Annotated in this window: 46 protein-coding genes and 1 tRNA gene (1 of these 47 running past the window's edge); 15 read left to right on the forward strand and 32 right to left on the reverse strand. The window is 71.8% G+C overall.

Annotated features, from left to right (window positions below; genetic code table 11):
• The first annotated feature begins 244 nt into the window (after positions 1-244).
• A complete protein-coding gene (locus AB0M18_RS31365; RefSeq protein ID WP_365764009.1) occupies positions 245-1,582 on the forward strand; it encodes a UDP-glucose/GDP-mannose dehydrogenase family protein in 1,338 nt (445 codons plus the stop codon).
• A 57-nt stretch (positions 1,583-1,639) separates the two neighbouring features.
• On the opposite strand, the gene AB0M18_RS31370 is transcribed toward AB0M18_RS31365, so the two are convergent.
• From AB0M18_RS31370 to AB0M18_RS31385, 4 genes are all read right to left on the reverse strand, one after another.
• Positions 1,640-2,569 carry a membrane dipeptidase gene (locus AB0M18_RS31370; RefSeq protein ID WP_365764011.1) on the reverse strand — a complete coding sequence of 310 codons (930 nt, stop codon included), beginning with the start codon at positions 2,567-2,569 and terminating at the stop codon, positions 1,640-1,642.
• A 182-nt stretch (positions 2,570-2,751) separates the two neighbouring features.
• On the reverse strand, positions 2,752-3,969 hold the full coding sequence (locus tag AB0M18_RS31375; protein ID WP_365764013.1) for a dipeptidase: 1,218 nt from the start codon (positions 3,967-3,969) through the stop codon (positions 2,752-2,754).
• Positions 3,966-4,463: a 5-(carboxyamino)imidazole ribonucleotide mutase gene (purE, locus tag AB0M18_RS31380; RefSeq protein WP_365764108.1), complete on the reverse strand. Its 498-nt coding sequence runs from the start codon at positions 4,461-4,463 to the stop codon at positions 3,966-3,968. Before purE ends, AB0M18_RS31375 begins: the two co-directional genes overlap by 4 nt.
• 49 nt (positions 4,464-4,512) lie before the next feature.
• The gene (locus AB0M18_RS31385; RefSeq protein WP_365764015.1) at positions 4,513-5,724 is read right to left on the reverse strand and encodes a 5-(carboxyamino)imidazole ribonucleotide synthase; all 1,212 of its coding nucleotides are present in this window, start codon (positions 5,722-5,724) and stop codon (positions 4,513-4,515) included.
• A gap of 146 nt (positions 5,725-5,870) precedes the next feature.
• Here AB0M18_RS31385 and AB0M18_RS31390 point away from each other — a divergent pair, with 146 nt between their 5' ends.
• Entirely contained in the window at positions 5,871-6,386 is a 516-nt protein-coding gene (locus AB0M18_RS31390; protein ID WP_365764017.1) for a GtrA family protein, read from the forward strand.
• 45 nt (positions 6,387-6,431) lie between these two features.
• Here the strand turns inward: AB0M18_RS31390 and AB0M18_RS31395 are convergent, their stop codons facing one another.
• Positions 6,432-7,703, reverse strand: a complete 1,272-nt coding sequence (locus tag AB0M18_RS31395) for an ATP-binding protein (RefSeq protein ID WP_365764019.1) — start codon at positions 7,701-7,703, stop codon at positions 6,432-6,434.
• A gap of 12 nt (positions 7,704-7,715) precedes the next feature.
• Positions 7,716-8,393: a response regulator transcription factor gene (locus AB0M18_RS31400; RefSeq protein WP_365764021.1), complete on the reverse strand. Its 678-nt coding sequence runs from the start codon at positions 8,391-8,393 to the stop codon at positions 7,716-7,718.
• A gap of 432 nt (positions 8,394-8,825) precedes the next feature.
• Here AB0M18_RS31400 and AB0M18_RS31405 point away from each other — a divergent pair, with 432 nt between their 5' ends.
• A complete protein-coding gene (locus tag AB0M18_RS31405) occupies positions 8,826-10,334 on the forward strand; it encodes a peptide MFS transporter (RefSeq protein ID WP_365764023.1) in 1,509 nt (502 codons plus the stop codon).
• A gap of 102 nt (positions 10,335-10,436) precedes the next feature.
• On the opposite strand, the gene AB0M18_RS31410 is transcribed toward AB0M18_RS31405, so the two are convergent.
• From AB0M18_RS31410 to AB0M18_RS31440, 7 genes are all read right to left on the reverse strand, one after another.
• Positions 10,437-10,787: a hypothetical protein gene (locus AB0M18_RS31410; protein WP_365764025.1), complete on the reverse strand. Its 351-nt coding sequence runs from the start codon at positions 10,785-10,787 to the stop codon at positions 10,437-10,439.
• A 196-nt stretch (positions 10,788-10,983) separates the two neighbouring features.
• Positions 10,984-12,345 (reverse strand): hypothetical protein, encoded by a 1,362-nt coding sequence (locus AB0M18_RS31415; protein ID WP_365764110.1) that lies wholly within the window; start codon positions 12,343-12,345, stop codon positions 10,984-10,986.
• Positions 12,346-12,395: 50 nt separating this feature from the next.
• Positions 12,396-13,418: a hypothetical protein gene (locus AB0M18_RS31420; RefSeq protein ID WP_365764026.1), complete on the reverse strand. Its 1,023-nt coding sequence runs from the start codon at positions 13,416-13,418 to the stop codon at positions 12,396-12,398.
• On the reverse strand, positions 13,415-14,224 hold the full coding sequence (locus AB0M18_RS31425; RefSeq protein ID WP_365764028.1) for a hypothetical protein: 810 nt from the start codon (positions 14,222-14,224) through the stop codon (positions 13,415-13,417). Before AB0M18_RS31425 ends, AB0M18_RS31420 begins: the two co-directional genes overlap by 4 nt.
• The gene (locus AB0M18_RS31430) at positions 14,224-14,922 is read right to left on the reverse strand and encodes a peptidase (protein ID WP_365764030.1); all 699 of its coding nucleotides are present in this window, start codon (positions 14,920-14,922) and stop codon (positions 14,224-14,226) included. The genes AB0M18_RS31425 and AB0M18_RS31430 overlap by 1 nt, the downstream gene beginning before the upstream one ends.
• A gap of 99 nt (positions 14,923-15,021) precedes the next feature.
• Positions 15,022-15,453, reverse strand: coding sequence for an ATP-binding protein (locus AB0M18_RS31435; RefSeq protein WP_365764032.1), 432 nt, complete (start codon positions 15,451-15,453; stop codon positions 15,022-15,024).
• A 108-nt stretch (positions 15,454-15,561) separates the two neighbouring features.
• Positions 15,562-15,933, reverse strand: coding sequence for an STAS domain-containing protein (locus tag AB0M18_RS31440; RefSeq protein ID WP_365764034.1), 372 nt, complete (start codon positions 15,931-15,933; stop codon positions 15,562-15,564).
• Between the two features lie 194 nt (positions 15,934-16,127).
• On the opposite strand from AB0M18_RS31440, the gene AB0M18_RS31445 reads away from it, so the two are divergent.
• Together AB0M18_RS31445 and AB0M18_RS31450 are read left to right on the forward strand one after the other, a co-directional pair.
• The gene (locus AB0M18_RS31445) at positions 16,128-16,985 is read left to right on the forward strand and encodes an RNA polymerase sigma factor SigF (protein WP_365764036.1); all 858 of its coding nucleotides are present in this window, start codon (positions 16,128-16,130) and stop codon (positions 16,983-16,985) included.
• A 41-nt stretch (positions 16,986-17,026) separates the two neighbouring features.
• Positions 17,027-17,653, forward strand: coding sequence for a phosphotransferase (locus tag AB0M18_RS31450; protein ID WP_365764038.1), 627 nt, complete (start codon positions 17,027-17,029; stop codon positions 17,651-17,653).
• Positions 17,654-17,671: 18 nt separating this feature from the next.
• Here AB0M18_RS31450 and AB0M18_RS31455 read toward each other — a convergent pair whose 3' ends face one another.
• Positions 17,672-18,214, reverse strand: a complete 543-nt coding sequence (locus AB0M18_RS31455; RefSeq protein WP_365764040.1) for a hypothetical protein — start codon at positions 18,212-18,214, stop codon at positions 17,672-17,674.
• Positions 18,215-18,355: 141 nt separating this feature from the next.
• Between AB0M18_RS31455 and AB0M18_RS31460 the strand changes: the two genes are divergently transcribed.
• Positions 18,356-18,670, forward strand: a complete 315-nt coding sequence (locus tag AB0M18_RS31460; protein WP_365764042.1) for a hypothetical protein — start codon at positions 18,356-18,358, stop codon at positions 18,668-18,670.
• Between the two features lie 35 nt (positions 18,671-18,705).
• Here the strand turns inward: AB0M18_RS31460 and hutI are convergent, their stop codons facing one another.
• The 4 genes from hutI to hutU all read right to left on the reverse strand — a co-directional run bounded on the left by hutI (position 18,706) and on the right by hutU (position 24,264).
• On the reverse strand, positions 18,706-19,953 hold the full coding sequence (gene hutI / locus AB0M18_RS31465; protein ID WP_365764044.1) for an imidazolonepropionase: 1,248 nt from the start codon (positions 19,951-19,953) through the stop codon (positions 18,706-18,708).
• 26 nt (positions 19,954-19,979) lie between these two features.
• Complete coding sequence (locus AB0M18_RS31470) at positions 19,980-21,320, reverse strand: formimidoylglutamate deiminase (protein ID WP_365764047.1); 1,341 nt, start codon at positions 21,318-21,320, stop codon at positions 19,980-19,982.
• Positions 21,311-22,513 (reverse strand): allantoate amidohydrolase, encoded by a 1,203-nt coding sequence (locus tag AB0M18_RS31475; protein ID WP_365764112.1) that lies wholly within the window; start codon positions 22,511-22,513, stop codon positions 21,311-21,313. Before AB0M18_RS31475 ends, AB0M18_RS31470 begins: the two co-directional genes overlap by 10 nt.
• Before the next feature lie 86 nt (positions 22,514-22,599).
• Positions 22,600-24,264 (reverse strand): urocanate hydratase, encoded by a 1,665-nt coding sequence (gene hutU, locus AB0M18_RS31480; protein WP_365764049.1) that lies wholly within the window; start codon positions 24,262-24,264, stop codon positions 22,600-22,602.
• 106 nt (positions 24,265-24,370) lie between these two features.
• Here hutU and AB0M18_RS31485 point away from each other — a divergent pair, with 106 nt between their 5' ends.
• A complete protein-coding gene (locus tag AB0M18_RS31485) occupies positions 24,371-25,729 on the forward strand; it encodes a diaminopimelate decarboxylase (RefSeq protein WP_365764051.1) in 1,359 nt (452 codons plus the stop codon).
• On the forward strand, positions 25,726-26,205 hold the full coding sequence (locus tag AB0M18_RS31490; RefSeq protein WP_365764053.1) for an SRPBCC family protein: 480 nt from the start codon (positions 25,726-25,728) through the stop codon (positions 26,203-26,205). The genes AB0M18_RS31485 and AB0M18_RS31490 overlap by 4 nt, the downstream gene beginning before the upstream one ends.
• A gap of 56 nt (positions 26,206-26,261) precedes the next feature.
• Here AB0M18_RS31490 and AB0M18_RS31495 read toward each other — a convergent pair whose 3' ends face one another.
• The 5 genes from AB0M18_RS31495 to AB0M18_RS31515 all read right to left on the reverse strand — a co-directional run bounded on the left by AB0M18_RS31495 (position 26,262) and on the right by AB0M18_RS31515 (position 40,579).
• Positions 26,262-27,095 carry a MurR/RpiR family transcriptional regulator gene (locus AB0M18_RS31495; RefSeq protein WP_365764055.1) on the reverse strand — a complete coding sequence of 278 codons (834 nt, stop codon included), beginning with the start codon at positions 27,093-27,095 and terminating at the stop codon, positions 26,262-26,264.
• A gap of 157 nt (positions 27,096-27,252) precedes the next feature.
• Positions 27,253-28,341: a hypothetical protein gene (locus tag AB0M18_RS31500; protein ID WP_365764057.1), complete on the reverse strand. Its 1,089-nt coding sequence runs from the start codon at positions 28,339-28,341 to the stop codon at positions 27,253-27,255.
• A 3-nt stretch (positions 28,342-28,344) separates the two neighbouring features.
• The gene (locus AB0M18_RS31505) at positions 28,345-34,896 is read right to left on the reverse strand and encodes an RHS repeat-associated core domain-containing protein (RefSeq protein WP_365764059.1); all 6,552 of its coding nucleotides are present in this window, start codon (positions 34,894-34,896) and stop codon (positions 28,345-28,347) included.
• 135 nt (positions 34,897-35,031) lie between these two features.
• On the reverse strand, positions 35,032-38,691 hold the full coding sequence (locus AB0M18_RS31510; RefSeq protein ID WP_365764061.1) for a LamG-like jellyroll fold domain-containing protein: 3,660 nt from the start codon (positions 38,689-38,691) through the stop codon (positions 35,032-35,034).
• Positions 38,692-39,187: 496 nt separating this feature from the next.
• Positions 39,188-40,579: a cystathionine beta-synthase gene (locus tag AB0M18_RS31515; protein ID WP_365764063.1), complete on the reverse strand. Its 1,392-nt coding sequence runs from the start codon at positions 40,577-40,579 to the stop codon at positions 39,188-39,190.
• A gap of 125 nt (positions 40,580-40,704) precedes the next feature.
• Between AB0M18_RS31515 and AB0M18_RS31520 the strand changes: the two genes are divergently transcribed.
• The 3 genes from AB0M18_RS31520 (at position 40,705) to AB0M18_RS31530 (ending at position 44,485) form a co-directional block, all read left to right on the forward strand.
• Positions 40,705-41,745, forward strand: coding sequence for an SGNH/GDSL hydrolase family protein (locus tag AB0M18_RS31520; protein WP_365764065.1), 1,041 nt, complete (start codon positions 40,705-40,707; stop codon positions 41,743-41,745).
• Positions 41,746-41,868: 123 nt separating this feature from the next.
• Entirely contained in the window at positions 41,869-43,089 is a 1,221-nt protein-coding gene (locus AB0M18_RS31525) for an acetyl-CoA C-acetyltransferase (RefSeq protein WP_265868341.1), read from the forward strand.
• Between the two features lie 460 nt (positions 43,090-43,549).
• On the forward strand, positions 43,550-44,485 hold the full coding sequence (locus AB0M18_RS31530; protein ID WP_365764068.1) for a hypothetical protein: 936 nt from the start codon (positions 43,550-43,552) through the stop codon (positions 44,483-44,485).
• Positions 44,486-44,536: 51 nt separating this feature from the next.
• Here the strand turns inward: AB0M18_RS31530 and AB0M18_RS31535 are convergent, their stop codons facing one another.
• On the reverse strand, positions 44,537-44,866 hold the full coding sequence (locus AB0M18_RS31535; RefSeq protein WP_365764070.1) for a hypothetical protein: 330 nt from the start codon (positions 44,864-44,866) through the stop codon (positions 44,537-44,539).
• A 99-nt stretch (positions 44,867-44,965) separates the two neighbouring features.
• Between AB0M18_RS31535 and AB0M18_RS31540 the strand changes: the two genes are divergently transcribed.
• Positions 44,966-45,196: a DUF4287 domain-containing protein gene (locus tag AB0M18_RS31540; RefSeq protein WP_365764072.1), complete on the forward strand. Its 231-nt coding sequence runs from the start codon at positions 44,966-44,968 to the stop codon at positions 45,194-45,196.
• Between the two features lie 25 nt (positions 45,197-45,221).
• On the opposite strand, the gene AB0M18_RS31545 is transcribed toward AB0M18_RS31540, so the two are convergent.
• Positions 45,222-46,097: an alpha/beta hydrolase gene (locus tag AB0M18_RS31545; protein WP_365764074.1), complete on the reverse strand. Its 876-nt coding sequence runs from the start codon at positions 46,095-46,097 to the stop codon at positions 45,222-45,224.
• 114 nt (positions 46,098-46,211) lie between these two features.
• On the opposite strand from AB0M18_RS31545, the gene AB0M18_RS31550 reads away from it, so the two are divergent.
• Complete coding sequence (locus tag AB0M18_RS31550) at positions 46,212-46,772, forward strand: TetR/AcrR family transcriptional regulator (RefSeq protein WP_365764076.1); 561 nt, start codon at positions 46,212-46,214, stop codon at positions 46,770-46,772.
• 60 nt (positions 46,773-46,832) lie between these two features.
• On the opposite strand, the gene AB0M18_RS31555 is transcribed toward AB0M18_RS31550, so the two are convergent.
• Both AB0M18_RS31555 and AB0M18_RS31560 read right to left on the reverse strand, forming a co-directional pair.
• Positions 46,833-47,723 (reverse strand): Bax inhibitor-1/YccA family protein, encoded by an 891-nt coding sequence (locus AB0M18_RS31555; RefSeq protein WP_365764078.1) that lies wholly within the window; start codon positions 47,721-47,723, stop codon positions 46,833-46,835.
• A 151-nt stretch (positions 47,724-47,874) separates the two neighbouring features.
• A tRNA-Leu gene (locus AB0M18_RS31560) sits at positions 47,875-47,958 on the reverse strand.
• Between the two features lie 412 nt (positions 47,959-48,370).
• Between AB0M18_RS31560 and AB0M18_RS31565 the strand changes: the two genes are divergently transcribed.
• Together AB0M18_RS31565 and AB0M18_RS31570 are read left to right on the forward strand one after the other, a co-directional pair.
• Complete coding sequence (locus tag AB0M18_RS31565) at positions 48,371-49,141, forward strand: ABC transporter ATP-binding protein (protein ID WP_365764080.1); 771 nt, start codon at positions 48,371-48,373, stop codon at positions 49,139-49,141.
• 67 nt (positions 49,142-49,208) lie between these two features.
• On the forward strand, positions 49,209-51,737 hold the full coding sequence (locus AB0M18_RS31570; RefSeq protein WP_365764082.1) for an FtsX-like permease family protein: 2,529 nt from the start codon (positions 49,209-49,211) through the stop codon (positions 51,735-51,737).
• An 87-nt stretch (positions 51,738-51,824) separates the two neighbouring features.
• On the opposite strand, the gene AB0M18_RS31575 is transcribed toward AB0M18_RS31570, so the two are convergent.
• The 5 genes from AB0M18_RS31575 to AB0M18_RS31595 form a co-directional block, all read right to left on the reverse strand.
• Entirely contained in the window at positions 51,825-53,117 is a 1,293-nt protein-coding gene (locus AB0M18_RS31575) for a cyclopropane-fatty-acyl-phospholipid synthase family protein (protein WP_365764084.1), read from the reverse strand.
• Positions 53,118-53,329: 212 nt separating this feature from the next.
• Positions 53,330-54,715 (reverse strand): NAD(P)/FAD-dependent oxidoreductase, encoded by a 1,386-nt coding sequence (locus tag AB0M18_RS31580; protein ID WP_365764086.1) that lies wholly within the window; start codon positions 54,713-54,715, stop codon positions 53,330-53,332.
• Positions 54,716-55,128: 413 nt separating this feature from the next.
• Positions 55,129-56,073 (reverse strand): Ppx/GppA phosphatase family protein, encoded by a 945-nt coding sequence (locus AB0M18_RS31585; RefSeq protein ID WP_365764088.1) that lies wholly within the window; start codon positions 56,071-56,073, stop codon positions 55,129-55,131.
• Positions 56,070-56,618, reverse strand: a complete 549-nt coding sequence (locus AB0M18_RS31590) for a DUF501 domain-containing protein (protein ID WP_365764090.1) — start codon at positions 56,616-56,618, stop codon at positions 56,070-56,072. The genes AB0M18_RS31585 and AB0M18_RS31590 overlap by 4 nt, the downstream gene beginning before the upstream one ends.
• Positions 56,619-56,634: 16 nt before the next feature.
• Positions 56,635-56,831, reverse strand: partial view of a septum formation initiator family protein gene (locus AB0M18_RS31595; RefSeq protein WP_365764092.1) — the final stretch only. Its footprint extends 277 nt past the window's final position; 197 of the gene's 474 nt are visible here — the last part of the coding sequence; the start codon falls outside the window, past its right edge — the gene reads right to left on this strand; it ends in the stop codon at positions 56,635-56,637.

Consider the following 56,831-nt stretch of genomic DNA (forward strand, 5'->3'; position numbering starts at 1 on the left):
ACCGCGGCCGCGAACGGCGTGATCTTCGCCTCCGCCAGCGCACGGACCGTCTCCCGGAGCATCTCGTGCTCCTCCGACGGACGATACAGATCGAAATCAGCCGAACCGGCCACCGTCACACACTCCCACGCTTGCTAACTACCGTTAAGTAACTCAAAGGGTAGGGCGAGACCGGGCCCCGGGCCAGGGCACGACTATGCTCGGGCAGGCATTCGCCCGACCTCGACTCCTCACTGGAGACCGCATGGCCCTCAAGATCACCGTGATCGGCACCGGCTACCTGGGCGCCACGCACGCCGCGGCCATGGCGGAGCTCGGCTTCGAGGTGCTCGGTCTGGACGTGGTCCCCGAGAAGATCGAGATACTGGCCGGCGGGCGGGTCCCGATGTACGAGCCGGGTCTCGAGGAGCTGCTCGCGCGACACGTCGCCGGGATCGAGGGATCCAGCGGGCGGCTGCGCTTCACCACCTCCTGGGAGGAGGTCGGCGCCTTCGGCGACGTCCACTTCGTCTGCGTGAACACCCCGCAGAGGCACGGCGAGTACGCGTGCGACATGTCGTACGTGGACGCCGCCTTCGCCTCGCTCGCCGGGGTCGTACGGGACGGAGCCCTGGTCGTCGGCAAGTCGACCGTGCCGGTCGGCTCGGCGCAGCGGCTCGCGGGCATGCTGCCCGAGGGCGTCGAGCTGGCCTGGAACCCGGAGTTCCTGCGCGAGGGCTTCGCCGTGCAGGACACCCTGCACCCGGACCGGATCGTGGTCGGCGTCGCCGAGGGCGTACGCGGCGAGCGGGCCGAGAAGCTGCTGCGCGAGGTGTACGCCGTGCCGGTGGCGGAGGGCTCGCCGTTCGTGCTGACCGACTACCCGACCTCCGAGCTGGTGAAGACCTCCGCCAACTCCTTCCTCGCCACCAAGATCTCCTTCATCAACGCGATGGCGGAGGTGTGCGAGGCGGCCGGTGGCGACGTGGCCAAGCTGGCGGAGGCGATCGGGCACGACGAGCGGATCGGCAACAAGTTCCTGCGGGCCGGCATCGGCTTCGGCGGCGGCTGCCTGCCGAAGGACATCCGGGCCTTCATGGCGCGGGCCGGCGAGCTGGGCGCGGACCAGGCGCTGACCTTCCTGCGCGAGATCGACTCCATCAACATGCGGCGCCGCGCGTCCATGGTCGAGATGGCCCGGGAGGCGCTGGGCGGCGGCTTCCTCGGCAAGCGGGTGGCGGTGCTCGGCGCGACCTTCAAGCCCGACTCGGACGACGTCCGCGACTCCCCCGCGCTGAACGTGGCCGGCCAGATCCACCTCCAGGGCGGCCAGGTCACCGTCTACGACCCCAAGGGCATGGACAACGCGCGGCGGCTCTTCCCGACGCTGGGGTACGCGCCGACCGCCCTCGACGCGGTGCGCGGCGCGGACGTGGTCCTGCACCTGACCGAGTGGCGCGAGTTCCGCGACTCGCTCGACCCGGCGGAGCTGGCGGCGGTCGTCTCGTCGGCCGTCATCCTCGACGGCCGCAACGCGCTGGACGCGGGGCGCTGGCGCGAGGCGGGCTGGACGTACCGGGCGATGGGCCGCCCGCGGGCCTGACCCGACGACGGAGGGGCCCGGTGCCGTCGTACGGCACCGGGCCCCTCCACGTATGCGTCAGGCCGCTCTCAGCCTCGTCGCCCGCGCGCGGAACTCCGTCTCCCGCAGCGCCCGCATCACGTTGCCGTGCGCCAGCGCCACCAGGTCCGGCGCCTGCCAGTCGCGGCGCAGGAGCTCCGCGAAGAGGGGGGCGTAGCCCGTGGGCGGGTGTTCCGTGCGGGAGAGGCCCAGGGCGCGGGGGCCCGTGAGGGCGCGGAGGCGGTCGAGGGTGTCGGCCGTCGCCGAGGCGTCCTGGGTGACCGGGACCATGCAGACGCCGTCCTTCTCGCCGAGCAGGCGCAAGACGTCGTCCGGCAGGGAGTCCGGCTCCGCGCGGGTGAGGAGGACCGGGGCCCGGCTCACCGCGAGGGTCTGGCGGACGGTGTCGGTGTCGGCGCCCGCCAGGTCGACGGCCAGGCCGAGCCGGTTCATCTCCCGGACCGCCTCGCGGGCGAAGCGGTCGTAGCGGGTGAGGCTCACCGCCCGTACGCCGAGCGCATGGTACGCCCGGAGGGTGGCGGGTGAGCCGCCGACGGCCGACCAGCTCACCGGTCCGAGGACGACGGCGACCCGCCCGCAGTTGCGGGCGTGCTCCATCTCCGAGGTGGTGTACGCGAGGCGCAGGTCCTCGGAGCAGGCCGCCACGAGCGCGCGGACCGCGTCGATCCGGCGCAGGGTGCCGAGGACGCCCTCGTCGGCGTCCACGCGCAGCGACCAGAGCTGTGCTCCCGCCTCCGCGGCCCGTACCGGCGGAAGGTCCTCCGGGTCCGGGTCGGTGACGCGCGGCGGTTCCGTGTGCCCCTCGACGACCGGCTGCGCGGCGAGCAGCGCGCGGGCCCGGGTCGACTCGTCGAGGGGCCGGGGATGTTCGGGGGGATCGGCGTCGCCCGCCGAGGCGGCGTGGGCGACGGTGAAGGTGGTGGTGGGATCGTCGAGCAGATCTGCCATGGGTGGCTCAACTCCGTACTGCTGCACTCACTGCCGCACTACCGGGCAGTAAGGCAACCGTCCCACCGGCCCCTGCGCCGGGCGCGCCGGACTGGGCCGTCCGGGGGACGCGGCGACGAGCAGCGGAAAGGCCCCCGCCGGAGCGGGGGCCTTTCTGGCGCCTCGTCAATTCAGCGGCGGCTTCAGCTGCCGTAGCCGCCGATCGTCGCGATCGACGCGCCACGCAGCGCCTGCTGCTCACGCGCCACCGACTCCGCGTCACGCAGCACCCGTACCGCGTTCGACCACGTCAGCTTCGCCAGGTCGGCCGGCGACCAGCCGCGCACGAGGAGCTCCGCGATCAGGTTCGGGTAGCCGGCGACGTCGTCCAGGCCGGCCGGGGTGAAGGCCGTGCCGTCGTAGTCGCCGCCGATGCCGATGTGGTCGATGCCGGCGACCTCGCGCATGTGGTCGAGGTGGTCGGCGACCGTCGCGGCCGTGGCGACCGGGCGCGGGTTGTCCGCCTCGAAGGCGCGGTGGACCGCCATCGCGTCCGGGGTGGTGGCCAGGTGGTGGAATCCGTGGGCGCGCATGTTCTCGTCGGCGCGGCCGGTCCACTCGACCGCGGCGGGCAGGATGAACTTCGGCACGAAGGTCGCCATCGCCACGCCGCCGTTGGCGGGCAGCCGCTCCAGGATCCCGTCCGGGATATTGCGCGGGTGGTCGCAGACCGCGCGGGACGAGGAGTGCGAGAAGATCACCGGCGCGACGCTGGTGTCCAGGGCGTCCCGCATGGTCGACGGCGCCACGTGCGAGAGGTCCACGAGCATGCCGCAGCGGTTCATCTCGCGGACGACCTCGCGGCCGAAGGCGGTGAGCCCGTCGTGCCGCGGCTCGTCGGTGGCCGAGTCCGCCCAGTCGTTGTTCTCGTTGTGGGTGAGCGTCATGTAGCGCACGCCCAGGGTGTGCAGGGCACGCAGGGTGGCCAGCGAGTTGTTGATCGAGTGGCCGCCCTCGGCACCCTTGAGGGACGCGATATGGCCCTCCTTGCGGGCCGTCTCCATGTCGTCGGCGGTCAGCGCGGGCGCGAGGTCCGCCGCGTACCGCTCGACCAGCCGGTCGACGGCGTCGATCTGCTCCAGGGTGGCGCTGACCGCGTGGTCGCCGGTGAGCCGGCCCGGCACGTACACCGACCAGAACTGCGCGCCGACGCCGCCGGCGCGCAGCCGGGCGAGGTCGGTGTGCAGGGAGCCGGACAGATCCCCGGCGATGTCGAGCCGGTCGAGGTCGTAGCCGCAGTGCTCGCGCAGCGCCCACGGCAGGTCGTTGTGCCCGTCCACGACCGGGGTCTGGGCGAGGAGTTCGCGCGCCTCGGCGAGGCGGTCCGGGGCCTGCGCCCCGGGCGCACCGGCCGCGCTCACTGGGCGAATCCGAACGCGCCCGAGCCCTCGACCTTCTGCCGCAGCCGCTTGCCCTTCTCCGTCGCCTGGTCGTTGAGCTCCTGCTGGAACTCCCGCATGCGGGCGCGCAGTTCGGGGTCGTGCGCGGCGAGGACACGGGCCGCGAGCAGGCCCGCGTTGCGCGCGCCGCCGACCGAGACGGTCGCGACCGGCACACCGGCCGGCATCTGCACGATGGAGAGGAGGGAGTCCATGCCGTCGAGGTACTTCAGCGGCACCGGCACGCCGATGACCGGCAGCGGGGTGACGGAGGCCAGCATGCCCGGCAGATGGGCCGCGCCGCCGGCGCCCGCGATGATCGCCTTGAGGCCGCGGTCGGCGGCCTCCTCGCCGTACGCGATCATCTCGCGCGGCATGCGGTGCGCGGAGACGACGTCCACCTCGTACGGGATCTCGAACTCGTCCAGGGCCTGCGCGGCGGCCTCCATGACGGGCCAGTCCGAGTCGGACCCCATCACGATGCCGACGAGCGGGCTCGACGCGCTGGCGTTCGAAGCGGCCGGATTACTCAACGATCGTCCCTCGCAGGTAGTCGGCGGCGTGGCGGGCGCGCTCCAGCACGTCGTCCAGGTCGTCGCCATAGGTGTTGACGTGGCCCACCTTGCGGCCCGGCTTCACGTCCTTGCCGTACATGTGGATCTTGAGCTGCGGGTCCCGCGCCATGCAGTGCAGGTACCCCTGATACATGTCCGGGTAGTCGCCACCCAGAACATTGCACATCACGGTCCACTTCGCGCGGGGGCGCGGGTCGCCCAGCGGAAGGTCGAGGACGGCCCGGACGTGGTTGGCGAACTGCGAGGTGGCCGCACCGTCCTGGGTCCAGTGGCCGGAGTTGTGCGGACGCATGGCGAGCTCGTTGACGAGGATCCGGCCGTCGCGGGTCTCGAACAGCTCGACGGCCAGGTGGCCGACCACGTCGAGCTCCTTGGCGATCCGCAGCGCCAGCTCCTGGGCCTGCCCGGCCAGCTCGTCGGAGAGCTCGGGGGCGGGCGCGATCACCGTGTCGCAGACGCCGTCGACCTGACGGGACTCGACCACCGGGTAGGCCACCGCCTGGCCGTGCGGGGAGCGGACGATGTTCGCGGCGAGCTCGCGCGCGAAGTCGACCTTCTCCTCGGCGAGCACCGCCACGCCCGCCCTGAAGGCGTCGTGGGCGTCCTCCTCGGAGCGCACGAACCACACGCCCTTGCCGTCGTAGCCGCCGCGCACGGTCTTGAGGATGATCGGGAAGCCGTCGCCTCCGCCCTCGCCGACGCCCTCGGCGGCGAAGGCCACCGCGTCGGCCGGGTCGGCCACGATGCGGTGCCGCGGGCTGGGCGCGCCGATCTCGTCGAGCCTCGCCCGCATCACCCCCTTGTCCTGGGCGTGCGCGAGGGCCGCGCGGCCCGGGCGGATGACGACGCCATCCGCCTCCAGGGTCGCGAGGTGCTCCGCGGGCACGTGCTCGTGGTCGAAGGTGATCACGTCACAGCCGCGCGCGAAGTCACGCAGCGTGTCCAGGTCGCGATAGTCGCCGAGGACGACCTCGCTCACCACCTGGGCCGCCGAATCCTGCGGGGTGTCACTGAGGAGCTTGAACTGGATGCCGAGCGGGATGCCTGCCTCGTGCGTCATACGAGCGAGCTGACCGCCGCCGACCATGCCGACTACCGGGAACGTCACCCTCTTAGGGTATCCGCACAAGTTCCGGAGCCTCGTCCGGCTGTGTCTTGTCACAGTCGGGGTGGGCTCGCGCACGGATCGCGTACATCCCGGGCGGGTGTACGGAGGGCTGGTTAGCATGGCTGGGTTGACGCCGTCCCGGGCGTCGGCCGGAGCACTTCCCGGAACCCTTCCGGAACGGACAGGACTGAGCGATCACGATGAGTGAACCCGGCGCGCTGCGCACGCGAGTGGACCGGCTCGTCCGCGAGGTCGCCAAATTCGGCGTGGTCGGCGGTCTCGGCGTCCTGGTGAACCTGCTCGTCTTCAACCTGGTGCGCCATGTCACCGACCTCCCGGTGGTGCGGGCCGGCATCATCGCCACCGTCGTGGCGATCCTCTTCAACTACGTGGGGTTCCGCTACTTCACCTACCGCGACCGCGACAAGTCCGGCCGTACGCGGGAACTGGTGCTGTTCCTGCTGTTCAGCGCGGTCGGCCTGGTGATCGAGAACGGCGTGCTCTACACGGCGACGTACGGCTTCGGCTGGGACACCCCGCTGCAGAGCAACTTCTTCAAGTTCTTCGGCATCGGCGTCGCGACGCTGTTCCGCTTCTGGTCGTACCGGACCTGGGTGTTCCAGGCGCTGCCGGCGAAGGAGGCGGTGCAGGCCGCCGAATCGTTCCTTGAGCAGGCGCCCCGCCAGGCCACGCGCAAGCAGCCCGACCGGGTCTGAGCCCGGTCCCGCGGTCCTGAGAGGTCCTACCGGTCCTGAGAGGTCCTACCGGACCGGCCGCTCCGACTCCGCCTCCGTACGGCTCCTGACCTCGCGGCTCAGGAAGAGCGCGAACACCGGCGGGTGCTGCTGGAGCAGCTCCAGGCGCCCGCCGTCCGCCTCCGCGAGGTCGCGGGCCACCGCCAGGCCGATGCCGGTGGAGGAGCGGCCGCTGACCGCCCGCTCGAAGATCCGCGCCCCGAGGTCCGCCGGCACGCCCGGGCCCTCGTCGGTGACCTCGATCACCGACTGGTTGCCGGTGACCCGGGTGCGCAGGGCCACGGTGCCGCCGCCGTGCATGAGCGAGTTCTCGATCAGCGCCGCCAGGACCTGGGCGACCGCGCCCGGGGTGCCGACGGCCCGCATGCCCTGCTTGCCGGAGTGCACGATGGCCCGGCCCGCGCTGCGGTAGGCCGGCCGCCACTCCTCGATCTGCTGCTTGATGACCTCGTCGAGGTCGAAGGCGACCGCCGAGCCGGTGCGCGGGTCGCGCGAGTTGGTCAGCAGCCGCTCGACGACGTCGGTGAGCCGCTCCACCTGGGTGAGCGCGATCGTCGCCTCCTCCCGTACCGTCTCCAGGTCGTCGGCGACGGCGACCTCCTCCAGGCGCATGGACAGCGCGGTGAGCGGCGTACGGAGCTGGTGGGAGGCGTCGGCGGCGAGCCGGCGCTCTGCGGTGAGCATCCGCGCGATCCGTTCGGCGGAGGCGTCGAGGACGTCCGCGACCCGGTCGAGCTCGGGCACCCCGTACCGCTTGTGCCGGGGCCGCGGGTCGCCGGAGCCGAGCCGCTCGGCGGTCTCGGCGAGGTCGGTCAGCGGCGAGGCCAGCTTGTTGGCCTGCCGTACGGCGAGGAGCACGGCCGCCATGACGCAGAGCAGCGCCACCGTGGCGATGATCATGAGGGTGCGGCCCACCTCGTCGGTGACGACCGCGCGGCTCTCCTCGACGAGCACGGTCTCGCCGCGCTCGCCCTCGGCGAGGCCGCGGATGACCCCGCCGGTGGGGCGGGTGCCGATCTCGACGAGCGCGCGGCCGGGGATGCGGACCTGGGCGTAGCGCTTGGCGCCGCTCAGGTCGGCCAGGACGCCGGCGTCGACGGGCTCGCCGCCGATCAGCCGGCTGTCCACGATGGAGGCGATCCGCAGCGCCTCGGAGTCCACGCTCTCCTGGGCACTGCTGGAGATCGTGCGCGTCTCGACGATCACCAGCGAGACGCCGAAGACGGCGATGACGACGAGCACCACGGCGAGCGTGGAGTTGATCAGACGGCGGCGCACGGAGGAGTCGGCCTAGCTCTTCTCGAAGCGGAAGCCCACGCCGCGGACGGTGGAGATGTAGCGCGGGTTGGCCGCGTCGTCGCCGAGCTTCTTGCGGAGCCAGGAGATGTGCATGTCGAGGGTCTTGGTGGAGGACCACCAGGTGGTGTCCCAGACCTCGCGCATCAGCTGGTCGCGGGTGACCACCCGGCCCGCGTCGCGGACCAGGACCCGCAGCAGGTCGAACTCCTTGGCGGTGAGCTGGAGCTCCTCGTCGCCCATCCAGGCGCGGTGCGACTCGACGTCGATCCGCACGCCGTGGGTGGTCGGCGCGGCGGTCGGCTCGGCGGAGCCGCGCCGCAGCAGGGCCCGGACCCGGGCGAGCAGCTCGGCGAGCCGGAACGGCTTCGTCACGTAGTCGTCGGCGCCGGCGTCGAGGCCCACCACCGTGTCGACCTCGTCGGCGCGGGCGGTGAGCACCAGGATCGGCACCGTGTGCCCGTCGGCGCGCAGCCGGCGGGCGACCTCCAGGCCGTCCATGCCGGGCAGGCCCAGGTCGAGCACGACCAGGTCGACCCCGCCCTGGAGTCCGGCGTCGAGCGCGGTGGGGCCGTCCTCCCGCACCTCGACCTCGTATCCCTCCCGCCGCAGGGCGCGGGCCAGCGGTTCCGAGATGGAGGCGTCGTCCTCGGCGAGCAGTACACGGGTCATGTGGTGATGGTAGTCCGCGCCGGCGCGCCGCCGGGGCGTGATCCACAGGGGTGAAGCACCCACCCCGAACCCACCTTTGATCTTGGTCTGGAATTTGCTCATGACCTTGGAATGAGGGAAGTTGGTTCCATCGTCACCTGTGATCCATCTCTCAAGTCCTTCCATATCCGACAGTGTCATGTCGTATGGTGTCGAGAGTTCTGTAGCGGTAAACAGGGACCTTTGGCGGGATGTACGCCAAGGGTCTCTTTTCTGCACGAGGCGGCCGTCGGTCCGCCTCGAGGACGTGAATGACCTGTGGGCCGGGTCCTGGTGCGACGTAGCACCGGGGCGTGGATCCCGGAGGGGCGCCACCGCGCCCCCACCGGTGCCGGCTCCCCCACCGGGCGCCCCCGCTCACGAAGCGCGCGTCCCGACAGAGCAAGGATCGACATGGCGTCCAGCCTGACGACGGCTTCGAACGGAACCCCGGGTTCCGAGGAGAAGACGTTCTTCGGCCACCCCCGGGGCCTGGCCACTCTCTTCATGACCGAGATGTGGGAGCGCTTCTCCTGGTACGGAATGCGCGGCATCCTCGTCCTCTACCTGGTCGCGGCCGTACTCGACGGACCTCTGGAGGACCGTGAGGCGCTCGCCGCCTCCATCTACGGCGTCTACAACGCGGTCGTCTACATGGCCGCCATGCCCGGCGGCTGGGTCGCCGACCGCCTCTGGGGCGCCCGGAAGGCCGTCCTCGTCGGCGGCATCGTCATCGCCCTGGGCCACTACACCCTCGCCGTCCCCTCGGACACGGCGTTCTTCGTGGGCCTCGCGCTCATCGCCGCCGGTACCGGCCTGCTGAAGCCGAACATCTCGGCCATGGTCGGCGGCCTGTACGAGGGTCAGCCGGGCGCCCGCCGCGACGCCGGCTTCACGCTCTTCTACATGTCGATCAACATCGGCGGCATGCTCGCCCCGCTGGTCGTCGGCTACCTCGGCGAGAACGTCAACTGGCACCTCGGCTTCGCCGTCGCCGGCATCGGCATGACCCTCGCCGTCGTCCAGTACGTCCTGGGCTCGCGTCACCTCGGTGACGTCGGCAAGGTGCCGGGCACCCCGGCCACGCCCGAGGAGAAGCGGAGCGCGCTGCGCAAGGTTCTGCTCTGGGGTGGCCTCGCGGTCGCCGCACTCCTGGTGGACCTCGTCCTCGGCACGTACGACATCGAGCACATCGTCAACGTGCTCGCGATTCTCGGCATCGTCGTCCCGGTCGTCTACTTCGTCGCCATGTACCGCAACCCGGCGCTGAAGAGCGAGGACAAGCCGAAGATCCAGGCCTTCATGTGGTTCTTCGCCACGGCCGTGCTCTTCTGGATGATCTACGACCAGTCCGGCTCGCTGCTGACGCTGTTCGCCGACAACAAGACGGACCGCATGATCGGCGGCTGGGAGTTCCCGGCGTCCTGGTACCAGTCCGTGAACCCCGCGATGGTCATCGTCCTCGCGCCGGTCTTCGCCGCGCTGTGGGTCAAGCTCGCCAGGCGCAACCGCGAGCCCAGCGCCCCGATGAAGTTCGCCCTCGCGATGCTTCTCATCGGCGGATCGTTCGCCATCATGGGCCTCGCGGGTGCCGCCGCGGCCAACAGCGAGACCGGCAAGGTCACCGTCTTCTGGCTGCTGAGCGTCTACCTCGTCCAGACCCTCGGCGAGATGTGCCTCTCGCCGGTCGGCCTGTCGCTGTCGACGAAGCTGGCTCCGAAGCAGTTCGTCGGCCAGATCATGGGCCTGTGGTTCCTCGCCACCGCGACGGGCAACGCCCTCAACGGCTGGACCACCAAGCTCAACGAGCCGCTGGGCGACGCCCTGTACTACTCGCTCTGGGCGGTCGTGGCCATCGCCGCGGGCCTGGCCTTCATGACCGCGGGCAAGAAGATCCGCGCGCTCATGGGCGACGTGCGCTGACGTCCTGACGGACCGTACGGCTCGAAAAGGGCCTGGCCCGGCACCCCCCTCGGGTGCCGGGCCAGGCCCTTTGTCGTCAGCTGTCGTCAGCGCGACCGGCCGTCAGCGCGTCTGGGCGCTGAAGCCGCGCAGGAAGTTCTTCGTGCCGCACCGGACGTTGGACTTCTGGCCCGGCCCGACCCAGGGGCCGTAGAGCGTCCAGGTCACCATGTGCTCGCGTGCCCCCTGCAGCTGGTCGCACTTGATGACGACCCGGTGCTGCTTGACCGCCTTCCCGCTGCCCGACTTGCAGGTCGAATACGCGGTGGGGCGGCCCAGCTTGTCCATGCTCGCGTAGGCCTTGCAGTTGTACTTCGTCGCCGCCTGGGCCGGAGCGGCGGTGAGCAGTCCGGTGCCGGCGGCACCCAGCATGACGGCGAGTGCTCCGGACGCGAGCTTCTTCCCCCAGCGCATGTGCGTTCCTTTCCTCGTGCCGAGCCCTCCGGGAGGGCCCGGCACGTCGTTCACCTGCTGGTCGAGCAGGCCTTGCTGTCCAGGTGTTCGCTCGGGCGAACACCTGGAGACAATCATTCGCACGTGCGGCGACACAAGGAATACCGGGGGTAATGAGTACGACCTGAGTACCTCCCCCTATCCGACGCCCGACCGGCTACCTGCGAAGGCGCGCCCACGGGGTGAAGGTGAACACCGCGCCGCCGAGCAGGATCACCGTGCCGGCGACCAGGGCGAGGGCGCGCAGGGCGCCGCCGTCGTCGGCGCCGGTCTCGGCGAGTCCGCCACCGCCGGAGCCGGAGCCGCCGCCGGACGTGGTGGCCGAGCCGCCGCCGGTGCTGCCGCCGGCCGTGCCGCCCGCCTGCTTCTCGGTGTCCAGGGTCAGCGAGGCCTGCACGGAGCCCTTGACCTCGCAGGGGATGACGATGGGCGAGCCGCCGAGGGACACGCTGATGGTCAGCTTGCCGGGGCTCAGGGTGGCCTTGCCGCTCGCGCCCGGCTTGTAGGTGCCGGTCATGTCGGTCAGGTCGACCGGCTTGCCCGCCTCCAGGGGCTCGGGGTTGGGCGCGCCGGTGACGGTGACCGTGCCGCTGTCCGCGCCGCCGATCTTCACGGCCATCGAGGGCTTGAGGGCGCCCTTGGGGAGGGCGGCCGGGCTGTTCATGACGCCCTTGGCGGTCTTGACGGTGAGGTCGTAGGAGCCGCCGTTCCTCTTGGCGTCGATGGTCACCTTGGAGCTGATCGAGGCGGGGCCGGGGGCCTGGCAGGCGAAGGCGACGGAGACCTGCGTGCCGGGGAAGTCGGTCTGGCCGCCCGAGCCGCCGGACGTCGAGCCTCCCGCCGTGGTGCCGCCCGAGGCCGTGGTGCCGCCGGAGGTCGTGGTGCCGCCGGAGGTGGTCGTACCGCCACTCGTCGTCGTACCACCGCTGGCCGTCGTACCACCGCTCGTCGTCGTACCACCGCTCGTCGTCGTACCACCGCTCGTGGTCGTACCACCGGACGAGGAGCCGCCACCGCCGTCCGTCACCTTGATCGTGGCGCCGACCGCGACCGTCTCCTTCGGGGAGCACTTGGTGTCGGTGGACATCGGCTTGGAGACGTTGATCGTGTACTTGTCGGGCGTCAGCGTGATCTCGCCCGCCTTCTCCAGCTTCAGCTTGCCCTTCATGTCCGGCAGGACCATCGGGCTGTTCTTCGGGATCGGCGGGTTCTGGCGGGGGCCCTCCATGTTCAGGGTGCCGGTCGCCGCGCCGCCGACCTTGATCACGCCGGTCGGCTTCACCGTGTCCTTGTCGAGGTCGAGGATGTCCGGGTTCTTGGACGCGGCCTCGACCGTCTTCCAGACCACCTCGACCTCGTCTCCGACCTTGGCCGCCGCGGGCGCGGTGATCTGCACCTTCGTGGTGCCCTGCACCGGCGGGAGGCCGGAGATGGAGGGCGGGATGCACTCGGTCCGGTACGAGACCTCCGCCGCCATGGCGGGTGCGGCGGTCAGCAGGATCCCCGCCCCGCCGAGCATCAGCGCGACGCCTGTCGCACCGATCCTCCGTGTCGTCGTGCGTGTCGTCCTCACGCCTGTCCCTTCGTCGTCGGGCCGGTCTCTGACGGTGCGGAGTCAGGGGTGAACCACGGCAGGACCGCCGTGGGTTCGGATACGGATACGGATACGGGGGCGGGGGCGGAGGCGGGTGTACGGCCCCGGCCCCGGCGGCGGCCCCGGGGGACGCGGGCCGCCGGGCGGACGCGGTCGACGACCGCCATGCCGATACGGAAGAGGGCGGCCGGGACGACGACGGCGAGCAGCACCCAGAAGACCGTCACGCCCCAGGGGCGGCCGACGCCCCAGGGCTGTTCGACGACGACCTTCCCGCCGTACCGCACGGACACCTGGTAGTCCCCGTGCGCGCCGGCGGTCAGCTCGACCGGCAGTCTCACGAGGGCCTTGCGGCCCGGTTCGATCGTGCCGCGCCACTGCCGCTCCTCGTACTGCGGCGCGAACACCCCGTGGCTGGTGCCGACTTCGAAGAGGGGGTCCTTGACCGGTGTCTGGCCGAGGTTGCCGAGGGTCACGACGATCTCGCGCCGGGCCGGGGCGCCGAACCACACGAGTACCCCGCTGGATCCCTCCAGGCGGGCCGAGGTGAGCACCACGAGCCGGCCGGTGCCGGAGGTCTCGGGCAGGGGGGCGGTGGGGTGGCCGGCGACCGTGAACGCTGTGTCCACGGCATCCTGTTGACCCGTCACCCCGGCCACGTGCACCACACAGGGGCAGGGCACGGGCGGTTCGGCGACCGGCAGTTTCGCGCTGAAGGAGCCCTTGGCGTCGACCGTTGCCGCCCGGCCGTCGGTGTTGGCGCAGGAGTTGGTGCCGCCGATGACGCCCTTGCCGGGCGCCGCCTGTCCGCAGATCAGCAGCATGAGCAGGGCGCCCGGTTTCCAGCCGGAGCCGCTGACGGTGATCTCGCCGCCCTTGCCGCCCTCGCTCCGCGAGAGCGCGACCCGCGGCGCCTCGACGGCGGTGGCCGTGCCCGGCACCAGGGTGAGCAGCAGCGCGGTGAGCAGCGCGCCCGCCGCCGTACGCAGGTACGTCATCGTCTCCTCCGTCGTATCGCGTACGCGGTCGTGCCGGCCGCCGCGAGGAGGGCGGCCGCCAGGGCGCCGACGCCCGCCGGGGAGGCGAAGGAGGCGTCCGCGCGGGCGGTCGCGGGGGCCGCGCCGGGAGCGGCGGCCGTCAGACGCACGGTGACCGAGTCGAGCGCGGGCGGGTCGGGCCAGGGGGCGGTGCGGGTGACGCGCTCGCCGGGGCGCAGGCTGACCGGCAGGGCCTGCGCGGGGCGGTCCAGGACCGTGCCGAAGAGGCCCTCGGCGCGTACGGCGAGGGTCGGGGCGAGCACCGTGTTGCCGCGGTTGACCAGCGTGTAGCGCAGGGTGCCGGAGTCGCCGGATCCGCCGGAGCGTTCCACGCGCACGTCCTCGACGGTGAGCGCGGCCAGCCGGGGTCCGCTCACGCGCAGGTGGAGCGGGACGACGGTGGCGCGGCCGGCGGCCTCGGCCCGTACCGATCCGCGGTGCTCGCCGGGCGGGGTGTCGGCGGTGACGGTGACGGCGAAGGGCACGTCCGCGCGGGTGCGGGCGGGGACGGTCACGGTGGCGGCGGCGAAGGCGACGGGCGCGCCCCGGCCGGTGAGGGTGACGGTGAGCGGGCGCGGGCCGGGGTTGGTGACGGACAGGGTGTCCTGCAGGACGCTGCCGGCGGCGCCCTCCAGATAGACGTACGGGCGGGCGGCGGCGGGCGCGGCGGTCCAGGACTCGGCGCCCGCATCGGTGCGGGGCGGCGGGGCTGCCGCGAGCACGCCGAGGAGGGCGACGGCCCCGAGCCCTGCCCGTACCCCCCGCATCAGCGCGCCGTGTGCCGGGCCGGGCGCCGGGTGAGCCAGAGCACTCCGGCCGCGCCGGTCAGCAGCACGGTGCCGCCGAGGGTGCCGAGCGCGGTGGCCGAGTCGAGCGGGCCGGTCTTGGGGAGTTCACCGCCCCCGCTCCCGCTCCCGCCTCCGCCCCCGCCCGTGGTGTCGGCGGCGGTCACATCCAGCTCCAGGGACGGCTTGGGGCTGTTGGTCGGCTTGCAGGTGGCGGCGTCCATGCCGAGCGCGTGGACGATGAGCGTGCCGGCCGTGAAGGTCACCCTGCCGCTCTTCTTCGGGGTGTACGTGCCCGTCAACCGCCCGATCCTGATGGGGGTGTCGGGCGGGATCGCGACCGCGTTCGGCACGCCCTTGACCTGCACCCTGCCACTGTCGGCGCCGCCGACGACCAGCTCGGCGCGCGGGGTCATGACGCCCTTCGGGAGCTCGACCGGGCTGTCCGAGACGCCCTTGTCGAAGGACATCGTGATCGTGTACGAGCTTCCGCGCTTCTCGGCCTTGATGTCGACGGGCGAGACGGCGTTCTTCGGGCCGATCTTCGTCTCGCAGGCGTAGTCGACGTCGACGACGGTGGCGTACGCGGCGGGCGCGGAGAGCAGGACGGCCGAGCCGGCCACCGCCGCCACCGCCACCGCCGCTCTCAGCGCACTGACTGTCCTTCTCGGGTTCGGCACCTCAAGCACCCCTCACCGCGCATTACTGACGGTTCATCAGATCGGCCGTCAAGGTACGCCCGAGCCCTTGTGGAGGGAAGAGAGAAGGGTGTGAAAGTCCTATGCGGGCGCGGCGAGTTCCGCCCAGACCGTCTTGCCCGGGGCGCCCGGGACCCGGTCGATGCCCCAGGCGCGGCAGAGTCGCTGCACGATGAACATGCCGTGCCCGCCGGGGCGCCCGGCCCGGTGCGGGGTGCGCGGGGCGGGCTGGCCGGCGCCGCGGTCGGCGACCTCCAGGCGGAGCACCTCGGCGAGGCGCAGGACGCGCAGGCTCTCCGGGCCCTCGGCGTGCAGGCAGGCGTTGGTGACCAGTTCGGAGACGACGAGGAGGACGTCCTCGGCGGCGGCCCGGCGGTCCGCGGTGGCGGCCGGCAGCCAGCCCCACTCGTGGAGCAGCTGCCTGGTGAAGTCGCGGGCCAGCGGGACGGTGCCGCTGGCCGACCCAAGGGCGAGGGTGCGGACCTCGAGGTCGCCGGAGGCGGTCTCCTTCAACGCTTCACCTCACCGATACCGTGCCATCGATTGACGAGTTCAGGACAGGGGGCCTGGCGGGCCGGGCCGCCGGACGGCGGGCGGAGAGCCGGGCGGAGGGGTGTGCGCTCAGCCGGGATGCGGGAGCGCGGATTCGAGCGACTCGTGGAGGGTGAAGACGGCCTCCGCGCCCGTGATCTCGAAGACCCGCGCGACCGGCGGCCGCATCGCGGCCAGATGGACCCCGCCGCCGGCGGCGTCCGCCCGGAGCCGGGCGGCCAGCAGGACGTTCAGTCCGGTGGAGTCGCAGAACTCGAGGCGTGAGCAGTCGAGTACGAGGCGTGTGCGGCCCTCGTCGAGCGCGTGGTCGAGTGGCGCACGCAACAGTTCGGCGGTGTGGTGATCGAGCTCACCCACCGGGGTGAGCACCTCGCTCGCCCCCACGGTCCGGACCTCGACCCGAAACCGCTCGGGTGCGCTGCCGATGTGCTGCCGGTACATGCGTCGAACCATACAAGCGCGCCCCCGTGCACCGCACACAAGCTCCACACCCGAAGCATGCCAAAGCAGACAATTGCCACTTGCAACCATCAGGGTCGAGCAGGTAGGGCTAGTAGGGACCACATTTCCCACGGCCGGCTTCGGAGGCGCCGCAAACCGCAGCAGAGACGCAGAGACAACCCTGGAGGAGACCCATGTCCCCCCGCCTCGACGTACCCCTCGTACCCCTCGAGGTGCCGGAACGCGCGGAACTGCCGCACATCCCGCCCCTCGACGAGATCGCGCCGCTCGACGCGCGCGCCCTCTCGAAGAACCTCTTCGCCCGCCTGGGCGACCTGGAGGAGGGCACCCACGAGTACGCGTACGTCCGCAACACCCTGATCGAACTCAACCTGGCCCTGGTCAAGTTCGCCGCCTCGCGGTTCCGCACCCGCAGCGAACCGATGGAGGACATCGTCCAGGTCGGCACCATCGGCCTCATCAAGGCGATCGACCGCTTCGAACTGGCCCGCGGCGTCGAGTTCCCCACCTTCGCGATGCCGACGATCATCGGCGAGATCAAGCGCTTCTTCCGCGACACCTCGTGGTCGGTGCACGTCCCGCGCAGGCTCCAGGAGCTCCGCCTCGACCTGGCCAAGGCCGGCGACGAACTCGCCCAGCGCCTGGACCGGGCGCCCACCGTCGACGAGCTGGCCCGTGAACTGGGCATCGGCACCGACGAGGTCGTCGAGGGCATGGCCGCGGCCAACGCGTACACCGCGAGCTCGCTGGACGCCCCGCCGGAGGAGACCGAATCGGACGGTGGCGCGACGCTCGCCGACCGGCTCGGCTACGAGGACCACGGCCTGGAGGGCATCGAGTACATCGAGTCGCTCAAACCGCTGATCGCGTCCCTGCCGGCCCGCGAACGCCGCATCCTGTCGCTGCGCTTCACGGCCGGTCTGACCCAGTCGGAGATCGGCGAGGAGCTGGGCATCTCGCAGATGCACGTCTCGCGGCTGCTGTCGCGGACGCTGGCGCGGCTGCGCAGGGGCCTGACGGCGGAGGAGTAGTCCGTCATCTCAACGCTTCGGCCTCTGCGTACAGTTGGGCCATGACGACGGGTGTCCTGATCGGTACGGGCCGGTCGGCCGATGTGTACAAGGCCGGGGACGGCCGGGTGCTGCGGCGCTACCGCGACGGCGGCGACGCCGGCCGCGAGGCCCGGATCATGCGGGAGCTCGCGGCCCACGGCTACCCCGTGCCGGCCGTGGACCGTGCCGAGGGCCCCGACCTCGTCATGGAACGCCTCACCGGCCCCACCCTCCTGGACGCCGCCGTGACCGGCACGGTCACCCCCGAGGCGGCGGGCGCCCTGCTCGCGGACCTCCTTGTCCGCCTCCACGCCACCCCGTGGATCCATCTGGACCTGCATCCCGGCAACGTGGTCCTCACCCCGGCGGGCCCCGTCGTCATCGACTGGCGCACCGCCCGAGAGGGCCCGGCGGGCCTGGACCGCGCGATGTCCGCGCTCCTCCTCGCGGAGGCCGCGCTCTCCCCCGCCCCCTACGCCCCCGGGGCCCGCGCCGCCCTGACCGCGCTCCTGGCCCGCCTTCCCGCCCCGGTCACCCCGTACGTTCCCGAGGCGACCGCCCTGCGGGCCCGGGACCCGCACCTCTCGGCGGAGGAGCGGGCGGCGATTCCGGCGGCCGGGGAGCTGATCGTCTCCCTCGCCGGGTAGCCCCTCGGCAGCCCCCCCCTACCAGCCGATCCGGACCTCGCCGAGCAGCCGGCATCCGGCGAGGGCGGCGAGCTCCCGGGCCCGCTCGGGCGGGCAGCGCTTGTCGACGTGCAGGAAGACGGTGTGCGTCCCGGCGGGCCGCTCCGGGTCCAGCTCGACGTCGTCACCGTGGAACGACACCTGCACCCCGTCGTACTGCTCGGACCCGTCCGCTCCGGGCCAGCGCCCCCGCCACCCGATCATCGCCGGGTCGTCCCCGACGGCCCTGAGGAACGGCAACTCCACGTCCGCGGAGGCGTGTTCCTCGAACACCCACACCGCAAGCCCGTCCGCCCGCCCGTGCTCCCCCCACGGGTCGTACGTCTCCTTGTCGGCCCCCTCGAACACCGCCCCGGGCACGACCCCCGCCACCGCCCGCACCCGCTCGACACCCCCGACCAGAGCCTCCACCCACCGCTCGTCCTCGACGAACTCAAGGCCGCGGCACAGCGCCTGAGCCCGCGCGTAGGCGGCGTCGGCGTCGTCACTCCGGAAGACGGGATAGGCCCGTGAATGCCCCATGCCGCCACTCTCGCACGCGACCGGTCACCGATGCTGTTGGATATCACGGTGCTTCACGCCGCCCACGCCCGCGCCACCGGCCCCACCGGCTTCCGGTAGCCCGCCAGGAGAGTCCTGGCGGTCGCCGCCGGAGGAGTTCCCGTGTCGCGCACCGCCCACCACATCCCGCCCGCCCACGCCGAGCGGCCCGAGCGCCCCGGCGCGCCCTGGCATGTCGTGGTGCTCCACGACCCGCGCCGCGGCACCCGCCGCGAGGTCGCGTTCCATTCCTTCCCGCGTCACCAGCACGACGCCACGGTCGGCCGCTGGGCGGCCGTCGAGGAGCGCCGGGCCCGCGCCCGCCTCCGTACCGCCCTCACCGCCGCCGTACGCCTGGCGAACGCCGCCCCGACGGCCACGGACACCCTCGACATCCCACCCTTCCGCCACCGCCGCTCGGGCCTGTGGCTCGCGTGAGCGTGCGGGCCCGGGTCACTGCGGGCGCGGTGCCGTCAGATCGTCCGCACGCCCTTGCGCCAGACCTCCGCGACCAGTGGCACACCCGGGCGGTACGCCAGGTGCACGTGCGACGGTGCGTCCAGGACGATCAGGTCGGCGCGGGCGCCGGGGGTGAGGCGGCCGATGTCGGTGCGGCGGAGGGCCGCGGCGCCGCCGGCGGTGGCGGACCAGAGCGCCTCGTCGGGGGTCATCAGCATGTCGCGGACGGCGAGCGCGATGCAGAAGGGCATCGAGGAGGTGAAGGACGAGCCGGGGTTGCAGTCCGTGGACAGCGCGACCGTGACGCCCACGTCGAGCAGCCGCCGCGCGTCAGGCCACTGCGCGCGCGTGGAGAACTCCGCGCCGGGGAGCAGCGTCGCCACCGTGTCGCCCTGGGCGAGGGCGTCGATGTCGGCGTCCGTGAGGTGGGTGCAGTGGTCGGCGCTCGCCGCGCCCAGCTCGACCGCGAGCTGCACGCCGGGGCCGTACGTCAGCTGGTTGGCGTGGACGCGGGCCTGCAGGCCCTTCGCCTGGCCGGCCTTGAGGATCGCGCGGGCCTGGTCGCCGTCGAAGGCGCCCTTCTCGCAGAACACGTCGACCCAGCGGGCGTACGGCGCGCAGGCGTCCAGCATCTCGCCGGTCACCAGTTTCACGTACCCGGCCGGGTCGTCGGCGTAGTCCGGCGACACGATGTGCGCGCCGAGGTAGGTGACCTCGTCGGTGTGCTCGGCGGCGATGCGCAGCGCGCGGGCCTCGTCCTCGACGGTGAGACCGTAGCCGGACTTGGTCTCGAAGGTGGTGGTGCCCTGGCGCAGCGCCTCCCACATGTAGCGGGCGACGTTGGCGGACAGTTCGGCGTCGGTGGCGGCGCGGGTCGCGGCGACGGTGGTACGGATGCCGCCGGCCTTGTAGGCCTGGCCGGACATGCGGGCGTTGAACTCGGCGGTGCGGTCGCCCGCGAAGACGAGGTGGGAGTGGGAGTCGACGAAGCCGGGGACGACCGCGCGGCCGCCGACGTCGACCCGGTTGTCAGTGGCCGGTGCTTTGCTTGTCTCACCGACCCAGACGACGCGGTCGCCGTCCACGACGACGGCCGCGTCCTGGATCAGACCGAGTGGCGAACCATCACCGAGGGAGGGGTCGTTGGTGACGAGACTGGCAATGTTGGTGATCACCGTGGCGGTGGCCGCCACGGCGCTGTTCGCGCTCGTGGGGCCGGAGCTCGCCACCGGGTTGTTCGTCGCCGCGGGGCCCTTGTTCATGGTGAGGGGTCTCTCCTTCGGTCAGCTCAGCCGCGCAGGGCGGCGATCGAATCCGCGAGGGTCTGTGCCACGTCGGGGACGGATGTGTGGACCCCGTCCCGGACGACCTGGCGTCCGCCCACGATCGTGTGCCGCACGTCCGCGGCCGACGCTGCGAATACCGCCGTCTCGGCTGCCAGACGCGGCACCGGCCCCGCTGTCCTGACGGAGTCGAGCGCGATCGTCGTGAAGTCGGCGAGCGCGCCCGTCTCCAGGCGGCCGGCCTCGGACCAGCCGAGGGCCGCGTGGCCGTCGGTCGTGGCCGCGCGGAGCAGCGCCGCCGCTGTCCAGTGGCCGCGGGTCCGGGTCCGCAGGCGCTCGTTCAGCTCCATCGCGCGCGCCTCCTCCAGGAGGTCGATGACGGCGTGGCTGTCGCTGCCGAGCGAGAGCGGGGAGCCGGCCCGCTGGAGGGCGACGGCGGGGCCGATGCCGTCGGCGAGGTCGCGTTCGGTCGTCGGGCACATGCAGGTGCCGGTGGACGTCGAGCCGATCAGGGAGACGTCGGCGTCCGTCATGTGGGTGTTGTGGACGCCCGTCGTGCGCGCGCCGAGCACGCCGTGGTCGGCGAGCAGCTGGGTCGGGGTGCGGCCGTGGGCGGCGAGGCAGGCCTCGTTCTCGGCGGTCTGCTCGGAGAGGTGGACGTGGAGGGGGGCCTCGCGGTCCTGGGCCCACCGGGCCACGGTGGACAGCTGCTCGGCCGGGACCGCGCGCACGGAGTGGACGGCGGCGCCGATCCGTACGCCCTCGCGCTCTTTGAGCGCCGAGACGCGCTCGGCCCAGGCGTCCGCCGTCCCGTCGGAGAAGCGGAGCTGGTGCTGCTCGGGGGCGGCGCCGAAGCCGGAGGAGAGGTAGGCGGTGTCGAGGAGGGTGATGCGGATGCCGGCGTCTGCGGCGGCCGCGATCAGGGCGTCGCCCATGGCGTTGGGGTCGGCGTAGGGGGTGCCGCCGGGTGCGTGGTGGAGGTAGTGGAACTCGCCGACGGCCGTGATGCCGGCAAGGGCCATCTCCGCGTACACCGCGCGCGCGAGCGCGAAGTAGCTGTCGGGGGTGAGTCGTTGGGCCACCCCGTACATGACCTCGCGCCAGGTCCAGAAGGTGCCGCTGCCGACCTGGACGGTGCCGCGCAGGGCCCGGTGGAAGGCGTGCGAGTGGGCGTTCGCGAGGCCCGGGATCGTCAGGCCGCGCAGGACGACGGCGCCGGGCGGCGGGGCCTCGGCCCCGGTCCGTACGGCGGTGATCCGGCCGTCCGTCGTGGACGCGTCCAGGACCACGCCCGGCTCGACGTGCGTGTCGAGCCAGGCGTGCTCCAGCCAGTACGTCACCTGCACGCGAGGCCCTCCAGTACGTCGGCGAGTGCGTGGACGCCCGCGACGCAGTCGTCCTCGGCCGCGAACTCGGCCGGGGAGTGCGAGACGCCCGTGGGGTTGCGTACGAACAGCATGGCGGTCGGGATCGAGGCGGACAGGATGCCCGCGTCGTGTCCGGCGCCGGTGCCGAGGACCGGGACCTTGGCACCGGTCGCGTCGGCGAGCAGCCGGCTCAGCTCCTCGCGCAGGGCGTGCCCGAACTCGACGACCGGCGTGAACGACTCCCGTACGACGGCGAGGTCGACGCCCCGGCGGACGGCGTGGTCGCGGGCGGCGGCCTCGATGCCGGCGACGACGGCGTCCAGGGACTCCTGGTCGGCGGCGCGGGCGTCGAGCCAGCCGCGCACCAGCGACGGGATGGCGTTGACGCCGTTGGGCTCGACGGCGATCTTGCCGAAGGTGGCGACGGCGCCCGCGAGTTCGGCCTCGCGGCGGGCCGCGAGGACGGTCTCGGCGTACGGCAGCATGGGGTCGCGCCGGTCGACGAGCCGGGTGGTGCCCGCGTGGTTGGCCTCGCCGTGGAAGTCGTACCGCCAGCGGCCGTGCGGCCAGATGGCGGAGGCGATGCCGACGGGGTCGCCGGACAGGTCGAGGGCGCGGCCCTGCTCGACGTGGAGCTCCACGAAGGCGCCGATGCGGGCGAGCCGCTCGGGGTCGTGGCCGATGGCCTCGGGGTCGTATCCGGCGGCCTCCATGGCCTGCGGCAGCGAGATCCCGTCCGCGTCGCGCAGCTCGAAGGCCTTCTCCCTGGTCAGCTGCCCGGAGGTGAGCCGGGAGCCGACGCAGGCGAGCCCGAAGCGGGCGCCCTCCTCGTCGCCGAAGTTGACGATGGCGAGGGGCCGCTTGAACGAGACGCCGCGGGCGCGGAGTTCGTCGAGGGCGGCGAAGGAGGACACGACGCCGAGCGGGCCGTCGAAGGCGCCGCCGTCGGGCACGGAGTCCAGGTGGGAGCCGGTGACGACGGCGTCGCCCGCGGTGGGGTCGCCGAGCCAGGCCCACTGGTTGCCGTTGCGGTCGGTCTCGACGTCGAGCCGGCGGGCCTCGGCCTGCATCCGGAACCAGAGGCGGCAGTCGGCGTCGGCGGCGGTCCAGGCGTAGCGGCGGTAGCCGCCGGAGTCCGCGTTGCGGCCGATTCCGTGGAGGCTGCGCCACATGGCGTGGAACGAGGGGGAGTCCCCCCGCCCCGCCGAGGCGGCCCGGGCGGAGCCGCGGGGCGCCTCGGCGGCGTCGTGGGACGAGGTCACGCGGAGTCACCCTCACGCATCGGGACGCGGACGCCCTTCTCGTCGGCGACCCGCTCGGCGATGTCGTAGCCGGCGTCGACGTGGCGGATGACGCCCATGCCGGGGTCGTTGGTCAGCACGCGGCGGATCTTCTCGCCGGCGAGCTTGGTGCCGTCGGCCACGGAGACCTGGCCGGCGTGGATGGAGCGGCCCATGCCGACGCCGCCGCCGTGATGGATGGAGACCCAGGAGGCGCCGGAGGCGACGTTGACCATGGCGTTGAGCAGCGGCCAGTCGGCGATGGCGTCGGAGCCGTCGAGCATGGCCTCGGTCTCGCGGTACGGGGAGGCCACCGAGCCGCAGTCGAGGTGGTCGCGGCCGATCGCGAGCGGGGCGGCGAGGGTGCCGTCGGCGACCATGTCGTTGAACATGGCGCCGGCCTTGTCGCGCTCGCCCTGGCCGAGCCAGCAGATACGGGCGGGCAGGCCCTGGAAGTGGACGCGCTCGCCGGCCATCTTGATCCAGCGGTGCAGCGACTCGTTCTCGGGGAAGAGGTCGAGGATCGCCTTGTCCGTCTTGTGGATGTCGGAGGCCTCGCCGGAGAGCGCGGCCCAGCGGAACGGGCCCTTGCCCTCGCAGAACAGCGGGCGGATGTAGGCGGGGACGAAGCCGGGGAAGGCGAAGGCGCGGTCGTAGCCGGCCAGCTGGGCCTCGCCGCGGATGGAGTTGCCGTAGTCGAAGACCTCGGCGCCGGCGTCCATGAAGCCGACCATGGCCTCGACGTGCTTGGCCATCGACTCGCGGGCGCGCTGGGTGAACCCGGCCGGGTCCTTGGCGGCGGCGTCGGCCATGTCCTCGAAGGCGACGCCGACGGGGAGGTAGGACAGCGGGTCGTGGGCGGAGGTCTGGTCCGTCACGATGTCGATCGGCGCGCCCTCGGCGAGCATCTGCGGGAGCAGCTCGGCGGCGTTGCCGAGGAGGCCGATGGAGAGCGGACGGCGGGCGTCGCGGGCCTCGGTGGCGAGCTGGAGGGCGTGGGCCAGGTTGTCGGCCTTGACGTCCAGGTAGCGGTGCTCGATGCGGCGCTCGATGGCGCGCGGGTCGACGTCGATGCAGATGGCGACGCCGTCGTTCATGGTGACGGCGAGCGGCTGGGCGCCGCCCATGCCGCCGAGGCCGGCGGTCAGGGTGATCGTCCCGGCCAGGGTGCCGTTGAACTTCTTCGCGGCGACGGCGGCGAAGGTCTCGTAGGTGCCCTGGAGGATGCCCTGGGTGCCGATGTAGATCCAGGAGCCGGCGGTCATCTGGCCGTACATGGTGAGGCCGAGGGCCTCCAGGCGCCGGAACTCCTCCCAGTTGGCCCAGTCGCCGACCAGGTTGGAGTTGGCGATGAGGACGCGCGGGGCCCACTCGTGGGTCTGCATGACGCCGACCGGGCGGCCGGACTGGACCAGCATGGTCTCGTCCTGCTTCAACGTGCGCAGGGTGCGGACCATGGCGTCGAAGGAGCGCCAGTCGCGGGCGGCCTTGCCGGTGCCGCCGTAGACGACGAGCTTGTCGGGGTGCTCGGCGACCTCGGGGTCGAGGTTGTTCTGGAGCATCCGGAGGGCGGCTTCCTGCTGCCATCCCAGGGCGCTCAGTTCCGTACCGCGCGGTGCCCGTACGGGTCGGGGTCCTGACATGGCGGTGCCTCCTCGGCTCTATTCATTCAGATATTCACATCCTGACCGGCTGAATAGACTTAGTCAACAGCTGCGCGTCCGACCCGCCGGGTGGTGCCATGGACGCATGACGCTCTCCGTACGCGACCGGGCCGTCCGCGCCGCCGTCGAGCAAGGACTCCTCTCCCCCGCGCAGCCCGTCACCGCACTCCTCGACGTGACCGGCATCCGTGCCTCCGCCACCGCTGTGACCAGCGCTTTCGCCGCCGTCACCACGGCACCCGTGCTGCACGCCTTCGCCGTCAAGGCCTGCCCGCTCGTGCCCGTGCTCCGGCTCCTGTACGAGGCGGGGCTCGGCGTCGAGGTCGCGAGCCCCGGCGAGCTGGCCCTGGCCCGCGCCGCCGGCATCCCGCCCGCCCGCACCGTCCTCGACTCCCCCGCCAAGACCCCCGCCGAGCTGCGCCAGGCCCTCGCGCTCGGCATCGCCGTCAACGCCGACAACCTCCAGGAACTGGCCAGGCTCGACACCCTCGTCGGCTCCGCGCCCACCGCCTCGCCGCTCGGACTCCGGGTGAACCCGCAGGTCGGCGCCGGTTCCATCGGCGCGCTCTCCACCGCGACCCCGACCTCCAAGTTCGGCGTGGCACTGCGCGACGAGGGCGCCCGCGAGGCCGTCGTCCAGGCGTATCTCGACCGCCCCTGGCTCACCCGCCTGCACACCCACACCGGCTCCCAGGGCATCCCGCTCGCCCTGATGGCCGAAGGCGTCGCCGCCGGGTACGCGCTCGCCGAGGAGATCAACACCAAGGCCGGGCGGCAGCAGATCGACACCCTCGACATCGGCGGCGGGCTGCCGGTCAACTTCGCCTCGGACGAGGAGACCCCCACCCACGCCGACTACGCGAGGCTGCTCGCCGCGACCGTCCCCGGACTGCTCGACGGGCGCTACGCGCTGGTCACCGAGTTCGGGCGCTCGCTGCTCGCCAAGCACGGCACCGTCCTGGCCCGGGTCGAATACACCAAGACCTCCGGCGGCCGCCCCATCGCCGTCACCCACGCGGGCGTCCAGATCGCCACCCGCACCGTCTACGCCCCCGAGTCCTGGCCGCTGCGGATCCTCGCGTACGACGCGGAGGGCCGGCCCCGGACCGGCGAACCGGTCGTCCAGGACGTGGCCGGGCCCGCCTGCTTCGCCGGGGACCTGCTCGCCACCGGCCGCGCCCTGCCGCCGCTGCGCCCCGGCGACGTGGTGGCGGTGCCGGACACCGGCGCGTACTACTTCGCCCACCACTACGCGTACAACAGCCTGCCCCGGCCCGCCGTGCACGGATTCACCCCGACGGACGACGGCGGGACCGCCTTCGCCACCGTGCGCCCCGCCCAGACCCTCGACGAGATCGTGGCCGAATCCGGCGGCGACCGGGCCGGCGCGCTGGTGCGCGAGACGGTGCGCGCCTTGGCGCCGGATGCTGACATGGAGGCATGACAGCTGGCACCTCCGTCGTCGTGGAACGCCGTGTCGCCGCCTCCCCCGGCCGCGTCTGGGAGTCGATCACCGACCTGCCCGGGCTGCCGCGGCTGCTCTCCGGCGTCGAGAAGGTCGAGGTGCTCACCGAGGGCGGCTTCGCGGTGGGCACCCGCTGGCGCGAGACCCGGCGGATGCTCGGCAAGGCCGCCACCGAGGAGATGACGGTGACCGTCTGCGAACCCCCCGAGCGATACGTCACGGTCGCCGACTCGCACGGCATGCACTACGTCTCCGAGCTCACCCTCCGCCCCGAGGGCCCCGCGGCCGCCGCCACCGCGACCGTCCTGCGGATGACCTTCACGGCCCGCCCCGCCCTCGACCGCACCCCCGGCCCGCTCACCCGCCTGCTCGCCCGCTTCGGCTCGCGCGCGGTCGCCCGGGCGCTCGGCAAGGACCTGGACGAGATGGCGCGGGCGGTGGAGAGCCGGGGCTAGGGCCTGTCCGGCGGATCAGGGTCGGGCAGGCCCCAGTCCCCGAAACCGGCCAAGCCCTAGTCGACGAAGAGCCCCCGCGCCGCCGCCTTCGTGTCGAACTCCTCCAGGCGGGCCTGGGCGTCCGGCAGTTCGTCCGCCATCGCCTCCAGGAGCACCCGGCCGAGCAGCATCGGCGCGCAGGCGGTGTCGAAGGCCAGGCCGGTGCCGACGGCGGCCGGGATGAGCAGGTCGCTGTGGGTGGCGACGGGCGCGAAGGCGGACTCCGCGACGGTCACCACCTTCAGACCGGCCGCACGCGCGTGTGCGAGCGCGTCGACGACCTCGCGCGGGTGGCGGGGCAGCGCGAAGCACAGCAGTGCCGAGGCCCCGGCCCGTACGGCCGCGTCGATGCGGTCGTCGAGCATCGAGCCGCCCTCGTCGAGCAGCCGGACGTCCGGGTGCACCTTGCCGGCGAAGTACGCGAAGCCACGGGCCTGCGAGGAGGCGGCGCGCAGGCCGAGCACGGGCAGCGGGCGCGAGCCCGCCAGCAGCCGGCCGGCCCGCTCGACCGGGGTCGGGTCGGCGAGCAGCTCGGCGAGGTGCCTGAGGTTCTCGATCTCGCCGAGCACGGCCTGCTGGTACTCGTTGTGCTCGGTGTGCTCCTCGGCGACCGCGGGCACGCTGTCGCGCAGGTGCTTGCGCAGCGCCGGGTAGCCGTCGAAGCCGAGGGCCACGGCGAAGCGGGTCACGGAGGGCTGGCTCACCCCGGCGAGCTCGGCCAGCTCGACGCTGGACAGGAAGGGCACGTCGGCGGCGCGCCGCACCATGCAGTGCGCGATGCGCCGCTGGGTCGGCGTGAGCCGGTGCCCCTCGAAGAGCGCCTGCAGCCGTCCGGCCGGGCTGTCGCTCATGCCTGCCGTCCCCCTTCCGTCTATTCAGTCTCCATGAACTCTGCATGAGGATATGCAGAAGGGCAACGCCTTCCGGATCCGGTCCCCGCCCCGGGGCCCGAACGCACGCGACGGGCAGGTGGCCGAGTCGGCCGCCTGCCCGTCGTGTGCGTTCGGACTATCCGTGGGAGGCCCCGGCCGGTGGCCGGACCACGGCGAGGATCCGGTCCCCGCCCCCTCCGAGGAGCGTCCGCGGCTCTCCCGAGCCGTGCGGGGTGTGTTCGAGGACCGCGCCGGCCTCCGTGACGAGCAGCAGTCGTCCGTCGGTGAAGGCGGCGTCCCGCAGCTCCCCGGGCGGGAGCCCCGCGAGTCGCGTGCGCTGCCATGCCCGGCCCTCCGGCGAGGTCCAGAGCTCGCCGAAGGCGGTGACGGCACGGGCGGTGCCGTCGGCCGTGACCCACAGGTCGAGCGGCTCGTCGTCCTCCCTCAGGCGGGCCGTGGACCAGCGGCCGGTGGCCAGGTCGACGGCGTGGAGCACCTGCTGCTCGAAGGCGTGGCCGTACGACGCGGAGGCGACGAGGACGTCCCGGTGGAACGCGCCCCGCTCCAGCCTGCCCGCGGCGGGGTCGATGCCCGACAGCCGGAGCCGGTCCTTCAGAGGCCGCTCGGGCCCCTTCCCCGGCAGCGGCACCTCGGTGGTCGTGCCCCGGCCGGGATCGACCTCGAACAGCGCCGGCCGCATCTCGTGGACCGACACACCGGGTGCGTCGGCGGTGGCTCCGGTGACGTACAGCAGGTGTCCGCCGGAGCCGGGGGCCGGCGCGGTGCCGACGACGTTCGTGAGGCTGAACGTCGTCGGCACCGCCACGGGGATCCACTCTCCGGCACCCCAGGGAAGGGCGTGGAGGTGGCCGTGGAGCCGGTGGGCGGTGGTGCGGTCCTCGACGGTCACGAGCGCCGTGCCGTCCCGGCCCACACCGTTGACGTCGGGACGCTCCGGACGGTCCGGGATCCCCGGGACCGGCTGCGGCGCCGACCCGTCGTCGGGGCCGGCCAGGAGCGGAACGGCGCTCTGTGCCAGGGGCGCGACGACGGTGAGTCCGTTGTCGTGGCGCACCGCGGAGACCCGGACGCCGGGCCCCTTCGCCGCGGCCCCGGGCATCCGGTGGAGCCGGTGCAGGGCACCGGCCCGTACTTCTGCGAGGAGGACCCCCTCGGTGTCCGCCACGAGGACGGACACCGAGGGCTCCTGTGACTGATCCGTCACGAGCTAGAACAACCCTCCGACCCAGTCGCCGATCTTCCGGCCGACGGTACTACCGGCGATGCCGCCGACGACACCGCCCACGACACCTCCGATCGCGATGCCGGCGGGTCCGCCGAAGGCGCCGATGGTCATGCCGAGCGAGGCGCCGACCTTGGCGCCGGCCAGACCGCCGACGATGCCGCCGGTCTCACGCGCTGCCGTCCGGACCTTCTGGCCCTCCGGCGCGGTGACGGTGTTGTAGACACCGACGCCGACTTCGAGGCCGAGCAGACCGCGGCCGCCCCACTTGGTGGCCTGGTTGATCGCGTTGACCTTCGGGTTGGTCTTGGCCGCGCTGTCGACGATGGCCCGGTCGGACTTGCCGCGCTTCTCGCTCAGGTACTCGTAGGTCGGGAAGTCGCGGGCGCCACGCTGCTTCGGCAGCAGCCAGTCGTCCATCGGGCTGCGGTAGAACGACCGCAGCGCGTTGCGCTCGTCGACCACCCACTGGGCAGAGGCCTTCCAGCCGTAGTGGTCGGCCATGCGAAGGGCGTTCTGCCGGGCGAGGGCGTCGGCGCGCTGATAGGCGGCGCGCCGGGAGGCGGCGTCCTCGGTGTAGAGGAAGGCGTAGGAGGTCGGGCCCTGCCAGGCGCCGCCGGCGAGGCTGTCGCCCCAGCCGGAGCCGCTGCTGGCGGTGCCACCGCCACCGCCGCCACCACCGCCACCGCCACCGCCACCGCCACCGCCGCCGCCACCGCCGCCGCCGCCACCGCCGCCGCCACCGCCGCCACCACCGCTGCCGCTGTCATCGAGGACCGGGAGGCCGCCGCGGCACTTGATCAGGCCCTGGAGGCACTCGGGAATGGCCAGGCCCGTCGCGTCGACGAGGGTGGTGGGGTTGTTGCCGGCGTAGGAGTAGCCGTTGAGCGACTGCTGCTGCTCGGAGCTGAACACCGGGTCGACGCTGATGAACTGGCCGGTCGACGCGTCGTACTCACGGGCGTCGAGGTGGGTCAGTCCGGTCGCGTCGTCGGCGGTCTTGCCCAGGAACCGCTTGTCCGTGGGCCAGTTGCCGACCGAGCCGCCCCGGCGGTCGCCGAACGGCGTGGTGTACCGCTTGCCGAAGGTCTGCGCGGCGTCGGCGGCGATCGCCAGGCTCTGCGTGCCGTGGTGGTCGCCCGCCAGGTAGAACAGCTTGTTGGTGCCGCTCTCGTTGGTGCGGACGGCGACCGTCAGCTCGCCCGACCTGTAGTTCCGCTGGGCCCAGGTGGTGCCGTTGGAACGCAGGTGGAGCTCGGTGGCACCCGCGTACAGGATGCGCTCGCCGTCGGCGGCCTTGCGGATGAGCAGACCGCCGTCGGGGTCGTAGACGTAGTCGGTGGTCTGCGTGCCCTCGGTGAGCTTGCTGAGCTTGCCCTCGTCGGACCAGACGAGGTCCTGCTGGCCCTGGTCTCCCGGACGGCTGCGGGTGTTGCCCGCGGCGTCGTAGGTGTAGGTCCGTTCGGGGGCCGTGCAGTTGCCGCTGGTGCTGATGCCCGTCAGGGCGTGCGGCTTGGCGCTGGTGTAGCAGTAGGTGTCGGTCGTCGTCGCGGTGGAGGTGTGCTTGGTCTCCGAGGTGCGCTGACCGGCGTTGTTGTAGGTGTAGCCGTTCCAGTACGGGGACGGGCCGGACAGGCTGGTCGCGCTCTGCGGGTCGGCGCAGTTCTGCGACGACGGCGTCCACGCCTCGGTCAGCCGCCGGTGGCCGTCGTAGGCGAAGCACTGGGTCTCCGCCTGGGACTGGCCTCCGATGAGCGTCGGGTCGGTCACGGAGGTGACGTTGCCGGCCTGGTCGAAGCCGTAGTTGAGGTCCTGCAGCATGTACGGGTGGGTCTGGTCCGTGACATGGCTGCGGGTGAGCCGGCCGGTGCCGGGCTCGTAGGTGTTGGTGACGTAGACCTTCTTGGTGGCCTCCGTGTCGGCCGTGCCGAGGGCGAGCTGCTGGGCCCGGCCGGTCGCGGAGTAGTCCGCGTCCAGCAGGTAGCCGGTGCTGCCGGTGATCGAGGTGACCTGGCCGGTCTCCGTGTAGTCGAAGTCGATGATCTCCGACGGGAGTCCGCCGAGGGCCGGCTCGGTGGTGCTCTTCACCTTGCCGTCGAGGCGGTAGTCGGTGCCGTACTCGATGACGGCGGGCACACCGGCCTTGACGAGCGGGTCCTCCGCGGGGAGTTCGAGCTTGGTCGCGACCGGGTCCGACAGGGTGTCGTACGCGGTGACCGTGCTGGTGTACGCGAGGCCGGCCTTGCCGCCGACGTAGCGGGTGGTGGCGCCCGGCTTGCCCTTGAGGATCGTGTCGTAGGTGCGGGCGCTGAGCTGGGTCGCGTCCGACTTGGTCCCGGACCAGGTGGCCGTGACGCGGTTCAGCGCGTCGTACTCGGTCAGGATGGACTTGCCACGGGAGTCCGTGGTCTTGATGACCCGGTCGAGGGTGTCGTAGTCGGTCGACGACGTGCCCTTGTCGGGGTCGGTGACGGTCTTCTCACGCCCGAACAGGTCGTACGTGTAGCTCCACACGGCTCCGTCGGGACCCGTGACCGAGCTCTTCTTCCCGTCGGGGCTGTAGCCCGTCTTCACCGAGGTGTGGCCGGTGCCCAGCGCCCCGCCGTACTGCACGTCGGAGGTGGCGGGACCGGCGTACTCGCGGGACTCGACGGTGCGGCCGCGGGCGTCGGTGATGACGCGCTTGCCCGTACCGCCCGCCACGTCGACGGTGGCCGTCGAGTCACCCGTGTACTCGGTGGTCTTGGTCCACTTCTTGACGCCGAAGGTGTAGAGGGTGTTGCTGATCTCCCGGCCGGCGCCGTCGAAGACGACCGCGGACTGCTTCGGGGCCTCGCCGTACTCGGCGCGGGTGTACGTGCCGTTCGGGGTGCTGGTGGTGTCGTGGATGTCGGCGTACGTCTCGTAGGCCTTGCCACGGCTGTCGTAGCGGGTGTCGGTCAGCAGCCGGCCGCCGAGCGGGGTCGGGGACTGGGTCTGCAGGGTGCGCAGCTGCGCGTCGTAGATCGTGTACTGGGTGCTGTAGGTCGTGCCGTCGGCCTTGAGCGTGGAGGTACCCACCGCGGAGGGCTTGGCGCTGCTGATGGCGTACGTGAACTTCTTGCTGGCCGAGTAGCCGCCCGCCCTGCTCCGGTTGGGCAGCCAGACCGCCGTCATCCGGCCGAGGCCGTCGTAGGTGATCTCGGTCTTCTTGAGGTTCTTGTCGTACGTGGTGACCGGCTGACCGCGCAGCGGGTCGAGGAAGGTGACGCCCTTGTGACCCGCGGCGTCCGTGGTGATCGTCTTGGTCAGCGGGCCGGCGGCGGCCGGCGTGTAGGCGGTGCTCGACACCTTCCCGGCGGCGTCGGTGGTGCTCAGGGACCGGCCGAGGGTGTCGTAGGTGGCGACCTCGGTGGTCTGCCAGCCCGTCGCGCCGCGGTTGCCGGAGGCGTCCGCGGTCGTGGCGTAGCCGGTGGCCCGGCCCTTCCAGCTCGGGTTGCCGACGGTCGGGGTCTGGGCCTCGGTCCAGCCGGTGACGCCCGTCTTGTCGTAGACGGTGGCGGTGTCGGAGACGACGTCGCCGCGGGTGTCGGTGTTCGCCGGCAGGCTCAGGGACGAGTCGGCCACGGAGCAGGCCTTGGCGACCGTGCGGGTGCGGGAGACCAGGTTGACGATGCCCTTGGCCGCGTTGCGCGCGTACCAGGTGCGGGTGCAGGTCTCGTCACCGCTCTTGGCGGTGTCGCCGAACTCGGTCTTGGTGCTCGCCATGCCGTACGCGTCGAAGGTCGTCGCGGTGGCGGTGGAGCGCCAGGTCTTCGGGACGGTCAGATAGGTGTACGAGGTGGTCTTGGCCGTGCGGACGAAGCGGGCGACACGGTCAGCGGCGTCCGGCACGTCCATCCGGGCGGTCTCCTGGGACCACGGATCGTTGACGGTGGCGCTGATCGGCGTGGCACCGTCGTAGGTGACGGCCTCCCGCAGCTGGCCGCCGTACTGCTCGCTGTCGGTGATCGACGCGACGCCGAGGGCGGGCGCGGCGAACGGCTCGACGGAGACGGACCGGGTGGTGCCGTCCTTCTTCTTGTCGCCGTGCATGCCCTGCATGAAGAGGGAGACCGTCTTGGTGCGGGTGGTGTCGCGGGCTCCGCTGTAGACCGTCACCTCCCGGTAGCCGCGCCAGTCGGACCAGGTCCGCTCGGCCTTCGGCGTCATCGGCTCGTCGCTGTAGCGCCAGGCCGCGCCGCTGTAGGCGTACTCGTGCTCGACGACGTCGTTCTGTCCGGCCGGGTCGGAGATGGTCACGGCGAGGACCCGGTACTTGTGGAACCAGTCGACGGTCGCCTCCTCGGCGCCGTTGACGTTCCAGAACTGCGGGTAGCAGCTACGGGTGTTGGTGTCCTCGGCCGTGCCGAGGACCTCGCTGCGACGGCACTCGGGAGCCGACAGGGTGATGGTGGTGATGCCGCCGGTCTCCGAGGTGATGGTGGAGAGGCGGGGGCGGGTCAGCGGCAGGATGTCGTCCGTCGCGTCGACCCGGTTGGGGCGCATCTGGTACGTGAAGGCGATCGGGTCGAGCGCGATGTCGGTCCCGGTCTTGCCGGTGCGCTTGAGCGACTTGAGCGTGAGCACCTGGTCGCTGGAGTCGCCGATGTCACCGCCGTCGAGGTACTCCTCGGTGAAGGCCCAGGAGTCGACGGCCTGGTGGGTGCCGGCGGCGGCGTCCCACACGTAGGTGTTGACCGAGGTCAGGCGCTTGCGGCTGAAGAAGGACGGCGCCGAGGCGTTGCAGTCGGTGTCGTCCTGCGAGCAGATCGCGTTGAACGGGACGTCCGGCCAGTTCTTGGCGGTGTCCTTGGTCAGGGAGGAGCAGTCCGCGGCGGTGCAGCGCTCCGCGTGGCCGAAGGTGACCTTCGCGTCGGCGTCGTCGGTGAACAGGGCGCCTTCGCGCAGGCCGTACTTGACCTCCGTCAGGTAGCCGCCGCGGGTGTAGGCGGCGCTCGCCTTGGTCGCCTTGTTCTTCTTGTAGTAGTTGGTTTCCTTGGTGTACCAGTACGTGGCCGCGTTGCCGTCGGTGTCGACGACGTAGTCGAGGTTCCAGCGCCAGGCCTGGTTCAGGGAGCGGTCGGCGAAAGCCGTGCCGGCCGAGTAGCCGGGCTCGCCGTCGTCGTCGCCGAAGACCGGGACGGCCCAGGTGGAGTTGGTGCGCTGGGTGGTGGCACCGTCCAGCTTGTCGCGGCCGAAGACGTACGTGGTGCCGTCGCCGGTGACGACGGTCCAGTACTCGCCGTTGTCGTCGTCGTTCTCGGCACCCGTGGAGTGGGTCACCTTGGAGGCGTCGTCGCCGGAGAGCCGCCACTGGCCGGAGGTGTTGTCCTTGATCAGCCGGTGGGACTTGCCGTTGAGCATCAGGCTGGCGTTGTCGTACTTCCAGCAGTTGTCGTAGACGTCGGCGTGGCCGTCGTCGTCGCAGCGCCCGTAGGAACGCTCGATGTACGACTCGGTGATGGAGAAGCCCTCACCGACGGAGCTGCCCTGGTTGTTGGTGGTCGCGGTGCGGCCGTCGACGCTGCCGGAGTCGTACGAGAGGGTCAGCTCGGGCGCCGGGCCGGCCGCGGCCGAGGGCGTCGTGAAGTCGTACGTCCAGGTGAAGGAGCCCGAGCTCGCGCCGGCCTCCCACGAGGACGACTCCTTCAGCTCGGTCGCCGAGTAGTTGCCGGTACCCGCGGGGGACTCGGATCCGCCGCCGGCGGTCACGGCGAACACCGCGGCGTCCGCGGAGGTGAGCTGGGTGGACAGGCCGGTGTCGGCGGCGCCGAGCGCGACACGGGCGGACACGGTCTGCCCCGCGACGTCGTTGCGGCTCGCGAGCGGCGTCTGACGACGGCACTCGGCCTTCTCGGGCGTGGTCAGGACACAGGCGGGCAGCTGGACGAGCCGCAGCCGCTGGGCCCAGCCGCCGCCGAAGGATCCGGCGAAGCCGCTGTAGTCCACGGCGAGGTCCGCCCGGCCCGCGGTGTCGGCGGTGGCGGTCAGCAGCACGCCCGTGATGCCGGCCCGGTCGGCCGTCTTCTGGTCGAGGACCGCCAGGTGGGCGGCGCCCTGGGCGGGAGCGGCGCCGCCGGCCGCGACGGGGACGAGGGTGACGGGCAGGCCGCCGGGGGCCGCGGTGGCCGCCCCGGTGGTCGCCGCCGGGTCCGCGGCACGGCCGAGAGCCGCGGCGCCGCCCTTGGCGGGCGCGGCGAGACGGGCGTCGGCGGTGCCGGCCTTGGGCCAGGAGGCCTGCCGGTCACGCCGGGCACGGGCGGCCTGGTCGGCGTTCAGCGCGGCGTCCTTGCCGCGCAGTTCACGGGCCTTCTTGGCGCCGAGTCCGCTGACGGCCTTCACCTTGCTGACCCGCTGCTTCTGCACGTCGCTGCGGCCGAGGCCGCCCGGGCCGTCCTGGGCCACGGCCGAGGGCGCGAGGCCCAGCGGCAGGATCAGCCCCAGGGACAGCGACGTGAGCAGCAGCGCACCGGAGCGCCGGCGGAACCCGCCGCCCCGGCGTCTGGACGTGCTCATGACGAATGACATCAGATGGTGCCCCCCATGTTCTCTGAAGATCGGAATGACGTTCGGAGGAATCGCGCAAGGCCGCCGAACACGGCTACGGCGAACGGGCGGAGCCGTGGTGACTCCGCCCGTCCGCCGTCGAGATCAGTCGCCGACGCGGTGGTCGATCTGCTCGGAGCCGGCCATCGCGCCCGCCCAGAGCCTTACCTCGTTGATGCGGGCCGGCAGCTGGTGCTGCCAGACGCCCTTGGTGTAGCCCTTGCCGACCGCGAACTCGCCGCTGCCGGCCGTCGCCGTGTACGCCTCGTCCACACCGTTCTGGTTGTGGCCCAGGTACAGGCTGATCGTGCCGCTCACCGCGTCGTGCACACCGGTGAGCCGGACCGGGCTGTCCAGCGCGGCCGCCTCGTCCGAGACGACGGAGGTGAAGGTGCCGTCGGCGTTGAGCCGGCCGAAGTGCCACACGCCGACCGGGTTGGTCTTCTCCTCGAGCGTGTCCGGGTCGAGCACCGTCTCCTTGCCGGTCAGCTGGAACCACAGGCCCCAGGAGGACCCGTCGGCCGTGCGCTGGCCGAGGACCTGGCCGACGTAGCCCACCGGCTTGGTCAGCACCTTGGCCTTGTCCAGCTCGGCCAGTGTCGTCACGGTGAAGGAGCTGGTGTCGTCCAGGAGCGGCGCGCTCGCCGTGGCGGCGTCGTCGACGCCGTCGAGCACCAGGTCCTGGCCGTCGAGCACGGCGCCGCCCGAGAGCGTCAGAGCCTTGCCGTAGCCGGAGGTGGTGTCCGGGATCGTGGTCCCGGTGCCCCGGGCGGCGGACCAGTCGGCGACCAGCTCGGCGGCGGCGAAGCCCTCGGAGATGAGCAGTCGCGCCTCGTCGGCCACCTCGGAGTCGAGCAGCGGGCGCTGCCAGACGGCGACCTCGTCGACGGAGCCGGCGACGTAGTCCGTGTAGACGTCCGACCAGTGGACACGGCCGATCTGCATCGGGCCGCTCGTCTGGAAGGCCGTCGTGTACGGCGTGCGGCCCTGGAGCCGGCCGTTGACGTAGAAGGACAGCTCCTTCTTCGTCGCGTCGTACACGCCCGTGACGTGGGTCCACGCGCCGAGGGCGACCGGCTGGGCGGCCGTCACACGGGAGTAGGACCAGCTGCCGTTGGCCGGGGCGTCGGAGTCGACGGCCCGGAAGGTCAGCTTGCCGCCGGCCGCCTCGTAGCCCAGGTAGAACGAGCTGCGGTGCACACCGTCCTGGCTGACGAACGTCCGGTTCTTCGATCCGTCCACGACCCGGACCCACGCGGAGACCGTGTACGAGGAGCGGGTCTCCAGGACCGGCCCCGCGGTGGCGGCGTACGCGGAGGTGCCGTTGAGGGCCAGGCCCTTGTCGGTGACCGGCGTGGCCAGTTCGACGCCGTTCGCGTCGTGGGTCAGCAGGCCGCGACGGCCGCGGTCGTCACGGACCGCCGAACCCGCGAGGGTGGCGTCGTAACGGGTGGCGTTGCCCGCGGAGTCCAGCGCCGCGCCGCTCGCCTCGTCGAAGCGCCAGCGGGCGAGCGGGCCCTGGCCCGCTGCGACGAGGAAGTCGACGGCGTTCTCGGCGCCCCAGCGACCGACGTTGTCCTTGGCCTGGACGTAGAGCCGGTGGGTTCCCGAGCGGCTCGGGGTGATGCTCGGCGTCACGGTCGACCCGGAGCCGGCCGACTTCCAGGTGTCGGTGAGGCTCAGCCGGTACTGGTAGGCGACGTTGTTGGTGTCACCGGTGGCCGGCGCGAAGGTGAACTTGCCGGCCGTGCCCGGGCCGCCCGCGGCGATACAGGCGTTGGGCGTGCACTCGGAGTACGGACCGCCGAAGGTGATCTTCGGCGCCTTCGGGGCGGTCGGGTCGACCTTGAAGTAGCACGGCGTGGTGTAGCCGGTGTTGAGGCGGTTGGAGCCGTCCTCGTAGTACGAGAGGGTCAGCGCCTTGAGCCGGTACGACACGCCTTCCGAGAGGGTCGGCAGGCTGCGGGTCTGCTTGACGTTGTCACCGACGTATCCGGAGGTGGGGCTGTCCACGTCCGTGTGGGCGGTGACCCAGGCCGCGCCGTCCCACTTCTCCGTGCGCCAGCGCATGCGCAGGCTGGCCCCGGACTCGCCGCCGGCGGCGGTCTGCGGACGGCCCGTGACCGAGGGGGTCGGGTCGCTGACGACCGTGGGCGCGGAGGAGCTGGTGGAGCAGACGTAGCTGGTTCCGGCGACCAGGCCGACCTCGGTCGGCAGCGCCGGCAGGGCGACGTACTTCACCGCGAGGACGGCGTCGTTGCGGAACCGCTTCCACGCCGAGGTGTCGGTCTCGTCGTTGGCGCGCAGCTCCAGCGTGAGCCGGGAGAACTTGCCGGCCGCGAAGTCGCGCACGGTCGGCGTGAGGTTCTCGTTGGTCTCCTCGGGGTTGTCGTTGAACTCGATCGCGGCGGCCGGCTGCGAGGGGCTGCAGGCCGTGCCACGGCCGGCCGAGACGTAGCGGTCACCCATCCAGTCCAGCTCCGTCGGCCGGCCGGACCAGGTGGTGGCGGAGGAGATGTTGTTCGTGCGGACCAGGTCGACCCAGCGGGCGTCGCAGGTGAACGACCAGGTCTCGGTGGCTCGGAACGTGGCGTCGAGCACCTTCTTGCCCTTGAGGCTGGCAGGGGAGAACTCGAAGTACAGCCGCTGGACGTAGCCGGAGCCGCAGTAGTAGCCGGACCAGGTGCCGCACTTGCCGACGCCCTGGCCCTCGTTGTCGCTCCCGTTTCCGAAGCCGTACGACTCGTAGCCGTCGCTGCGCAGCAGGGTGCGCTCGTCCTCGCCCCAGGTGACGGTGGGGTCGATGTACAGCGGGAAGTTCGCCGCCTTGCTGCCGGTGAGCATCTTCGCGTCGGGCACCACGGCGAGCGAGCCACGGGAGAGCTTGACGTCCATCGTGGTGACCGTGTCACCGGCGGCCGGCGCGGCGCCGACGGCGGGGCCGGCACCGGTCTCGACCGGGTCGGACGGCGCGGTGGCCCCGGCGGCCGGGGTGCCCGGGGCGGCGTCGGCCGCCGCGGCGGTCTTCGCACCGGTCCCGGTCGCGGCCTTGGCGCCCGCGGCGGCCCGGCTCCTGGCCGCGCCGGCGGAGTCCCACATCTGGGCCCGCGGCGCGCGGAAGACCTGCTCGCCGTCCGCGTCCACGGCGGTGAGGTTGCCAGTCGCGCCCTTCACGATCGTCAGGCCGTTCGCCTTCATCGTGTAGTCGATCCGGCGGAGTTCCGCGCGGGCCGCGGCCTGCGGGGTCTTGACGATCAGTACGTGCTTGAAGCCCTCGACCGAGGCGGTCACCTTCAGGTCGACGTCGGCGTAGACGTTGCGGTACAGCGCGCTGGCGCCGTCCAGTTCGGGCTTGGGCAGCTTGCCCGGCCAGCCCAGTTCGATGGAACGGCCGGCGTCCTCGATCCGGACGAGCGGGCTGCCGGTGCCTCCGCCGGAGAAGTCCATCTCGACGGCGGCCGCCTTCGGCGCGACCGAGCCGTCGGGCCGTCGCTCAAGGGTCGCGTCGGGTGCCTGCCAGCCGCCTCCCGGCTTGGCCACCCGGACGGGCACGGTGGACTCCTCCAGCGTGAAGGAGAAGCCGTCGGGGTTCGCGTAGACGGTGGACCGCTCGGTCCTGTCGCCGACGACCTCGACGCGTTCGCCGGACTTCTTCGCGGCGGCGAGAGCCCGGGAGCCCTCGGTCGTCGCGGTGGTCGCGGTGGCCCCGTCGGCGGCCGTGGCGAGGGGCGCGAGCCCCACCGCCGGCAGCGTCGAGAGGGCCATCGCGGTGGCGACGGCCGGGACGAGCCCGAAGACCCGTCTCCCTCCCCTGCCGTCGCCCCTGTTCCCCCACCTTGTTCTCAAAACGGTCACCCCAGTCACGAATGGATCATGTGTACGGGTGATGAAAACTATTTCGCACTACCGATCGGTAGAAGTCGCGTGATGAAATCGTGACCTTGAAGCGAGGAACTGAAGGGTGAGGGCGCAAGGAGGAAACCGGTCAAGCAGTCGGAAATCCGGCCGAAAGGTTGTCGCGGGGACCGCCGCACCCCCGTTTCCGGGGGGCGGGACGACGGCGGTCCCCGCGAGGGACACGGGCCCGGGTCAGGGCCGGTCCGCGTCCTGCGGCGTCGTCTGGAAGGTCCGGGAGCCGCTCCGGAGGTCCGTGACGCCGACAGGAACTACTGTGCAGGGCCCTTGTTAAGGGGGTGCTGCGGGTACGTGTCGCGCTCGTACCGTTTGCGCGAACGGACCCGCGGCACCCCCTTCCAGGGCCTCAGTGCTGGTGGCCGCCGCTCGCGGCGAGGAAGGCCAGCAGGTCCTGGCGGCTGACCACACCGGTCGGCTTTCCCTCGACGAGCACGATCGCCGCGTCCGCGTCGCCGAGCACCGACATCAGGTCGGCGACCGGCTCGCCCGAGCCGACCTGCGGCAGCGGGGCGGACATGTGGTCCTCCAGCCGGTCCTCCAGGGCGGCCTTCCGGGTGAACAGCGCGCTCAGCAGCTCGCGCTCGACGACCGAGCCGACGACCTCGGCGGCCATCACGTCGGGGTGGCCGGCGCCCGGCTTCACGATCGGCATCTGGGAGACGCCGTACTCGCGCAGCACCTCGATCGCCTGGCCGACGGTCTCGTCCGGGTGCATGTGCACGAGCGAGGGCACGTCGCCCGACTTGTGGGTCAGCACGTCGGCGACGGTGGCGGAGGAGGTGTCCTCCAGGAAGCCGTAGTCGGCCATCCACTCGTCGTTGAAGATCTTCGACAGGTAGCCGCGGCCGGAGTCCGGAAGCAGCACCACGACGACGTCGTCCGGGCCGAGGTCCTTGGCGACCTCCAGGGCCGCGACGACCGCCATGCCGCAGGAGCCGCCGACGAGGAGGCCCTCCTCCTTGGCGAGGCGGCGGGTCATCTGGAAGGAGTCCTTGTCGGACACCGCGACGATCCGGTCGGCGACGTTCTGGTCGTAGGCGGTCGGCCAGAAGTCCTCGCCGACTCCCTCGACCAGGTACGGGCGGCCGGAGCCGCCGGAGTAGACCGAGCCCTCCGGGTCGGCGCCGATGACCTGGACCCTGCCCTTGGAGACGTCCTTCAGGTAGTTGCCGGTGCCGGAGATGGTGCCGCCGGTGCCGACGCCCGCGACGAAGTGGGTGATCTTCCCCTCCGTCTGCTCCCACAGCTCGGGACCGGTGGTCTCGTAGTGCGAGCGCGGGTTGTTCGGGTTCGAGTACTGGTCGGGCTTCCAGGCGCCGGGGGTCTCCCGCACCAGCCGGTCCGACACGTTGTAGTACGAGTCCGGGTGCTCGGGGTCGACGGCCGTCGGGCAGACGACGACCTCGGCGCCGTACGCGCGCAGCACGTTGATCTTGTCCGTGGACACCTTGTCCGGGCAGACGAAGATGCACTTGTAGCCCTTCTGCTGGGCCACGATCGCCAGGCCGACGCCGGTGTTGCCGGACGTGGGCTCGACGATGGTGCCGCCGGGCTTGAGAGCGCCGCTCTCCTCGGCCGCCTCGATCATGCGCAGGGCGATGCGGTCCTTGACCGAGCCGCCGGGGTTGAAGTACTCGACCTTGGCCAGGACGGTCGCCTGGATGCCGGCCGTGACGCTGTTGAGCTTCACCAGCGGGGTGTTGCCGACGAGGCTGATCATCGAGTCGTGGAATTGCACCGTAGTCTCCGGGGTCTCCGTAATGGTGCAGCCAGCGTATTCCGTGGAATGCGTAGCCGGAGCCGCTTACGGGGCAGGAGTAACCGAGACGGCTCGGATGCGGCCTGAAGGAGGTGGCGGCCCGGATGTCCAGGGCGAGGGTGGCGCGGCGGATCGCGGCAGGCGCGGCGTACGGCGGCGGGAGCATCGGACTGCTCGGTGTGGCGGCCGTGGGCGTGCTCCTCGCCGAGGTCGCGCTGGCCAAGAAGTCGGTCGGGGGCGGGGTGGCGCCGCTGCCGCCCGGGTCGGACGGCCGGTACGGGCGGGAGTTCGGCTCCGAGGAGCCGCTGCGGCTGGCCCTTCTGGGTGATTCCACGGCGGCCGGGCAGGGGGTCCGGCGGGTCGGGCAGACCCCGGGGGCGCTGATCGCCTCGGGGCTCTCGGCGGTGGCCGAGCGCCCGGTGGACCTGCGGAACGTGGCGCTGTCCGGGGCGCGCTCGGACGACCTGGAGCGGCAGGTGTCGCTGCTGCTCGCCTCCCCGTCGGGTCCGCCGGACGTGTGCGTGATCATGATCGGCGCGAACGACGTCACCCACCGGATGCCGGCCACCCAGTCGGTGCGCTGTCTGTCGGCGGCGGTACGGCGGCTGCGTACGGCGGGCGCGGAGGTGGTGGTGGGCACCTGCCCGGATCTCGGCACGATCGAGCCGGTCTACCAGCCGCTGCGCTGGCTGGCCCGGCGGGCCTCGCGGCAGCTCGCGGCGGCGCAGACGATCGTGGTGGTCGAGCAGGGCGGGCGGACGGTGTCGCTCGGCGACCTGCTCGGCCCGGAGTTCGCGGAGAACCCGCGCGAGATGTTCGGCGTGGACAACTTCCACCCCTCCGCGGAGGGGTACGCGACGGCGGCGATGGCGGTGCTTCCGACGGTCTGCGCGGCGCTCGGGGTGTGGCCGGAAGCCGACCGGCTGGACGTGGCGCGCCACGAGAACATGCTGCCGGTGGCGAAGGCGGCGGCGGAGGCGGTACGGGAGGCCGGCACCGAGGTCACCGGCGCCCGGGCGCCCTGGGCGCTGCTCAAGCACCGCAGGCGGCGCCGGCTGCCGCTGCCGGGCGGCACACCCGAACCGGAGGAGCCCGGGCAGGACAATGGGCACAGGGACGCCTCCACACCACTCCCGCAGGACTGAGTCCGGCCCTGAGCGAGCGCTTAGAAAAGAGGTCCGCATCACACGCCGTGGCCGGTGACCCGCGCGGTACGTGCAGGTAACTTCCCTTTCTGTCCGCCCACTCCGCATCCTCCTGGAGCCGTGATGCCCGAAGCCGTCATCGTCTCGACCGCCCGCTCGCCGATCGGCCGGGCCTTCAAGGGCTCCCTGAAGGACCTGCGGCCCGACGACCTGACCGCCACGATCATCCAGGCCGCGCTGGCCAAGGTCCCCGAGCTCGACCCGCGCGACATCGACGACCTGATGCTCGGCTGCGGTCTGCCCGGCGGCGAGCAGGGCAACAACCTGGGCCGCATCGTGGCCGTGCAGATGGGCATGGACCACCTGCCGGGCTGCACGATCACCCGCTACTGCTCCTCCTCGCTGCAGACCTCCCGCATGGCCATGCACGCGATCAAGGCGGGCGAGGGCGACGTCTTCATCTCGGCCGGTGTCGAGATGGTGTCCCGCTTCGTGAAGGGCAACTCCGACTCGCTGCCCGACACGCACAACCCGCTCTTCGCCGACGCCGAGGCCCGCACGGCCGCCGTCGCCGCCTCCGAGGGCTCCACCTGGCACGACCCGCGCGAGGACGGCCTGGTCCCCGACGCGTACATCGCCATGGGCCAGACCGCCGAGAACCTGGCGCGCTGGAAGGGTGTCACCCGCCAGGACATGGACGAGTTCGGCGTCCGCTCGCAGAACCTGGCCGAGCAGGCCATCAAGAACGGCTTCTGGGAGCGCGAGATCACCCCGGTGACGCTCCCGGACGGCACGGTCGTCTCGAAGGACGACGGCCCGCGCGCCGGCGTCACCCTGGAGGGCGTCTCCGGCCTCAAGCCGGTCTTCCGCCCCGACGGCCTGGTCACCGCCGCCAACTGCTGCCCGCTGAACGACGGCGCCGCCGCGCTCGTGATCATGTCCGACACCAAGGCGCGCGAGCTCGGCCTGACCCCGCTTGCCCGGATCGTCTCCACCGGCGTCTCCGGCCTGTCCCCCGAGATCATGGGCCTGGGCCCGGTCGAGGCGTCGAACCAGGCCCTCAAGCGCGCCGGTCTCACCGCGAGCGACATCGACCTGGTCGAGATCAACGAGGCCTTCGCCGCGCAGGTCATCCCGTCCTACCGCGACCTGGGCTTCGACCTGGACAAGGTCAACGTCAACGGTGGCGCCATCGCCGTCGGCCACCCCTTCGGCATGACCGGCGCCCGCATCACCGGCACCCTGATCAACAGCCTCCAGTTCCACGACAAGCAGTTCGGTCTGGAGACCATGTGCGTGGGCGGCGGCCAGGGCATGGCCATGGTCATCGAGCGGCTGAGCTGAGCCGTAGCGGAGGGTAGGGGTCGTCCGAGGAACGAGGGCGGCACCTGCCCGCAGCGGTGGCGAAGCTCAGCGCGACCACAAGAGGCGAGCGGCTGAGCTGAGCCGTAGCGGAGGGTAGGGGTCGTCCGAGGAACGAGGACGGCACCTGCCCGCAGCGGTGGCGAAGCTCAGCGCGACCACAAGAGGCGAGCGGCTGAGCTGAGGCTCGACGAGCGGCTGAGCCAGTGCCTCCCGGGCGCGCGGACTAACCGCCCCGCGTCCAAGCCGTGACCGAATCTCCCCCAGGATGTGACATACATCCCGGGGGAGAGTTGTTTTCCCAGGTCACAGGGGTTTCGGGACTAAACACCCGGCCCAAATACCTGTCCATTTCGTGACGTAATGCACTGACAGACCGCGCGACCTCGGGACACTCTGATGTAGGAAGTCGGGGGATCGACTCGGAATCGGGAGTACGTCAGTGAGCGCTCTGTCTCTTGCCCTGCTGGTGACCACCGCCGCTGCCACGGCCGTGGGCGCCGCGGCCCTGCACTCCGCCCACGCTCTCCGTAAGCAGATCATCGCATTGCGTGGCGAGATCGCAACCGCACAGGGCGCGTCCGTCCCCCAGGCCCGGCAGACGCCCGCCGCCGAGATACGGGCCGCGGTCGCCGAGGCCCTGGCCGAGGAGCGCGAGCGCGAGCTCGCCGAGGCGCGCGCCTTCTGGGCCGCGCAGGAGGCCCGGGACGCCGCCGACGCCCCGTCGCTACTCGGCGGTCTGGCCGGCCCGGCCGAGGACGGCCCCTACTTCGTCCCGCGCCAGTCCGACTTCGCGGGCCTGGAGTCGATGGCCCTGGAGGCCATGGAGGCGGAGGCCGCCGCGCTCGACGGCCCGGGCCGCGAGGCGCTGCAGGACCCGATGGGGCTCTTCGACACGTTCGACACCTTCGAGACCTTCGAGGAGTTCCCGGAGCTCGCCGGTGAGCTCACCGGCGAGCCGGCGGGCGCCGGGGCCGGCGAGTACCCCGAGGACTCCCCCGAGCTGGCCGCGGCCCGCCGCCGGCACCCCTCGCACCCGGACTTCGTGCCGGTCCGCACGCCCGTGGTCACCGACCACGAGCGCACGGTGGCGCGTCTGGAGGAGCTGGCCGACACCCGTACGGCGCTGACCGACGTGCGCCCCGGCCCGCTGGGCACCCTGGACGTGTACGTCTTCGCCGACGGCACCACGCTGTGCATGACCCCCGGCCACCGCGAGACCGCCGAGCGCCTCGCCGAGGCCCTGCGGGCCGGGCAGACCCCCGTCCTGCTCGGCGGCTCGGGCATCTCCGGCGCCTACGCCCTGACGTTCTCCTGCGGCGAGGCGCCCGAGGACAACGTGTACATCCTCGCGGACCGCGTGATCGCCAGCATGTGATTCCCCGAGGGGCGCCGTGCGGGCGCCCCGGAGGCGGCCCGGCACGGGGCTCTACAGCCCGGCGCGGGCCTCCGCCTCCCGTACGAGTTCCACGGCCTCGTCCAGGTCCCCTCCCGGGGCTCCTGCCGGGGCCGTACGCATGCTTTCGGCCAGATCCGCGGCGGCGACCGCGAGTTGGTCGGCGACCGCGAACACTCCCGCGTCGGGCATGATCCGGGGCTCCCGCCCAGGGTGCTCCAGGCGCTGCGCCCGGGCCGCCAACTCCCTGGCCAGAGCGAGCCCCTCGGCGGCGGCGCCGCGCTGGAGGCGGCTCTGCGGGGCGGCCCGCAGCCGGTCGGCGAAGCGCTCGGCGGCGGCGGTCAGTTCGGTCGTATCGCGCACCCCGCGACCCTACGCGCCGTCCGGGGACCATTGCCAACGGGCGAACGCTCGGGCACGGTGGCGTGAAGGAGCACAGGCACAACGCGTCCGGAGGCGCCGATGTCCCGCACATTCTCCGAAGAGACCCACCGCAATCTGCTGGCCCGCATCCCCCGTTGCACCGGTCGTGAGGTGTCCGACTGGCTGAAGGCCGTCGAGGAGGGCCCGTCCCTCGTCCGCTTCGAGGAGAAGGTCAGCTGGCTGCGCGGCGAGCACGGGCTCGCCTACGGGCACGCCAAGGCGATCATCCACGAGTACGACCTGCGGAGGGCAGCCCGCCGCATGCTGTAGACCGCGGCGGCACAGCCGCGGCGGCTCACTTCCCGACGTGACGGCCGAGGAAGTCGCGGACCAGCTCCGCGATCTCCTCGCCGTGCGTCTCCAGGGCGAAGTGCCCGGCGTCGAGGAGGTGGATCTCGGCGTCCGGCAGGTCGCGGGCGAAGGCCTCGGCGCCGGCCGGGCCGAAGATCTCGTCGCCGCGGCCCCAGGCGGCGAGCAGCGGCGGCCGGTGGGTGCGGAAGTACTCCTGGAAGGCCGGGTAGCCGTCCAGGTTGAACTGGTAGTCCCAGAACAGCTGGAGCTGGATCTCCTGGTTGCCCGGCCGGTCCAGGCCCGCCTGGTCGAGGGTCCAGGCCTCCGGGCCGATCCGGTCGAGCCGGTCGGCCGGCACGCCGTGGGTGTACTGCCACCGGGTGGCCTCGGGCGTGAGCAGCGCGCGTACGCCGTCCTCGTTGGCCTCGCGGTCCTTGGCGTGGGCGAAGAGCACGTCCCAGAAGGGCGTGAAGCCCTCCAGGTAGGCGTTGCCGCTCTGGGTGACGATCGCGGTGATCCGCTCCGGGTGGCGGGCGGCGATGCGCAGGCCGATGGGCGCGCCGTAGTCCTGGACGTAGAGCGCGAAGCGGTCGACGCCGAGCCGGTCGAGCAGCTTCAGGGTGATCTCGGTGAGCTTCTCGAAGCTGTAGTCGAAGGCGTCCACGGCCGGCGCGGCGGAGGCGCCGAAGCCGATGTGGTCGGGTGCGATCAGGTGGTACGAGTCGGCGAGCGCGGCCATCAGGCCCCGGTACATGTGCGAGCTGCTCGGGAAGCCGTGCAGCAGCACCAGGGTGGGGCGTGCGGGGTCGCCGGCCTCCCGGTAGAAGACCTCCAGACCGTCGACGGTCTCGGTGCGGGCGCGCAGGGCGAATGCGGACATGACTGTCTCCCGTGGGTCGCTGCATGGCGGAGAGAACGATCGTTCTCCCTCTGCCCTGTAGAGTAGGAGAACGATGGTTCTCCCGCAAGGGCGCTTTCCGAGGAGTGATCGGTGATGGACGCGGAGACCGCGGAGCTGAAGCTCCTGGAGACGGCCGAGACGCTGTTCGACGAGAAGGGTGTCCAGGCCGTCGGCATGGACGCCATCCGCAGCGCCTCCGGGGTCTCCCTCAAGCGCCTCTACCAGCTCTTCCCGTCCAAGGACCATCTGGTCTGGGCGGTCCTCGAACGCCGCGACACGGCGGTGCGCGAGGCCATCGCCGCCCATGGCGCCACCCACGCCACCACCCCGTACCAGCGGGCCCTGGCGGTCTTCGACTACCTGGGCGCCTGGTTCGCCGAGCCCGATTTCCGGGGCTGCGCCTTCATCAACACCTTCGGCGAGATGGGCGGCATCTCCCCCGACATCGCCGGCCTCGCCCGCGGCCACAAGCAGGCCCTGCGGGACTACTTCGCCGAGCAGACCGGCGCCATGAACGCCCCGCCCGCCCTCGCCGACCAGCTCGCCCTGCTCGCCAACGGCGCGATGGTCGTGGCCGGCATCAACGGCACCTCCGAACCGGCCGCCCAGGCCAAGGACGCGGCCCGGGTGCTGCTCGACGCACACGTCTCGTAGAGACGCGGAAGGGCCCGCCCGGCGGATGCCGGACGGGCCCTTCCCAGGTCATGCGATGCGTCAGTCGTCGCCCTGAAGGATCGACAGCAGACGCAGGAACTCCATGTAGATCCACACCAGCGTCATGGTGAGACCGAAGGCCGCCAGCCAGGACTCCTCGCGCGGAGCGCCGTAGGTGATGCCGTCCTCGACCTGCTTGAAGTCCAGGGCCAGGAAGCAGGCGCCCAGGATGATGCCGATGACACCGAACATGATGCCGAGGCCGCCGCTGCGGAAGCCCAGGCCGTCACCGCCGCCGATCACGGCGAACAGCAGGTTGACCGCCATCAGCAGCATGAAGCCGATCGCGGCCGCGATCACGAAGCCGTAGAAACGGCGGGTGACGCGGATCCAGCCCATCTTGTAGGCGATCAGCACACCGGCGAAGACCGCCATGGTGCCGAGCACCGCCTGGGCGACCACGCCGTCCGCGATGTACGTCGACACCGCAGCGGAGATCACACCGAGGAAGACGCCCTCGAAGGCCGCGTAGGCCAGGATCAGCGCCGGGACGGGCTTGCGCTTGAAGGACTGGACGAGCGACAGGACCAGGGCCACCAGACCGGCGCCGACGCCGATGGCGTACGACTTGCCCAGGTTGGCCGGGTCGACCGGCAGCAGCAGCCAGGACAGCACGGCGGTCACGACGACGGTGCCGAGGGTGATCGCCGTACGGCTCACCACGTCGTCGATCGTCATCACATTGCCGCGGACCTGCTGCGGCGCGCCGAACTGCGCGTCCTGGGGCGCGTACGGATTGGTCGCGTACGGGTTGGCGGCACCCTCGGCGTAGGGGTTGCCGGTGGCGTACGGGTTGGTTCCGACGCCCCCGGCCTGCGGCTGCTGCGCGCCCGCGTAGGCGTTGTCGCGGCTGAACCCCCGTCGCGAGAAGACCGGGTTACTGCTCCTCATCTCACTCCTCCGTGGCCGCACTGCGCGGCCTTGCGTCAAGAGTAATAGGAAGGCAAAAGGAACTCCCTCGTGCTCGGGGAGGATCTTTATACGATCGTGTCGAGCGGGAGTCGGCCGAGGCGGCGCCGGGGGCACCACGGACGCCGAGAAGTGCCCGGAACCGGATTCGAACCGGTACGGCCAACGAAGGCCAGCGAGGTTTAAGCTCGCCGTGTCTGCATTCCACCATCCGGGCGTGCGCGAAGCTCCGCGTTGGCACAGGAGCCTATCGGGGCGCGTCGCCCGTTCAGTCGAACGATGGCCCGATGTTGTCTTATTTTATTGACACCTGAGGGTGCGTCAGTGCAGGTGGGGGGCCTTGTGACGAAGTGTGACCAGGGTCGCGCCAGCAAAGACAAGGGGGGTGGAATGACGAAAACTCGCCGCAGAACGCAGCCGGACTCCGTCACCTTCCGCGGCGGCCTCCGGACCGGCTTCCGCCCCGGTCCGCCCTCTCGGGGTCGCCGTCATCCTGAGGTATGACGGGGCGCCCTGGTGGTCCGACTCCAGAGGGCCCCTCGAACGGGCACGTGGACGGACGTCCCGGCCGACGGCGGACGACACGATGGAGTGGTTCCCGAATCGTCGCAGTGACAGGAGTCGCCGTCGTGACCACCACCCCCACCGTGCACCGCTCGACCGCGGTGGCCGCCCACGCCACCGACCTCAGCAAGGTCTACGGACAGGGCGAGACCCAGGTGGTCGCCCTCGACCGCGTCAGCGTCGGCTTCGGACAGGGCGAGTTCACCGCCATCATGGGCCCCTCCGGCTCCGGCAAGTCGACCCTGATGCACTGCGTCGCCGGCCTCGACTCCTTCTCCTCCGGCTCGGTCCGGATCGGTGACACCGAGCTCGGCACCCTGAAGGACAAGCAGCTCACCCGGCTCCGCCGGGACAAGATCGGCTTCATCTTCCAGGCGTTCAACCTGCTGCCGACGCTCACCGCGCTCGAGAACATCACGCTGCCGATGGACATCGCGGGCCGCAAGCCCGACAAGCAGTGGGTGCAGCAGGTCATCGACATGATCGGCCTGTCCGGCCGGCTCGGCCACCGCCCCAACCAGCTCTCCGGCGGCCAGCAGCAGCGCGTGGCCGTGGCCCGCGCCCTGGCCTCCAAGCCCGAGATCATCTTCGGCGACGAGCCCACCGGAAACCTCGACTCGCGCTCCGGCGCCGAGGTCCTCGGCTTCCTGCGCAACTCGGTGCGCGAACTCGGCCAGACCGTGGTGATGGTGACCCACGACCCGGTCGCCGCCTCCTACGCCGACCGCGTGATCTTCCTGGCGGACGGCCGGATCGTCGACGAGATGCTCCACCCGACGGCGGACGGCGTGCTCGACCGCATGAAGGCCTTCGACGCGAAGGGCCGCACGAGCTGAGACCCGGGGCCCCGGGCCCCGTCTCCTCCCCGTCCGCCCTCCCACCTTCCGTACCCAGGACACCTCCATGTTCCGTACCGCCCTGCGCAACGTGCTCGCGCACAAGGCCAGGCTGCTGATGACCGTGCTCGCCGTGATGCTCGGCGTGGCCTTCGTCTCCGGCACCCTGGTCTTCACCGACACCCTGTCCAACGCCTTCCGCAACCAGTCGGCCAAGAGTTACGACCGGATCGCCGTGGCCGTCAGCGCCGCGCCGAACCAGAAGGATCCGAACGCCACGCCCGGCCTGTCCGAGCAGACCCGGCAGAAGATCGCCGCGCTCGACGGCGTCGCCGACGCCACCGGCCGCGTCAAGGGCTTCGCCGGCGTGCCGGACAAGGACGGCAAGCTGATCGGCGCCGGCTGGTCCAACGAGGGCACCAACTTCGCCCCCGGCAAGGACGGCAAGGACGCCTCCTACACCTTCACCGCCGGCCAGGGCCCGGTGAAGGACGACGAGATCGCGCTCGACAAGGAGACCGCCGGCAAGGGCGGCTACCAGGTCGGCGACCAGGTCCGGGTGGCCACCAACGGCCCCGTCGAGACCTACACCCTCGCCGGTGTCTTCACCACCGAGGAGGGCGCCGTCAACGCGGGCGGCAGCCTCGTCCTGTTCGACACCGACGTCGCCCAGAAGCTGTACCTGCGGCCCGGCTTCTTCAATGACATCAACGTCAGCGCCGAGCCGGGCGCCGACGCGGACAGGATCCTCGCGGCCGTGAAGCCGGTCGTCGGCGACACCGCCGACGCCCAGACCGGCAAGGAGCTGGCCGACCAGCAGGCCAAGGACATCGAGGCCGGGCTCAAGAACCTCAACATCATGCTGCTGGTGTTCGCCGCCATCGCGCTGTTCGTCGGCATCTTCCTGATCGCCAACACCTTCACCATGCTGGTCGCCCAGCGCACCAAGGAACTCGCGCTGATGCGCGCCGTCGGCGCCTCGCGCAAGCAGATCACCAACTCCGTGCTCGCGGAGGCCGCGCTCGTCGGCCTGGTCGCCTCGGTCATCGGCTTCGGGCTCGGCGTCGGGCTCGCCGCCGGGCTGCGGTCCGGCATGAACTCCTTCGGTCTGAAGATCCCCGACGGAGAGCTGGTCATCGGCGCGAGCCCGCTGCTCTGGGCGCTCGTCGTCGGCGTCCTGGTCACCCTGGTGGCCGCGCTGCTGCCCGGCTACCGGGCCGCGCGGATCCCCCCGGTCGCCGCCATGAACAGCGTCCACGCGGTGGCCAGCACCAAGTCGCTCGTCGTGCGCAACATCATCGGCGGCATCATCTCCGGCCTCGGTGTGGTCGGCATCCTCGGCGGTGCCGCCATCGGCGGCGACGGCGGCCGGGCCCTGATCGGCGTGGGTGCGTTCCTCGCCCTCATCGGCGTGATCGTGCTGATGCCGCTGCTCGCCCGCCCGGTGATCGCACTGGCCCGCCCGGTCCTCAAGGCCTTCGGCGTGGCCGGCGCGCTGGCCGGCCTCAACGCGGTCCGCAACCCGCGCCGCACCGGTGCCACCGGCTCCGCGCTCGCCATCGGCCTCACCCTGGTCACCGGTCTCTCGGTGCTCGGCGTCACGGTCGGCGCGGCCGTCGACCGGATGACGACGGACCAGATCAAGGCCGACTACATGATCAGCATGGCGAGCGGCGAGGGCCTCAACCAGGCCGCGCTCGACGCCGTGAAGAAGACCCCGGGCGCCACCGCCGTCTCCCCGCAGCAGGCCGGCTGGGTCACCGTGAAGGACACCTTCAAGTCCGTCTCCGGCGTCACCCCCGGCGACGTCGAGAAGGTGCTCAACCTCAAGGTCGTCGACGGCTCCCTCGGCACCCTCGCCGACGGCAAGGTCGCGGTCGACGACAAGACCGCCGACAAGCAGGGCTGGAAGGTCGGCTCGAAGCTGCCGGTGGAGTTCTCCGACAAGAAGAAGGGCGCGCTGACGGTCGGCGCGGTCTACGAGGGCAGCGAGTTCGTCTCGCCGCTCATGCTGGACACCAAGGTCCTCAACGCGCACGACCCCAAGCCGTACATCCCGCAGATCTTCGTGAAGATGGACGGCGGCCCGTCGGACGCGGCCGAGAAGGCCGTGATGAAGTCGCTCGGCGACAACCCGGCCATCACGGTGATGGACCAGAAGGACATCCGCGACCAGTTCGGCGGCATCATCAACATGATGCTGAACATCATGTACGGCCTGCTCGCGATGGCCCTGATCATCGCGGTGCTCGGTGTCGTCAACACCCTCGCGATGTCGGTCTTCGAGCGGCAGCAGGAGATCGGCATGCTGCGGGCGATCGGTCTCGACCGGCGCCGGGTGAAGCGGATGGTGCGTCTGGAGGCCGTGGTCATCTCGCTGTTCGGCGCGGTCGTCGGCATCGGCCTCGGCTCGTTCCTCGGCTGGGCGATCGGCGAGACGCTGAGGGACAGCCTGCCGGACTACACGCTGGTGCTGCCGTGGGGCCGGATCGGGATCTTCCTGGCCCTCGCCGGACTGGTCGGCGTGCTCGCCTCGCTGTGGCCGGCACGCAGCGCGGCGAAGCTGAACATGCTGGCCGCGATCAAGGCCGAGTAGTCCTCGGCACGTGAGCACGTGAGCACGGCGAAGGGCCGGGTTCCCCTGAGGGGAGCTCGGCCCTTCGCCGTACGGACGCGGAGTCGGCTACTCCGTCCACTCCCGCGAGCGCAGCGGCAGCCCGCTCGCGCCCGACACCGGGGTCTTCACCGCCAGGAACTGGTTGACGCCGATCCGGTTGCGCTCGAAGGAGACCGCCGAGGCCGCCATGTACAGGCGCCAGATCCGCGCCCGGGCGGGCGAGGTCAGTCGGACCGCCTCGTCCCAGTGCGCCTCCAGGTTGGCCACCCAGCGGCGCAGCGTCAGCGCGTAGTGCTCGCGGAGCACGTCGACGTCCCGCACCTCGAACCCGGCCTCCTCAAGGGTCGTCAGGGTGCGGCCCATCGGGGCCAGTTCGCCGTCCGGGAACACGTACGCGTCGATGAAGGCGTCCACGTGGTACGCGTCCTCGTCGGCCTCCGGGCGGCGCGAGATCTGGTGGTTGAGCAGCCGCCCGCCGGGCTTCAGGAGCCGGAACAGGACGTCCGCGTACTCCCGGTACTGGACCGCGCCGACGTGCTCGGCCATGCCGATGGAAGAGATCGCGTCGAACGGCCCGTCGGCGACGTCCCGGTAGTCCTGGACCCGGATCTCGATCCGGTCGGTCAGGCCCGCGTCGGCGATCCGCTTGCGGGCGTAGGCGGCCTGCTCACGGGAGAGGGTGATGCCGACGACCCGCGCCCCGTACTCCTTCGCCGCGTGGATCGCCATCGAGCCCCAGCCGCAGCCGACGTCGAGCAGCCGGTCGCCCTCCTTGAGGGCCAGCTTGCGGGCGATCAGGTCCAGTTTGTCGCGCTGGGCGTCCTCAAGGGTGCCCGAATCGGTCCAGTAGGCGCACGAGTAGACCATCGAGGGGCCGAGGACCAGCTCGTAGAACTCGTTGCCCACGTCGTAGTGGTGACTGATCGCCTGCTTGTCCCGGCGCCTGCTGTGCCGGGTGCCGCTGCGCCCGCGCATCTCCTCCACGGGCGGCTTCGGCGGCGGGAACGGGCCGGCCAGCTTGAGCAGCGTCTTCGCCGCCGCCCTGATCTTCGGGTCGCGCACGGTCTCCAGGGCGCCGCGGGACTCCTCGTCGCGCTCCCAGAGGAAGCCGGCCAGCCGGTCCAGGACCGCGTAGAGGTCGCCCTCGACGTCGATCTCCCCGGCCACCCAGGCCCGGGCGAGCCCCAGCTCCCCCGGCTTCCACAGCAACCGCCGCAGCGCGCGGCGCTCGCGCACGATCAGTACGGGGCCGTCCGCAGGACCGGCCTCGCTGCCGTCCCAGGCCCGCAGGCGCACCGGGAGCTTCGCTCCCAGGACGTCCTCGGCAAGGGCGGTCAGCCGCGACGCGGCGTCGGCCATGGTGCAACACCTCCGTGATCTCGTGCCCCAGAAATGCTCGTCACCATGGGAACACCGTCGGTAGGCGATGCCATCCCGCCGCGTGCGTAAACAGCGTGAAAAACACGCGAAGGGCCGTCCGCACCACGGATGGCGGACGGCCCTTTTACGGCCTTGCGTGTGTACTACGGGTACTGCCGGTGCTGCTGGTACTGCTGCGGGGACCTACGAGGTCAGGAGGCCTTGGCCTTCTCCTGCGCCGGGGCGGCCGGCGCCGGGGCGGGCTTGGCCGCCTCGTAGAACTCCTCGCGGGGGGTCTCCATGGCGCCCAGGGAGACGACCTCGCGCTTGAGGAACATGCCGAGGGTCCAGTCGGCGAAGATGCGGATCTTGCGGTTCCAGGTCGGCATGGCCATGCCGTGGTAGCCACGGTGCATGTACCAGGCGAGCCGGCCCTTGAGCTTGATCTTCATCTTGCCCATGACGATCATCGCGACGCCCTTGTGCAGGCCGAGACCCGCGACGGCGCCCTTGTTGGAGTGCGAGTACTCCTTCTGCGGGAAGCCGCGCATGCCGGCCACCACGTTGTCGCCGAGGACCTTGGCCTGGCGCAGGGCGTGCTGGGCGTTCGGCGGGCACCAGGCGCGCTCGGGCGGGACGCCGGCCTTGATCGCGGCCAGGTCCGGGACCTGGGCGTTGTCGCCCGCGGCCCAGACGTAGTCCATGCCCTGGACCTGGAGCTTCGGGGTGGTGTCCACGTGGCCGCGGGGGCCGAGCGGCAGACCGAAGCGGGCGAGCGCCGGGTTCGGCTTCACACCGGCGGTCCACACGATGGTGCTGGAGTCGACCTCCAGGCCGTTCTTCAGCACGACGTGGCCGTCGACGCAGGAGTCCATCGACGTCGAGAGGTAGATCTCGATGCCGCGGCCCTCGAGGTGCTCCTTGCCGTACTGGCCGAGCTTCGGGCCGACCTCGGGAAGGATCTTGTCGGCGGCGTCGACGAGGATGAAGCGCATGTCCTCGCGCTTCACGTTCGTGTAGTACTTCGCCGCGTCACGGGCCATGTCCTCGACCTCGCCGATGGTCTCCGCGCCGGCGAAGCCGCCGCCCACGAAGACGAAGGTCAGCGCCTTGCGGCGGACCTCCTCATCGGTCGTCGAGTCGGCCTTGTCGAGCTGCTCGAGGACGTGGTTGCGCAGGCCGATGGCCTCCTCGATGCCCTTCATGCCGATGCCCTGCTCGGCGAGACCGGGGATCGGGAAGGTGCGGGAGACGGCACCCATCGCGATGACCAGGTAGTCGAACGGCAGCTCGTACGCCTCGCCGACGAGCGGCGCGATCGTGGCGACCTTGCGGTCCTGGTCGATGGTGGTGACCCGGCCGGTGAGCACCTCCGCACCGCGCACGACGCGTCGCAGCGGGACGACGACGTGACGCGGGGAGATGCTGCCGGCGGCGGCTTCGGGGAGGAAGGGCTGGTAGGTCATGTACGACCGCGGGTCGACGACCGTGACGGTCGCCTCGCCGAAGCGCATCTTCTTGAGGATGCGCCGAGCTGCGTACAGGCCTACGTACCCACCGCCTACTACGAGGATCCTGGGACGCTCCGTGGTGCTCATGCATCCGAGTATCCACCCCCTCGGGAGGGGTGGCTCGTGCGCCCCTTCACAAGGTTGCGGGGGACCTCTGCTACACTCCGCCGCCCACGTGACCCAGGTCATGGTCCAGCAAAGGAACCACGGCGTGGGGAAGAGCGTTGTTCACCCCTTGTGAACTGGACCGGAGAGCCTTCCTTAACGCTGAACCGCAGGGCACGTTCACACGATGGAAACAACGAGCGAAGTGGCCTCCGTGCCTGCGAAAGGGCCCCGCGCGGCCCCTCGGAGGGACCAAAGGCCCTCCAGGTGCTCCCACAGGGCCCTTTTCCTTGTGAAGAACTTCACGAACCTTTTGGCGAAGGGTCCCTCCAGGGGCCCTCGGAGGGTCTCCGGAGGCCCCTCGCAGGCCTCTCACAGGGGCTCATAGCCGGCCGCTATGCGACGGATAGCGCGATCCCATCGAGGATGTCGTGCTCGCTGACCACGACCTCGGCGGCGCCGGTGCGCTCCATGATCTCGGCGAGGACCAGCGCTCCGGCGACGATCACGTCGACCCGCCCGGGGTGGATCACCTCGATCGCGGCGCGCTCGTCGTGGGTGGAGCCGAGCAGCCGGGCGACCACCTCGTCGACCTGCGCGCGGGAGATCCGGGAGTGGTGGATGCGCTCGGAGTCGTACTCCGGCAGGCCGAGGGCCATGGCGGCGACCGTGGTGACCGAACCGGCCAGACCGACCAGGGTCTCGGCCTCGGTGATCGGCACTGTCTCGGCGGCCAGGTCCATCGCCGCGCGCACGTCGGCGCGGATCGCGGCGACCTCGTCGGCGGACGGCGGGTCGTGCCGCACATGCCGCTCGGTGAGCCGGACGCAGCCGATGTCGACCGAGCGGGCGGCCTCGACGTGCCTGTTGCCGACCACGAACTCGGTCGAGCCGCCGCCGATGTCCACCACCAGGCGCCGGTCGGTACCGTGCAGCTCGCCGGTCGCGCCGATGAAGGAGAACTCGGCTTCCTGGTCGCCGGTGATCACCTCGGGCTCGACGCCCAGGATCCCGACGACTCCCTTGACGAAGTCCTCGCGGTTCTCGGCGTCGCGGGAGGCGGAGGTGGCGACGAAGCGCAGCCGGTCCGCGCCGACACCGAACTCCCTGATGACCTCGGCGTACTCGCGGCAGGCGACGAAGGTCCGCTCAAGCGCCTCGGGCGCGAGTCGGCCGGTCTCGTCGACGCCCTGGCCGAGCCGGACGATCGTCATCCGCCGGTCCAGCTCGACGAGCTCGCCCGTGGCACCCGCGCCGGAGGCGCTATCGGGCACAGCCAGGTCGGCGACGAGGAGGCGGATGGAGTTCGTACCGCAGTCGATTGCCGCGACCCTGGTCACTTCCCCTCCCCACCCTCGTCGTCCTTCTCCGCGCACGGGTTCACACACGGCCCCTTGGCCCACCACTCGGGCAGCATCGCGAGGGCCTCGTCGCCGAAGGGGTTCACGCCGGGGCCGGCGGCCAGCGAGTGGCCGACGAGCACGTGCAGGCACTTGACCCGGTCGGGCATGCCGCCGGCCGAGGGGAAGCCCTCCAGGACCTCGATGGCGTCGCGGCGCGCGATGTAGTCCTCGTGCGCGGCCCGGTAGGCGGCGGCGAGCTCGGGGTCGGTGGCGAGCCGGGCCTGCATCTCCTTCATGACCCCGTTGGCCTCCAGGGTGCCGATGGCGGAGGCGGCGCGCGGGCAGGTCAGGTAGTACGTGGTCGGGAACGGCGTGCCGTCGGGCAGCCGCGGCGCGGTCTCGACGACGTCCGGGTTACCGCACGGGCAGCGGTGCGCGATGGCGCGCAGGCCGCGGGGCGGCCGGCCGAGCTGGGCCTCGAACGCGGCGACGTCCGCGTCGGTGGGCTCGGTGCGTTCGGTCTGCGGAGGGGGCGTTTCCATCATCGATCCTGGTTGCTCAGTGGCGGTCGGCGTTGTCGACGCCGTCCCACAGGTTGTCGTACCAGGGGCGGTCGTCCGCCGCGTCCTGGTCGGTGCGGGGCCGGTGCTCCGCGTCGGGGTCGTTCACGGTGAACCCGGTCTCGCCGGGCATCACGTAGTGCAGGTGCTCGCGGGCGAGCCGGCGCACATAGGCCGGGTCCTGGAGGCGGGCCT

Source organism: Streptomyces sp. NPDC051909 (assembly GCF_040681095.1).
Classification (GTDB): Bacteria; Actinomycetota; Actinomycetes; order Streptomycetales; family Streptomycetaceae; genus Streptomyces.

What these genes read in the sequence shown, in the direction of transcription:
- AB0M18_RS31505 (WP_365764059.1), bottom strand. Translation starts at nt 34,896, where the DNA reads ATGAGCACGTCCAGACGCCGGGGCGGCGGGTTCCGCCGGCGCTCCGGT.
- AB0M18_RS31455 (WP_365764040.1), bottom strand. Translation starts at nt 18,214, where the DNA reads ATGGGGCATTCACGGGCCTATCCCGTCTTCCGGAGTGACGACGCCGAC.
- AB0M18_RS31440 (WP_365764034.1), bottom strand. Translation starts at nt 15,933, where the DNA reads ATGTACCGGCAGCACATCGGCAGCGCACCCGAGCGGTTTCGGGTCGAG.
- AB0M18_RS31410 (WP_365764025.1), bottom strand. Translation starts at nt 10,787, where the DNA reads ATGCGCTGGGGGAAGAAGCTCGCGTCCGGAGCACTCGCCGTCATGCTG.
- AB0M18_RS31545 (WP_365764074.1), bottom strand. Translation starts at nt 46,097, where the DNA reads ATGTCCGCATTCGCCCTGCGCGCCCGCACCGAGACCGTCGACGGTCTG.
- AB0M18_RS31390 (WP_365764017.1), top strand. Translation starts at nt 5,871, where the DNA reads ATGAGTGAACCCGGCGCGCTGCGCACGCGAGTGGACCGGCTCGTCCGC.
- AB0M18_RS31450 (WP_365764038.1), top strand. Translation starts at nt 17,027, where the DNA reads ATGACGACGGGTGTCCTGATCGGTACGGGCCGGTCGGCCGATGTGTAC.
- AB0M18_RS31415 (WP_365764110.1), bottom strand. Translation starts at nt 12,345, where the DNA reads ATGCTCGGCGGGGCGGGGATCCTGCTGACCGCCGCACCCGCCATGGCG.
- AB0M18_RS31475 (WP_365764112.1), bottom strand. Translation starts at nt 22,513, where the DNA reads ATGTGGCGCAGCCTCCACGGAATCGGCCGCAACGCGGACTCCGGCGGC.
- AB0M18_RS31555 (WP_365764078.1), bottom strand. Translation starts at nt 47,723, where the DNA reads ATGAGGAGCAGTAACCCGGTCTTCTCGCGACGGGGGTTCAGCCGCGAC.
- purE (WP_365764108.1), bottom strand. Translation starts at nt 4,463, where the DNA reads ATGGGGTCCGACTCGGACTGGCCCGTCATGGAGGCCGCCGCGCAGGCC.
- AB0M18_RS31490 (WP_365764053.1), top strand. Translation starts at nt 25,726, where the DNA reads ATGACAGCTGGCACCTCCGTCGTCGTGGAACGCCGTGTCGCCGCCTCC.
- hutU (WP_365764049.1), bottom strand. Translation starts at nt 24,264, where the DNA reads ATGTCAGGACCCCGACCCGTACGGGCACCGCGCGGTACGGAACTGAGC.
- AB0M18_RS31510 (WP_365764061.1), bottom strand. Translation starts at nt 38,691, where the DNA reads ATGGCCCTCTCGACGCTGCCGGCGGTGGGGCTCGCGCCCCTCGCCACG.
- AB0M18_RS31405 (WP_365764023.1), top strand. Translation starts at nt 8,826, where the DNA reads ATGGCGTCCAGCCTGACGACGGCTTCGAACGGAACCCCGGGTTCCGAG.
- AB0M18_RS31540 (WP_365764072.1), top strand. Translation starts at nt 44,966, where the DNA reads ATGTCCCGCACATTCTCCGAAGAGACCCACCGCAATCTGCTGGCCCGC.
- AB0M18_RS31485 (WP_365764051.1), top strand. Translation starts at nt 24,371, where the DNA reads ATGACGCTCTCCGTACGCGACCGGGCCGTCCGCGCCGCCGTCGAGCAA.
- AB0M18_RS31365 (WP_365764009.1), top strand. Translation starts at nt 245, where the DNA reads ATGGCCCTCAAGATCACCGTGATCGGCACCGGCTACCTGGGCGCCACG.
- AB0M18_RS31575 (WP_365764084.1), bottom strand. Translation starts at nt 53,117, where the DNA reads ATGGCCGACGCCGCGTCGCGGCTGACCGCCCTTGCCGAGGACGTCCTG.
- AB0M18_RS31495 (WP_365764055.1), bottom strand. Translation starts at nt 27,095, where the DNA reads ATGAGCGACAGCCCGGCCGGACGGCTGCAGGCGCTCTTCGAGGGGCAC.
- AB0M18_RS31580 (WP_365764086.1), bottom strand. Translation starts at nt 54,715, where the DNA reads ATGAGCACCACGGAGCGTCCCAGGATCCTCGTAGTAGGCGGTGGGTAC.
- AB0M18_RS31550 (WP_365764076.1), top strand. Translation starts at nt 46,212, where the DNA reads ATGGACGCGGAGACCGCGGAGCTGAAGCTCCTGGAGACGGCCGAGACG.
- AB0M18_RS31370 (WP_365764011.1), bottom strand. Translation starts at nt 2,569, where the DNA reads ATGGCAGATCTGCTCGACGATCCCACCACCACCTTCACCGTCGCCCAC.
- AB0M18_RS31590 (WP_365764090.1), bottom strand. Translation starts at nt 56,618, where the DNA reads ATGGAAACGCCCCCTCCGCAGACCGAACGCACCGAGCCCACCGACGCG.
- AB0M18_RS31445 (WP_365764036.1), top strand. Translation starts at nt 16,128, where the DNA reads ATGTCCCCCCGCCTCGACGTACCCCTCGTACCCCTCGAGGTGCCGGAA.
- AB0M18_RS31420 (WP_365764026.1), bottom strand. Translation starts at nt 13,418, where the DNA reads ATGACGTACCTGCGTACGGCGGCGGGCGCGCTGCTCACCGCGCTGCTG.
- AB0M18_RS31400 (WP_365764021.1), bottom strand. Translation starts at nt 8,393, where the DNA reads ATGACCCGTGTACTGCTCGCCGAGGACGACGCCTCCATCTCGGAACCG.
- hutI (WP_365764044.1), bottom strand. Translation starts at nt 19,953, where the DNA reads ATGAACAAGGGCCCCGCGGCGACGAACAACCCGGTGGCGAGCTCCGGC.
- AB0M18_RS31525 (WP_265868341.1), top strand. Translation starts at nt 41,869, where the DNA reads ATGCCCGAAGCCGTCATCGTCTCGACCGCCCGCTCGCCGATCGGCCGG.
- AB0M18_RS31520 (WP_365764065.1), top strand. Translation starts at nt 40,705, where the DNA reads ATGTCCAGGGCGAGGGTGGCGCGGCGGATCGCGGCAGGCGCGGCGTAC.
- AB0M18_RS31425 (WP_365764028.1), bottom strand. Translation starts at nt 14,224, where the DNA reads ATGCGGGGGGTACGGGCAGGGCTCGGGGCCGTCGCCCTCCTCGGCGTG.
- AB0M18_RS31570 (WP_365764082.1), top strand. Translation starts at nt 49,209, where the DNA reads ATGTTCCGTACCGCCCTGCGCAACGTGCTCGCGCACAAGGCCAGGCTG.